At 60.7% G+C, this 56059-nt stretch carries 59 protein-coding genes and 1 pseudogene (2 of these 60 cut by a window edge); 36 read left to right on the top strand and 24 right to left on the bottom strand.

All coding sequences use genetic code 11. The annotated features are described in order from the left end of the window. Positions 1 to 189: the 5' portion of a hypothetical protein gene (locus AB4099_RS28445; protein WP_441480570.1), read on the bottom strand. Its footprint begins 84 nt before the window's first position; 189 of the gene's 273 nt are visible here — the first part of the coding sequence; its start codon is at positions 187 to 189; its stop codon lies off the left edge, out of view. Between the two features lie 75 nt (positions 190 to 264). Beyond that, entirely contained in the window at positions 265 to 537 is a 273-nt protein-coding gene (locus tag AB4099_RS28440; RefSeq protein WP_441480569.1) for a DUF1236 domain-containing protein, read from the bottom strand. 101 nt (positions 538 to 638) lie between these two features. Between AB4099_RS28440 and AB4099_RS28435 the strand changes: the two are divergent. Together AB4099_RS28435 and AB4099_RS28430 are read left to right on the top strand one after the other, a co-directional pair. After that, positions 639 to 1373, top strand: a pseudogene (locus tag AB4099_RS28435) (DinB/UmuC family translesion DNA polymerase); the annotation flags it as partial. Positions 1374 to 1407: 34 nt separating this feature from the next. Continuing rightward, a complete protein-coding gene (locus tag AB4099_RS28430; protein WP_441480568.1) occupies positions 1408 to 1623 on the top strand; it encodes a hypothetical protein in 216 nt (71 codons plus the stop codon). A 237-nt stretch (positions 1624 to 1860) separates the two neighbouring features. On the opposite strand, the gene AB4099_RS28425 is transcribed toward AB4099_RS28430, so the two are convergent. From AB4099_RS28425 to AB4099_RS28415, 3 genes are all read right to left on the bottom strand, one after another. Then, a complete protein-coding gene (locus AB4099_RS28425) occupies positions 1861 to 2250 on the bottom strand; it encodes a hypothetical protein (protein ID WP_441480567.1) in 390 nt (129 codons plus the stop codon). Then, complete coding sequence (locus tag AB4099_RS28420; RefSeq protein ID WP_441480584.1) at positions 2247 to 2570, bottom strand: calcium-binding protein; 324 nt, start codon at positions 2568 to 2570, stop codon at positions 2247 to 2249. The genes AB4099_RS28425 and AB4099_RS28420 overlap by 4 nt, the downstream gene beginning before the upstream one ends. 804 nt (positions 2571 to 3374) lie before the next feature. Further along, positions 3375 to 4289, bottom strand: a complete 915-nt coding sequence (locus AB4099_RS28415; protein ID WP_441480566.1) for a LysR family transcriptional regulator — start codon at positions 4287 to 4289, stop codon at positions 3375 to 3377. 157 nt (positions 4290 to 4446) lie between these two features. Between AB4099_RS28415 and AB4099_RS28410 the strand changes: the two genes are divergently transcribed. After that, positions 4447 to 5658, top strand: coding sequence for a carboxymuconolactone decarboxylase family protein (locus tag AB4099_RS28410; protein ID WP_441480565.1), 1212 nt, complete (start codon positions 4447 to 4449; stop codon positions 5656 to 5658). A gap of 376 nt (positions 5659 to 6034) precedes the next feature. Here the strand turns inward: AB4099_RS28410 and AB4099_RS28405 are convergent, their stop codons facing one another. From AB4099_RS28405 to AB4099_RS28375, 7 genes are all read right to left on the bottom strand, one after another. Then, the gene (locus tag AB4099_RS28405; protein ID WP_441480564.1) at positions 6035 to 7027 is read right to left on the bottom strand and encodes an ABC transporter ATP-binding protein; all 993 of its coding nucleotides are present in this window, start codon (positions 7025 to 7027) and stop codon (positions 6035 to 6037) included. After that, positions 7024 to 8010, bottom strand: coding sequence for an ABC transporter ATP-binding protein (locus tag AB4099_RS28400; protein ID WP_441480563.1), 987 nt, complete (start codon positions 8008 to 8010; stop codon positions 7024 to 7026). Before AB4099_RS28400 ends, AB4099_RS28405 begins: the two co-directional genes overlap by 4 nt. Then, positions 8007 to 8888: an ABC transporter permease gene (locus tag AB4099_RS28395; RefSeq protein ID WP_441480562.1), complete on the bottom strand. Its 882-nt coding sequence runs from the start codon at positions 8886 to 8888 to the stop codon at positions 8007 to 8009. The genes AB4099_RS28400 and AB4099_RS28395 overlap by 4 nt, the downstream gene beginning before the upstream one ends. Next, positions 8888 to 9823, bottom strand: a complete 936-nt coding sequence (locus tag AB4099_RS28390) for an ABC transporter permease (protein ID WP_441480561.1) — start codon at positions 9821 to 9823, stop codon at positions 8888 to 8890. The genes AB4099_RS28395 and AB4099_RS28390 overlap by 1 nt, the downstream gene beginning before the upstream one ends. A gap of 11 nt (positions 9824 to 9834) precedes the next feature. Further along, complete coding sequence (locus tag AB4099_RS28385) at positions 9835 to 11433, bottom strand: ABC transporter substrate-binding protein (protein WP_441480560.1); 1599 nt, start codon at positions 11431 to 11433, stop codon at positions 9835 to 9837. A gap of 33 nt (positions 11434 to 11466) precedes the next feature. After that, positions 11467 to 12582 (bottom strand): mandelate racemase/muconate lactonizing enzyme family protein, encoded by a 1116-nt coding sequence (locus AB4099_RS28380; RefSeq protein WP_441480559.1) that lies wholly within the window; start codon positions 12580 to 12582, stop codon positions 11467 to 11469. Positions 12583 to 12993: 411 nt separating this feature from the next. Next, positions 12994 to 13698, bottom strand: a complete 705-nt coding sequence (locus AB4099_RS28375) for a GntR family transcriptional regulator (RefSeq protein WP_441480558.1) — start codon at positions 13696 to 13698, stop codon at positions 12994 to 12996. Between the two features lie 343 nt (positions 13699 to 14041). Here AB4099_RS28375 and AB4099_RS28370 point away from each other — a divergent pair, with 343 nt between their 5' ends. The 7 genes from AB4099_RS28370 (at position 14042) to AB4099_RS28340 (ending at position 21917) form a co-directional block, all read left to right on the top strand. Continuing rightward, on the top strand, positions 14042 to 15139 hold the full coding sequence (locus AB4099_RS28370) for an enolase C-terminal domain-like protein (protein ID WP_441480557.1): 1098 nt from the start codon (positions 14042 to 14044) through the stop codon (positions 15137 to 15139). A 7-nt stretch (positions 15140 to 15146) separates the two neighbouring features. Beyond that, a complete protein-coding gene (locus tag AB4099_RS28365; protein ID WP_441480556.1) occupies positions 15147 to 16358 on the top strand; it encodes an enolase C-terminal domain-like protein in 1212 nt (403 codons plus the stop codon). 40 nt (positions 16359 to 16398) lie between these two features. After that, a complete protein-coding gene (locus AB4099_RS28360; RefSeq protein WP_441480555.1) occupies positions 16399 to 18012 on the top strand; it encodes an ABC transporter substrate-binding protein in 1614 nt (537 codons plus the stop codon). Between the two features lie 156 nt (positions 18013 to 18168). Continuing rightward, positions 18169 to 19101, top strand: a complete 933-nt coding sequence (locus AB4099_RS28355) for an ABC transporter permease (protein WP_441480554.1) — start codon at positions 18169 to 18171, stop codon at positions 19099 to 19101. Position 19102: 1 nt separating this feature from the next. After that, on the top strand, positions 19103 to 19918 hold the full coding sequence (locus tag AB4099_RS28350; RefSeq protein ID WP_441480553.1) for an ABC transporter permease: 816 nt from the start codon (positions 19103 to 19105) through the stop codon (positions 19916 to 19918). Next, positions 19915 to 20934: an ABC transporter ATP-binding protein gene (locus AB4099_RS28345; protein ID WP_441480552.1), complete on the top strand. Its 1020-nt coding sequence runs from the start codon at positions 19915 to 19917 to the stop codon at positions 20932 to 20934. Before AB4099_RS28350 ends, AB4099_RS28345 begins: the two co-directional genes overlap by 4 nt. Beyond that, positions 20931 to 21917: an ABC transporter ATP-binding protein gene (locus AB4099_RS28340; protein WP_441480551.1), complete on the top strand. Its 987-nt coding sequence runs from the start codon at positions 20931 to 20933 to the stop codon at positions 21915 to 21917. Before AB4099_RS28345 ends, AB4099_RS28340 begins: the two co-directional genes overlap by 4 nt. An 812-nt stretch (positions 21918 to 22729) precedes the next feature. Here the strand turns inward: AB4099_RS28340 and AB4099_RS28335 are convergent. Further along, positions 22730 to 22936, bottom strand: a complete 207-nt coding sequence (locus AB4099_RS28335; RefSeq protein ID WP_441480550.1) for a cold-shock protein — start codon at positions 22934 to 22936, stop codon at positions 22730 to 22732. A 376-nt stretch (positions 22937 to 23312) separates the two neighbouring features. Between AB4099_RS28335 and AB4099_RS28330 the strand changes: the two genes are divergently transcribed. Both AB4099_RS28330 and AB4099_RS28325 read left to right on the top strand, forming a co-directional pair. Beyond that, positions 23313 to 23720, top strand: a complete 408-nt coding sequence (locus tag AB4099_RS28330) for a hypothetical protein (protein WP_441480549.1) — start codon at positions 23313 to 23315, stop codon at positions 23718 to 23720. Between the two features lie 136 nt (positions 23721 to 23856). After that, on the top strand, positions 23857 to 24555 hold the full coding sequence (locus tag AB4099_RS28325) for a response regulator transcription factor (RefSeq protein WP_441480548.1): 699 nt from the start codon (positions 23857 to 23859) through the stop codon (positions 24553 to 24555). 797 nt (positions 24556 to 25352) lie between these two features. Here AB4099_RS28325 and AB4099_RS28320 read toward each other — a convergent pair. Next, the gene (locus AB4099_RS28320) at positions 25353 to 25814 is read right to left on the bottom strand and encodes a CBS domain-containing protein (protein ID WP_441480547.1); all 462 of its coding nucleotides are present in this window, start codon (positions 25812 to 25814) and stop codon (positions 25353 to 25355) included. A gap of 297 nt (positions 25815 to 26111) precedes the next feature. After that, positions 26112 to 27335, bottom strand: a complete 1224-nt coding sequence (locus AB4099_RS28315; RefSeq protein ID WP_441480546.1) for an MFS transporter — start codon at positions 27333 to 27335, stop codon at positions 26112 to 26114. Positions 27336 to 27434: 99 nt separating this feature from the next. On the opposite strand from AB4099_RS28315, the gene AB4099_RS28310 reads away from it, so the two are divergent. Next, the gene (locus AB4099_RS28310) at positions 27435 to 28343 is read left to right on the top strand and encodes a LysR family transcriptional regulator (protein ID WP_441480545.1); all 909 of its coding nucleotides are present in this window, start codon (positions 27435 to 27437) and stop codon (positions 28341 to 28343) included. Positions 28344 to 28751: 408 nt separating this feature from the next. On the opposite strand, the gene AB4099_RS28305 is transcribed toward AB4099_RS28310, so the two are convergent. Then, the gene (locus AB4099_RS28305) at positions 28752 to 29831 is read right to left on the bottom strand and encodes a DUF2336 domain-containing protein (RefSeq protein ID WP_441480544.1); all 1080 of its coding nucleotides are present in this window, start codon (positions 29829 to 29831) and stop codon (positions 28752 to 28754) included. Positions 29832 to 30569: 738 nt separating this feature from the next. On the opposite strand from AB4099_RS28305, the gene AB4099_RS28300 reads away from it, so the two are divergent. The 18 genes from AB4099_RS28300 (at position 30570) to AB4099_RS28215 (ending at position 44677) form a co-directional block, all read left to right on the top strand. After that, the gene (locus tag AB4099_RS28300; protein WP_441480543.1) at positions 30570 to 31253 is read left to right on the top strand and encodes a response regulator transcription factor; all 684 of its coding nucleotides are present in this window, start codon (positions 30570 to 30572) and stop codon (positions 31251 to 31253) included. Between the two features lie 121 nt (positions 31254 to 31374). Then, a complete protein-coding gene (flgB, locus tag AB4099_RS28295) occupies positions 31375 to 31764 on the top strand; it encodes a flagellar basal body rod protein FlgB (RefSeq protein ID WP_441480542.1) in 390 nt (129 codons plus the stop codon). Then, a complete protein-coding gene (gene flgC, locus AB4099_RS28290) occupies positions 31764 to 32177 on the top strand; it encodes a flagellar basal body rod protein FlgC (RefSeq protein ID WP_441480583.1) in 414 nt (137 codons plus the stop codon). Before flgB ends, flgC begins: the two co-directional genes overlap by 1 nt. A 2-nt stretch (positions 32178 to 32179) precedes the next feature. Beyond that, positions 32180 to 32515 carry a flagellar hook-basal body complex protein FliE gene (locus AB4099_RS28285; RefSeq protein WP_441480541.1) on the top strand — a complete coding sequence of 112 codons (336 nt, stop codon included), beginning with the start codon at positions 32180 to 32182 and terminating at the stop codon, positions 32513 to 32515. Positions 32516 to 32531: 16 nt separating this feature from the next. Beyond that, positions 32532 to 33320: a flagellar basal-body rod protein FlgG gene (flgG, locus tag AB4099_RS28280; protein WP_441480540.1), complete on the top strand. Its 789-nt coding sequence runs from the start codon at positions 32532 to 32534 to the stop codon at positions 33318 to 33320. A 21-nt stretch (positions 33321 to 33341) separates the two neighbouring features. Next, the gene (flgA, locus tag AB4099_RS28275) at positions 33342 to 33803 is read left to right on the top strand and encodes a flagellar basal body P-ring formation chaperone FlgA (RefSeq protein WP_113516725.1); all 462 of its coding nucleotides are present in this window, start codon (positions 33342 to 33344) and stop codon (positions 33801 to 33803) included. Then, the gene (gene flgI, locus AB4099_RS28270) at positions 33804 to 34907 is read left to right on the top strand and encodes a flagellar basal body P-ring protein FlgI (RefSeq protein WP_441480539.1); all 1104 of its coding nucleotides are present in this window, start codon (positions 33804 to 33806) and stop codon (positions 34905 to 34907) included. A gap of 53 nt (positions 34908 to 34960) precedes the next feature. Beyond that, complete coding sequence (locus tag AB4099_RS28265) at positions 34961 to 35440, top strand: MotE family protein (RefSeq protein WP_441480538.1); 480 nt, start codon at positions 34961 to 34963, stop codon at positions 35438 to 35440. Beyond that, a complete protein-coding gene (gene flgH / locus AB4099_RS28260; RefSeq protein ID WP_441480537.1) occupies positions 35440 to 36138 on the top strand; it encodes a flagellar basal body L-ring protein FlgH in 699 nt (232 codons plus the stop codon). Before AB4099_RS28265 ends, flgH begins: the two co-directional genes overlap by 1 nt. Positions 36139 to 36155: 17 nt before the next feature. Further along, complete coding sequence (locus AB4099_RS28255) at positions 36156 to 36659, top strand: flagellar basal body-associated FliL family protein (protein ID WP_441480536.1); 504 nt, start codon at positions 36156 to 36158, stop codon at positions 36657 to 36659. Between the two features lie 84 nt (positions 36660 to 36743). Continuing rightward, positions 36744 to 37514: a flagellar type III secretion system pore protein FliP gene (gene fliP, locus AB4099_RS28250; protein ID WP_441480535.1), complete on the top strand. Its 771-nt coding sequence runs from the start codon at positions 36744 to 36746 to the stop codon at positions 37512 to 37514. A gap of 116 nt (positions 37515 to 37630) precedes the next feature. Beyond that, positions 37631 to 39268 (top strand): flagellar basal-body MS-ring/collar protein FliF, encoded by a 1638-nt coding sequence (gene fliF / locus AB4099_RS28245; protein ID WP_441480534.1) that lies wholly within the window; start codon positions 37631 to 37633, stop codon positions 39266 to 39268. Next, positions 39268 to 39954: a hypothetical protein gene (locus AB4099_RS28240; protein ID WP_441480533.1), complete on the top strand. Its 687-nt coding sequence runs from the start codon at positions 39268 to 39270 to the stop codon at positions 39952 to 39954. Before fliF ends, AB4099_RS28240 begins: the two co-directional genes overlap by 1 nt. Before the next feature lie 3 nt (positions 39955 to 39957). Further along, positions 39958 to 41136 carry a MotB family protein gene (locus tag AB4099_RS28235; RefSeq protein ID WP_441480532.1) on the top strand — a complete coding sequence of 393 codons (1179 nt, stop codon included), beginning with the start codon at positions 39958 to 39960 and terminating at the stop codon, positions 41134 to 41136. A gap of 4 nt (positions 41137 to 41140) precedes the next feature. Continuing rightward, positions 41141 to 42349: a chemotaxis protein gene (locus tag AB4099_RS28230; RefSeq protein WP_441480531.1), complete on the top strand. Its 1209-nt coding sequence runs from the start codon at positions 41141 to 41143 to the stop codon at positions 42347 to 42349. Between the two features lie 9 nt (positions 42350 to 42358). Continuing rightward, positions 42359 to 43669 (top strand): flagellar hook-length control protein FliK, encoded by a 1311-nt coding sequence (gene fliK / locus AB4099_RS28225; protein ID WP_441480530.1) that lies wholly within the window; start codon positions 42359 to 42361, stop codon positions 43667 to 43669. Continuing rightward, entirely contained in the window at positions 43584 to 44195 is a 612-nt protein-coding gene (locus AB4099_RS28220) for a transglycosylase SLT domain-containing protein (RefSeq protein WP_113516736.1), read from the top strand. The genes fliK and AB4099_RS28220 overlap by 86 nt, the downstream gene beginning before the upstream one ends. A 155-nt stretch (positions 44196 to 44350) precedes the next feature. Next, positions 44351 to 44677, top strand: coding sequence for a hypothetical protein (locus AB4099_RS28215; RefSeq protein WP_441480529.1), 327 nt, complete (start codon positions 44351 to 44353; stop codon positions 44675 to 44677). Positions 44678 to 44727: 50 nt separating this feature from the next. On the opposite strand, the gene AB4099_RS28210 is transcribed toward AB4099_RS28215, so the two are convergent. The 8 genes from AB4099_RS28210 to motA form a co-directional block, all read right to left on the bottom strand. Next, on the bottom strand, positions 44728 to 45411 hold the full coding sequence (locus AB4099_RS28210; protein ID WP_113516738.1) for an AprI/Inh family metalloprotease inhibitor: 684 nt from the start codon (positions 45409 to 45411) through the stop codon (positions 44728 to 44730). Positions 45412 to 45420: 9 nt separating this feature from the next. Further along, complete coding sequence (locus AB4099_RS28205; protein ID WP_113516739.1) at positions 45421 to 45897, bottom strand: hypothetical protein; 477 nt, start codon at positions 45895 to 45897, stop codon at positions 45421 to 45423. After that, positions 45894 to 46961: a flagellar biosynthesis protein FlhB gene (gene flhB, locus AB4099_RS28200; protein WP_441480528.1), complete on the bottom strand. Its 1068-nt coding sequence runs from the start codon at positions 46959 to 46961 to the stop codon at positions 45894 to 45896. Before flhB ends, AB4099_RS28205 begins: the two co-directional genes overlap by 4 nt. A gap of 16 nt (positions 46962 to 46977) precedes the next feature. Continuing rightward, entirely contained in the window at positions 46978 to 48009 is a 1032-nt protein-coding gene (locus AB4099_RS28195; RefSeq protein ID WP_441480527.1) for a flagellar motor switch protein FliG, read from the bottom strand. Between the two features lie 14 nt (positions 48010 to 48023). Beyond that, on the bottom strand, positions 48024 to 48308 hold the full coding sequence (gene fliN / locus AB4099_RS28190) for a flagellar motor switch protein FliN (RefSeq protein WP_441480582.1): 285 nt from the start codon (positions 48306 to 48308) through the stop codon (positions 48024 to 48026). Positions 48309 to 48408: 100 nt separating this feature from the next. Next, on the bottom strand, positions 48409 to 48693 hold the full coding sequence (locus AB4099_RS28185; protein WP_441480526.1) for a hypothetical protein: 285 nt from the start codon (positions 48691 to 48693) through the stop codon (positions 48409 to 48411). Continuing rightward, positions 48662 to 49597 carry a flagellar motor switch protein FliM gene (locus AB4099_RS28180; RefSeq protein ID WP_441480525.1) on the bottom strand — a complete coding sequence of 312 codons (936 nt, stop codon included), beginning with the start codon at positions 49595 to 49597 and terminating at the stop codon, positions 48662 to 48664. The genes AB4099_RS28185 and AB4099_RS28180 overlap by 32 nt, the downstream gene beginning before the upstream one ends. Continuing rightward, a complete protein-coding gene (gene motA, locus AB4099_RS28175; protein ID WP_113516745.1) occupies positions 49597 to 50469 on the bottom strand; it encodes a flagellar motor stator protein MotA in 873 nt (290 codons plus the stop codon). Before motA ends, AB4099_RS28180 begins: the two co-directional genes overlap by 1 nt. Before the next feature lie 215 nt (positions 50470 to 50684). On the opposite strand from motA, the gene flgF reads away from it, so the two are divergent. The 5 genes from flgF to AB4099_RS28150 all read left to right on the top strand — a co-directional run. Further along, positions 50685 to 51410 carry a flagellar basal-body rod protein FlgF gene (flgF, locus tag AB4099_RS28170; RefSeq protein WP_441480524.1) on the top strand — a complete coding sequence of 242 codons (726 nt, stop codon included), beginning with the start codon at positions 50685 to 50687 and terminating at the stop codon, positions 51408 to 51410. After that, entirely contained in the window at positions 51410 to 52765 is a 1356-nt protein-coding gene (fliI, locus tag AB4099_RS28165) for a flagellar protein export ATPase FliI (protein WP_441480523.1), read from the top strand. The genes flgF and fliI overlap by 1 nt, the downstream gene beginning before the upstream one ends. A gap of 74 nt (positions 52766 to 52839) precedes the next feature. Beyond that, positions 52840 to 54057 (top strand): flagellar hook protein FlgE, encoded by a 1218-nt coding sequence (locus AB4099_RS28160; RefSeq protein WP_441480522.1) that lies wholly within the window; start codon positions 52840 to 52842, stop codon positions 54055 to 54057. A 26-nt stretch (positions 54058 to 54083) separates the two neighbouring features. Beyond that, positions 54084 to 55547: a flagellar hook-associated protein FlgK gene (flgK, locus tag AB4099_RS28155; protein ID WP_441480521.1), complete on the top strand. Its 1464-nt coding sequence runs from the start codon at positions 54084 to 54086 to the stop codon at positions 55545 to 55547. Between the two features lie 2 nt (positions 55548 to 55549). Continuing rightward, a protein-coding gene (locus AB4099_RS28150; RefSeq protein ID WP_441480520.1) for a flagellar hook-associated family protein crosses the window boundary here: on the top strand, positions 55550 to 56059 show its 5' end (the start). 540 nt of this gene lie beyond the right edge of the window; only the first 510 of its 1050 coding nucleotides appear in the window; the start codon lies at positions 55550 to 55552; its stop codon lies off the right edge, out of view.

Below are 56059 nucleotides of genomic sequence, written 5' to 3'. Positions count from 1 at the left end.
GTCGAGAACAGCGGGGCCTCGGAAGCCACGCCGTTCCCCGGCAAAGCGGTAGCCACGGGGCTCGTGATAGCGCGGACCATCATAGCCCGGCCGGTCGATTCCGAACTCTAACTGGACCTGCGCTTGCGCCGGAGCACTGAAGGCGGCGGTAGCCGCGACAGCAGCGGCGAACAGGATTGGCCGTAACATGGCGCTGTCTCCTTTGTTGATCAGTGTGAACCCGATCGAATGGAGCCCACCCTGTCGGGGGTGGGCTCCATTCGATCATTCGATGATCTGCACGATCTTGCGGGTCTTCGGCTCGACCAGGACGGTCTGGTCATTGACCACGGTGTAGCGATACTCGGTCTTGCCGTAGCGAGCCGGAACCTCGCGATAGGTGACCGTGTCTGGCAGCGTTGCGCCGACCACCACCTTCTCGCGATAAGCCACCGATGGCACCTTCTGTTCCCTCACATAAGTGCGGAATTCGGTGCGCTGGTCGGCCGCTATTCCGCCGACAATCGCGCCCGCAGCAGCGCCGCCGACTGCACCCACCGCTGCCCCCGCAGGTCCACCGACGATCGCGCCGCCGACCGCACCTGTGGCCGCGCCGCTAGCGGCTCCGGACGGGGCAGGCCGCCTGATGATCCGCCGACAACAAGCAGGCCATCCCGACCGCGACCGAGATCGCCACGCGGATCCGCGCGCGCATTAAGGAGGTGACGGGCCTCAATGCTTCGGCCGGCATCTCCTACTGCAAATTTCTGGCCAAAATGGCGAGCGATCTGAACAAGCCCAACGGCCAGGCCATCATCACGCCACGCATGGGACCGCCATTCGTCGAGGCGCTCGCGGTCAAGAAATTCCACGGGGTCGGACCGGCCACCGCAACCAAGATGGAGCGGCTCGACATTTTGACCGGCGCCGACCTCAGGGCGAAGCCACTCGCCTCCCTGCAGGAGCATTTCGGGAAGTCCGGCGCCTGGTATTACAGGATCTCGCGCGGGATCGATGAGCGCCCGGTCCAGCCCGACCGGCAGCGGAAATCGGTCGGCGCCGAGGATACCTTCGCGGTCGATATCTTCGACCTCGACGCGGCGCACTCCGAGGTCACACCGTTGGTCGCAAAGGTCTGGCGCCATTGCGAAGCGAAGGGGCTGCACGGGCGAACCGTGACCTTGAAGGTGAAGTACGCCGATTTTCAGCAGATCACGCGCAGCCGCACAGTCGGCCTGCCGCCGGGATCAGCATCGGAGGTGGAGAGCATCGCGTGCGGCCTCCTCGATCCACTATTCCCGACCCAAAAAGGCATCCGGTTGATAGGCGTCACGTTGTCGTCCTTTGAAGGCGAACAGCACGAGGACCCGGACCAGCTCAGTCTCATGATCTAGACGGCATGTCGTCCCTCTGAACCGGATCAGTCACATGGCCTTCAAGACGGTCGAGAGTATTTTGCAGCCTGACCCGCGCTTTGCCGATCTCTGTGTGGTCCAGAACGGTGTAACCCGCCGCTTCGGCCTCAAAGGGACCGCACCGGCTGATGTGGTGGCGGGTTTCGATCGCGCGCGAAACACCATCATCTACGCCTTTTTCGACTATGACGCGAAGCGCAGGCGTTTGGTGCGTTCGAGCTGGCGCTAAAGCATCGGCTCGATGGCCGCGGCGACGCTTCTCATGGTACGCTGCGCAATCTCGTCGACAGGGCGAGGAAGGCTGCCATCCTACCAGCGCCCATTTCTGGCTCGCTAGTGATGTCCGACCCAATCGAGGCTCTCATCCGGTGTCTGGGGCAAAGTTCGGCGGAGGGTGGCCCAAGTCCGGAACAGGATGGACCGCTTGGGCTCCTGTTCCGGGTGAAGTCGTTAGCCTCCGAGCCCGTTAGATAAACAGCGGATCGGTCGAGAACGGCGCGGGCGCCGGGTCGAACAGGAAATCATCCTGGTCGAGGAAAACCTCCTGCCCGGCATTCACGAAGACCGAGATATTCCCGCGCACCGAGGTGATCGTCGTTTCGAATTCCTCGTTGACGATCGACAGGTCGGAGAATTGCAGGCCGCTACCGCGCAGGTCGAACAGGTCCGAACCATCCTGGAAGCCGGAGACCGTGTCGCCGAAGAAGCTGCCTTCCTCGCTCCAGCGCCCGGTTCCGCTGTAGACGAACAGATCCTGCGGATTGTCCAGCTCGAAACCGAACTCGTCGCGTCCGGCCTCCATCTGGTCGTCGGCCGCACCGCTGATCAGCCAATCCGAGCCGCCTTCCCCGTTCATGGATGTGCCGACCGCGCCGGCATGCAGCTCGTCGTTGCCGGCCTCGCCCGCAGCGTGTTGTCGAAGTTGTTGAAGGAGGTGTCGCTGCCGAACATGACATCGTCGCCCTCGCCGCCAAACGCCGTGCCGCCGCCGTCGCTCGTCGCCAGCGTCAGTCGGTCATTGCCCGCGTCGCCAAACAGATTGTCGAAGCCGCCCGGACCGCCATCGAGGATATCGTCGCCGGCGCCGCCATGGACCTCGTCATCGCCAGCAAGCGCAGTGACCTGGTCATTGCCGCCGGCCGCGAAGATCTGGTCGTCGCCCGGCGTGCCGGTGATGACATCATCGCCATTCGTGCCCGCGATGACGAAATCGGTGCTGTATGCTCCTACCCTACCGTGGCAGGCTCAGATCACACCATTCCCGTGACAATGCCGAGCGCACGCCTTTCGTCAGAGCGTCGAGCCCTTGCGCGACTTTTCCTGCTGGACAAGTTCCTGAAGGAGTTGGTGAGCAAGGGTCTCATGTGCCACCCGCGGGTTCGTTTCGGCGGATTTGCTGCCGTAGGTTGTTGTGACGATCAGCATCTTTCGGTCAACTTTGAAGGTCCCCGAGTAGGTTCTTCCGTCGATCTTGATGTGGATCGCATGGCCTGACATGGAAACCTGATATGCCTCGTGAATGAGAGCTCGCCCACGCCTCCCCAAGAGCATACTTCCACAAGGGACAGGAGACCACACTCAACGAAGTGTGCCAAGATGTCGGGCAGGTAGCCGTTGCGGCCGAGCCATTCGATAAGGCGATCGAGCGGAGCGCTCTCGTCGCTCTTGCCGACCGCTATGCCAGGCACGTTTTCAATGAAGATCAACTCGGGTCGGAACCGCTCGAGTGGGAATCGGCGGGGCTGGCGGGCTACGGCTCCACGATGATGGGCACCATGTCTACGCTAGCCCTCCAAATTGCCGCAGAGTGATTGGCCCGGTTCAGCTCGGCTTCGCGCTCAGGAATCGAATTTAACGTGCGACGCCTTTGGCCGTCTGCCGCGGAAATGTCCGACGCCATCGAACTACCTAGTAGTATGGGCCGACGATGAAGCGCCGAGTGAGCGGGACCGTTCAGGGGGTCGCCCGTAGATTAGTGACTTATGCCTGTTGACCGACTTCCCGGAGAATGCGCCGCAGCCACTGATGGCCCGGATCAGCATCGTGCCTTGAGTGCCATGTCTGCACCACCCGGAACTGGGGAATGTCGATCGGCGGCGGGAAGAGCCTGAGGGGTAGGCGGCCGGCAAGCGGCGTAAAGAGGCGGCGTGGTTCCGTCGCCACGAGATCGGAGGCGTCCACCAGCATTGGGGCCATCAGGAAGTGTCCGACGGTTACGGCCACATTTCGCTTGAGCCCTCTTTCCGCCAGCACGGCGTCGACATAGCCGCTCGGATTGCCCCTCATCGAGACCTGAATGTGGCGAAGGGCCAAATATCGGTCGAGATCGAGCGGTTCGCCGAGATTGGGGTGGTCGCCGCGGCCGGCGCAGATGAAGTCTTCTTCGTAGAGCAGTTCCTCCCGCATGTGTGTCGGCGGCTCCGGAAAGTTGCCCGCGATCAGTTCGACCGTTCCATCCTCCAGCATCGGCAGGCCGACGCTCCGGCTCGTATTGCGGGCGACGAGAGACAGGCCCGGCGCCTCTTGGTCGAGGCGTGCGGTCAGGCGAGGCAGAAGCACGAAGGCGGCATAGTCCGAGAGACCGAGGACGAACTGCCGTGTGCTCGCGGTCGGGTCGAAAGCACGCCCGCCACGCAGTACGCCTTGCACCTGCTCGAGGATAGATCGCACGTTCGGCGCGATGTCTTGGGCCAGCGAAGTCGGCACCATGCCACGCGGCGAGCGGACGAAGAGTGGATCGCCGAACAAAGCACGCAGCCGGTTGAGCGCGTGGCTCACGGCCGGCTGGGTCAGCCCGATCCGTTCGGCTGCGCGCGTGGCATGACCTTCTGCAAACACGGCATCGAACACCACCAGCAGATTCAGATCGATATTGGCAAGATGAACCGCATTCATGACGATGATATTATTAATGAATTGGATTTATCGCAATCGTTCAGCGATGAATCTCTGATAGGGGCACACGGGGCGGCGGCTCTATGGCGCCGCATGGCCGAAGTCATGCCCCCCGAAACCCTCTTCATGAAGCGGCTTGATGGGAGCCCAGCAGACCATGGCTCAAGACGCAAACGGCGAGCGTTTCGAACGCGGCATGAAGGTTCTCCAGCGGATCGGCGGCGAGGGTTTTGACTTGCCGATCAAACGCCTTGCAGAGGCGTCGCCGGAGTTGGCGCGTTTTACGGTCGAATATTCTTATGGCGATATTCTCTCCCGCCCGGGACTGAGTTTGCCGCTACGGCAGATTTGCACCGTCTCTTGTTTGATGGCGCTGGGCAGCGTCAAACCGCAGCTCAAGTTTCATATGACAGGCTTCCTCAACGCCGGCGGGAGACCGCAGGATTTGGTCGAGTTGCTGTTCGTATCCGTGGCGGTTCTCGGCTTCCCCTCCGCCGTCGTTTCGATCGCCCTGGCGCGCGAGATCTTCCAGGAGCGAGGCATCACCTTCGAGGCCCCGCCACCGGCAAGCGACGACGGAACGCAGCGATACCGGCGCGGACTGGAAGCCCTCCTAGCGGTCAACGGCGAAGGCCATCTGCGGCCTCTTGAAGCGATCTCGCCGGACCTTGCACGCTGGTCGATTGAATTCGCCTTCGGCGAGTCGCTGGCGCGCGAGGGGTTGGAACCGAAGGCCAAGCACCTCGCCATCATTTCGATGCTGGCGGCGACCGGCAACCGCGACGACGCTCTCGATTTCCATCTCAAAGTCGCCCTCAAGCAGGGCCTGTCGCCTGCAGAGATTGCCGAGGCGCTAATGCAGCTTAGCGTCTATGCCGGATTTCCCGCCGCACTCAACGCCTTCGGTCTCGCCCAACGGGCCTTCTCGGCAGACCGCGGCGCTACAGCGATCACGGCGCCATCCGCGGCGGCACAACTGTCCGAGAGCCGGGAGTTGCGTCGGAAGCGCGGGCTCGCGACACTTGCACAGACCTCCGGAGCATCCGGTGAAACGGTCATCCGCAGCTTCGACGACATTGCACCGGATATCGGTCGGATGATCGTCGAGCACTCGTACGGCGACGTTTTCTCACGACCAGGCATCGATCCTATAATCCGCGAGCTGACGGCCTGCGCGGCCTTGGCGGCGGTCGCGACCACGACTACGGAAGCCCCGCTGCGTGTCCACATCAACGCGGCACTCAATGCCGGCGCGAGCCGCAAGGAGGTGCTCGAAACCCTCCTCAACCTCGTGCCCTACAGCGGCTATCCCGTCGTGCAACAGGCGGTGCGGATTGCCGGCGAGGAATTCGCCAAGCGCCCCGAATGAAGTGCTTGGTTGCCGCCGCATACGGCAACTTGCTCAGGGATCGTGCTGACTATCGGCCAGGCCGCCCGGCCATCGCCCGGATCGCACCTCGCCACAATTGTCGGCGCCATCTCGTCGCACGCCGCTCAGCCGGAAGCAGATCACCTTCCGCCGTCGATTAGCCGGCCAGCGCCGGCCGCAAATGCGACGAGAACCTTCCGCAGCTGACTGACTCGGAGCGATGGCGCCCGCCCACGAGCTCGAGCCGGAAATCGTCCGGCTGACGGAGAAATGCCCTCCGTAATAAGGGACGGCGAGGCTTCAGGATTGTCTTGGGAGAGCGGCATGGATTGTCGCTCCGAAGTCACCGTGGAAACGCAATCGAGCAGGTGCGCTGTCAAGCCGGTATGGGATTCGGACTCGCAAAGTGGCAAGCTGTACTTTGCCCAGGCATCACTTCGCGCAATGCTGGGCGTTCTGCCTTGCAAATGTCCTGCACCAGCGGGCAGCGGGTGTGAAAACTGCACCCCGTAGGAACGCGTGTCGGGCTGGGGACGTCCCCTTCGAGAATGATGCGCCTGGCCTTGAAATCCGGGTCCGGCTCAGGGGCCGCCGACAGGAGGGCCTGGGTGTAGGGGTGTTGCGGGGCCGAATAGATCTGCTCCTTGTGCCCGATCTCAACGACGCGTCCTAGATACATCACCATGACCCGGTCAGCGATGTGCCGGACCACGGCAAGGTCATGGGCAATGAAGAGATATGTGAAGCGCTTCTGCTCCTGCAGGTCCTGCAGAAGATTGACGATCTGTGCCTGCACGGAGACGTCCAAGGCGGAGACCGGCTCATCCGCCACGACGAAACTCGGATCAACCGAAATGGCCCGGGCAATGCCGATCCGCTGACGTTGGCCGCCCGAGAACTGGCGCGGCTTCCGGTCCATGAAGCTGGGCGATAGTCCGACCTGGTTCAGAAGTTCCGCGACCCGCTCCCGTTTCTCCCGTCGGTTGCGAACAAGGCCGAAAGCCTCGAGCGGTTCGGCGACGATGTCGGCAATGCTCCTGCGCGGGCTCAGGGACCCGTAGGGATCCTGGAACACCATTTGTGCTCTTTGGCGCATCTGCCGCATCTCGCTTCGCGAGAGCGTGTTGATGTCCGTTCCCTCGAAGAAGACGCTGCCTTCCGTCGCATCGATCAAGCGCAGCAGCAGCCGTCCCATGGTGGACTTGCCGCAGCCGGACTCCCCGACGACCGCGACGGTCTCGCCGCGATTGATCGAAAAGGACACGCCGTCCACGGCACGGACGCTGCTGCCCTTCGATCTGCGGAAAAGGCCGCCGGCCTCGCCAAAGGTCTTGCTGAGATTCTCGGTCCGGATAAGCGGCTCGATCATTGGACGGCCTCCGCCTTTGCTGTGACCCAGCAGGCCGCTGTATGGTTCTCGCCGAAGCGGAACATCGGCGGCATTTCCCTGGCGCATTCGTCAACCCGCAGCGAACATCGGGAATAGAACGGGCAGCCGTGCTTGACGGTGCCCGGCAAGGGCACCGAGCCGGGTATCTGGAACAGGCGCCGGCGCTGGTCCCTGAGATGGGGGATCGATTCCAGCAGACCGCGCGTATACGGGTGACTTGGCCTGCGGAAAATCGATCGCACGTCGCCGTCTTCCACGACACGACCGGCATACATGACGATGACCCGTTCGCAGACATCGGCAATGACGCCCAGATCGTGCGAGATCAGGAGGATTGCCGTGTTCGTCGCGGACCGAACCCTCTTCATCAATTCGAGCACCTGGGCCTGGATCGTGACGTCGAGCGCGGTGGTCGGCTCGTCGGCGATCAACAGCTTGGGGCTGCAGGCGAGCGCCATCGCGATCATCACACGTTGGCGCATCCCGCCCGAGAACTGGTGGGGATAGGCGCCGACCCGGCCCGCGGCATCGGGAATCCCGACAAGGTTCAGCACGTCGATCACCCGGCGCCGCCGCGCTTCGCGATCGAGCGGGGAATGGAGCATGATGGCTTCGCCGATCTGATCGCCAATGGTCATCAGGGGGTTGAGCGAACTCATCGGCTCCTGGAAGATCATCGCGATGTCGCGACCGCGGATATCCGGCATTCTCGCCCGGGGCAGATCGAGAAGATTGACCCCGTTGAGCTCGACCCGGCCCTGCACGATCCGGCCCGGCGGCTCGGGGACCAGCCGCAGGATCGACAGCGACGTGATCGACTTCCCCGACCCGGACTCGCCGACGATGCCAACGGCGCCGCCGGCCTCGATCTCGAAACTCACGCCGTTGACGGCACGGATGGGGTTGGTCTTCGGCCCGAATTCGACCGCCAGATTCTCCACTTTCAGAAGAGGTGGCGTCATTGAGCGGTCTCCGGATCGAGCACGTCGCGGGCGGCATCGCCGATCAGGTTGAAGGCCAGGACGACCATCGTGATGGCAAAGCCCGCTCCGATGATCGGCCAGGGGGAGCCAAAGATGTTGCCCAGGCCGTCGCGGATGATGTTGCCCCAGCTCGGATTGGGTGGCTGGGTGCCGATCCCGAGGAAGCTGAGGGAGGCCTCGAGCCGAATGGCCGATGCGACCCACAGCGTCATCAGCACCACGATGGGCGCCGAGATATTGGGGAGCACATGCCGGACGATGATCATGGGCGTGGTGACACCCGCGGCGATGGCCGCTTCCACATAGGGTTCCTGCTTGACCGCGAGCGTCGAGGCCCGCGCCACGCGGGCAAAGCCCGGAACGAACGCGATGGTTATCACCGCCACGACGTTCCAGAAGCCGCCGCCGAGCACGGCTGCGATCATGATGGCGAGCAGCAGCTCCGGGAATGCCAGCAGGAGGTCGATGATCCGGGTCACCAGACGATCGATCATCCCGCCGAAATACCCGGCGGCGACGCCAAGTGCGGTACCAGCGAGCGCCGCCAGCGTCGGAGAGATCAGACCGAAGATCAGCGAATTGCGTGATCCGAAGATCAGGCGCGACAGCACGTCTCGTCCGAACTGATCCGTGCCGAGCCAGTGTTCCGCCGACGGGTATGTGTTGATCGCGAGATAGCTCTGCGCCAGCGGGTCATAAGGTGCAATCGCGGGCGCCAGAACGGCGATGGCGAGGAAGACCGCGATGATGATCGTCGCCAGGATCGTGGAGGGCTGGCCCAGGATGATGCTGCGCAGTAATCCGAAGCGTGGCTCTTCCGGCGCGAGAACATGGGTCTGTTCCGTGGCCAGTGTCATCACTTCACCCGAATTCTGGGATCGACCACGATGTAGGCGAGGTCGACCAGCAGGTTGATCAGAACAACGAAGAAGGCGAACACTACGACGCCCGCCTGGATGACGGGATAGTCCCGCTTGGCAATTGCGCTGATCAGGACTTCCCCGATGCCTGGCCGGTTGAAGACCAGCTCTATCGCGACCGACCCAGACAGCGTCGCCAGAAGACTGAGCCCCAGCCCGGTCGTGATCGGCAGCAAGGCGTTGCGCAGCCCGTGCCGATAGATGACGCGGTTCTCTCGTGCGCCTTTCGCCCGTGCCGTGCGGATATAGTCCTTGCCAAGGACCTCGAGCAGGGAGGTCCGTGTCAACCGGCCGAGGAAGGCCGTCTTGACCATGGCGAGTGTCACCGCCGGCAGGAACACGTGGTACATGCGGTCGAAAAATCCGGTGCCCCCGCCATTGATCGGGAACCAGCCGAGGGTCAGGGCAAACACGATCAGCAGGAGCGCCCCGAGATAGAAGTCGGGGATCGCGTAGCCGATGAGGGAGAACACGCGAACGCCGGCGTCGGGGAGCTTGTTGCGGTTGACGGCCGCGACCACCCCGAGCGGAATCCCGACGAGCAGCCCCATCCCCGTCGCGACAAGCGTCAGCTCGATCGTGTAGGGCAGATTATCGGCCAGCAGCCGGAGGACCGGCGTTCGATCGATCAGGGACTGCCCGAAATCGAGCGTCAGCATGTCCCAGATGAAGGTGAGGTACTGCTGCCAGAGGGGCGCATTCAGCCCCATTTGCTCGCGAAACAGCGCAAGCTGTTCCGCGGTCGCATAGTCGCCGAGGGCGACGAGTGCCGGGTCCCCAGGGAGCAGGCGCAGCGCGATGAACACGAGCGTCAGCACCAGCAGGACCGTCGGCACGGCATCGAGCAGTCTCGCTCCGATGACACGCAGCATGGTCTGCCCCTTTAGACGCGCGTGGCCTTGTTCAAACGCCAATAGGCGTAGCCAGACTTGACCGGGAATCCGATGTTCACACGCGGATTGCGCGCTATGACATAGGAGAGCGTGACAATCCCAAGGAGCGGCAGATCACGCAGAACCTGCTTCTCGATGTCCTGGATGAGCGCGATACGCTTGTTGAAATCGGGCTCGTCCTGAGCCTTTTCGATGAGTGCGTCGATGCCGGGAATGGCGACGCCGTAGTGGCTGTAGTTTTCCGCTCCGGTGCCATCGGCCTTGACGTCCGCTTCGGCCGACAGCAGCTGCAGGAAGGGCTGCGTCGGCACCGGCGGGTAGCTGGACGAGTACAGGGCGATCGAATTCCGGTCCTTGCGGTTCTCGGAATGCATGGTCGCATGGTCGATGATCTTGAGATCGAGGTTGATGCCGACGGCGCGCAGCTGCTCCTGGAGCATCAGCATGATCGCCGCATAATCCTCACGCTGGCTGGTGAAGCAGGGAATGGTCACGCCGTTCGGGTGCCCCGCCTCTGCCAGCAGCGCCTTGGCTTTCTTGGGATCGTAGTTGTATTGCAGCTCGGGCGGCAAATCCGCTTTCTTGACCGCTCCGGCGAATTGCGGAGCGATGACCCCGACCATCGGGACCGCAAGACCGGCAAATGCCGTTGCGATCTGGTCGCTGTTGATGGCGTAGCGGATCGCCTGCCGCACGCGGATATCGTTCAGCGGCGGCCGCGTCAGGTTCAGGTGGAGCAGGTTGAAGCTGCCGGGCGCCGTGGCGTCGAAGATCGTGCTGGCCGAGCGCTGGCGCATCGATGGGAGCCAGCCGGGAGAGCGGACGCCTTCGATCATGTCGACCTGGCCTGAGGCGAAGGCGAGGGTTCGCGCCGTCGTGTCGGCAATGAAGCGGACATGGATCGTCTTGGTAACCGCCGGTCCAGCGAAGTGATCTGGGAAGGCAGCCAGTTGGATCCCGTCGCTGGGGCTGACGCTTTCCACCTGGTATGGGCCCGTCCCGACCGGACTCATGGCGAAGTCCTTGCCCTTCTCCTCGAAGGCCTTCCGGCAGAGGATCGAGGCCGCGAGGGTGGTCACGACGCTGCCGTTGAACAGCGGATCGGGCCGTTTGAGGGTAAACTGGACGGTGTGGGGATCGAGCGCCTTGACCGCCTCGACATTGGAGTAGAGCGGCTTCTGGTTGGTCACGATCTTCGGATCAAGATGCCGGGCGAAGGTGAAGACGACATCGTCAGCCGTCATTTCACCGTAGCCCTTGTGGAACTTCACCCCTCGGCGCAGCTTGTATGTCCACGTCTTGGCATCCTCCGAGCTTTCCCAGCTCTCGGCGAGACTGGGGCGGAAGTCCTCGGGCCGGATTGCAAACGTCCCTTCGTCTGATTTCACGAGGGTATCGAACACCTGGTGAATCGCCCAGTTGTCGCCCCCGGTCATCCCGGGCTGCTGCGGATTGATGCTCGTGGGCGAACGCGCCGCCAGGGCGATCGAGATCGCCTCGTCCTTTGCATGAGCGATGGGAGCCCCCAGCGCCGCAGCCGCTGCAATCGTCGAGGCGTGACCGAGAAACGTTCTTCTGGTTAGTTTCATTATTTTTTCCTCCCTTTTTGTCTTGTTCTGACGTCAGGCGCTGATGGGAATGCTCCGCTTTTTCATCTCGGCCTCGTCGAATTCCATTCCGAGCCCCGGGGCCGTCGGCAATTCGAAGCGGCCATCGATGGGCTCGGACGGGTTCTTCTTGAAGAGCGATCCGGCCCGCTCCCAGTTATCCGCCAATTCGACCGGTTTGCTGAGATGCATGATGGCCGACAGCACATGAATATTGGCGAGGTGGCCGACGGAAGGCTGGGTCTGGTGCGGGACGAGCTCGACGCCGTGAGCATAGGCGACGGCGGCGCATTGCATCAGCCCGGTGATGCCTCCCATCTTGACGATGTCAGGCTGCACCATGCGCACGCCGGCATTGATCAGGTCCTTGAGCCCCTGAAGCGTATAGGTCTGCTCGCCGGCGGAAACGGTGATGTCGAGGCGCTGGGCGACCTCGCCCATGGCAGCGACATGGTAGTGCTGCACGGGCTCTTCGAACCACGTGTAGCCAAGGTCTTCGAGCGCCCGGCCGACCCGCATCGCGCCGCCGACCGAATAGCCGTTATTAGCGTCGAACCCGAGCACGAACTGATCGCCCAGCGCCTTGCGGACAGCCTTGGCCTTGGCAATGTCGCCGGGAATATCGACGTCCTGCCTGGTCCGGTCGCCGTCCCAGCGGATCTTCACCGCCGCGGGCCGCTCCTTCTCCACCCGCCGCATGACGACTTCGACAACCTGATCAACCGTGCGCCAGGCATTGCCCCCAACGGAGGCATAGCAGGGTAGAGCCGTGCGCCAGGCCCCGCCGAGTAGCTTGTAGACAGGCTGGCCGAGCAGCTTTCCTTTTAGATCCCAGAGCGCGATGTCGAGCGCTGCGAGCGCGGCCGTTGTGGCCCCTTCCGGCCCAAGTTTGATGCACTTGTGGAACAAAGTGTCCAGCAGGACGGCATGATCGAGAGCATCCTTCCCGATCAGGGCCGGCGCCATGTCGTTGGCGATGATGACTAGCGAAGCCAGGCCGCCTTGCATGGGCGAGGCTTCACCCAGGCCGTATTGACCATCCTCAGTCTCGATCCGGACGAACGCGCTTCGCGCCCCCTTTGCAGACGCACCCCAATCAACCTGGAACGTCTCTACCTTGGCAATCTTCATTATGCCCCCCTTGGTACGTTAGACCCACCTGATTATCGCAGGGCGCTCATCAGCTCACTGCGACCTATTTAGTCTCACTGAATACGAGGATGGCGTCGCGCGAACCCACTCTGCTTGGTAGCGTCGAACGGAGCCGATAGATCCACCCTAAGCCGTCGATCGGTGCCGCCCATGACGCTTTCCAGTTTGCCCGCGCCCCGCAACCCGTCGGAGAGGTCGCGTGTGCAGACATTAAAATCGGCCCGTTCTCGGTGTCGTTGGCCAGGCGAATCGCCTTCTACTTGGCTGAGAACGTAGAGATCGGCGCAGTGCGACCGAAGATTCGTCATTTCAAATGGCTGCATCCACCGGAACCCCACTCAGCACGGTCGGTTGATAGTAAAAGCCACCGCTCTCACCTGTCAGAACTGTTCAACTCTCGAGATGATCCGGGTCGTTGCCCGGCAGCCGCGGGATCAACTCGTCGATCGAGCGTTGAATATGCGCACGCATCAGCCGACGCACGGCAGTCGCATCGTTGCGCGCGCAGGCCTCGATGATCGCCTCGTGCTCGGGCACCATTGCGGCAAGGCGGTGGTCGGGGAAGCCGAAGCGGCGTCGCGTCGCTCCAACGAATGCATTGTGCTGATCGAGCAGAACCAGCGCGGATCGGTTCGGGCGGATCGACAGGATGCTGGTGTGGAAAGCGCCATTGGTCGAGGAGATCGCCGCCGAATTGCCCTGGCCGATCGCGGCGGCATAATCCTTATGGATAGCCCAGAGTGTGTTGATGTCGCTAACGGTTGCAACCGCCGCGCTGTAGCCGGCCAGAGGCGGTTCAAGAGCAAGGCGGATCTCGAATAATTCGCGGATGAATGCCCGTTCGATCGAACGAACCCGCGCGCCCCGGTTCGGTAGAATTTCGATCCAGCCCTCGCCTTCGAGCTGCCCAAGCGCCTCGCGGATCGGCGCGGGGCTCGTCCCGTAGCGCTGCACCAGCGCCGCCATTTTCAAATGTTCAGACGGCGCGAAGGTCCCGGCAACGATGTCGGCGCGGATGGCCTCGCGCAGCCGCTGATACGTCGTCGCCTGCATGAAGGGCACGATTCGGCTGGCGGGGGCCGGTGCGTCCGTCATCTCGGCGCTCTCATCGTCGATTCCACCGCCCGCCTGATCGCCGCCCGTTCGTGAAACGCAATGCGGGTTGATGCAACCCGTGCGACGCAATCAGCCTCATTCGGACGTCTTGACATTCGCCGCCTTCTGCGAAGTTATAGATATTATATAATCCGACGAAGCCGAAGATGTCCAGCCAGTCTGGGCCTCGCGACCCGGACCCTGGGTCACAACCGGCCGTGCCAAGGGATTGGAAGCGAGCACCATGGACGTGCGGCTACTGGACAAGACGCAAGACGGAGCCGAACCAGGTCCTCGCGCGAGCGAAATCGTCCGTGTCGAAATTTGGATATTCAGTTATCCGATGGTCGGAGTCGGACCCGGCGGCATCGACGTGACCGGCGCGAAGTCCGCGCGCACTCGCCTCGCAGTGCGAATGGAAACGCGGGACGGCGCGCGGGGCGCCTATGTCGGCGGCCAGGCGAACTCGCTGGCCCAGGCCGCGGCCTGCGCCCGCGCTGTGCTCGGCCTCGACGTCTTCGCCCGCGAACGGGCCTATGAGCGTGTCCGCCGCCAGCTCCGCAAGGAAGACCGCATGGGCGCTGGCGTGATCGACATCGCGATGTGGGATCTGGCGGGCCATCGACTGGGCCTGTCGGTCAGCCAAATGCTCGGCGGCGGCAAGACCCGCCTCCCCGCCTACGCCTCGACCTGGTTCGGCGGCGAGGGTGGCGGCCTCACGACGCCCGAAGCCTTCGCCGACTTCGCCGAGGAATGTTACGAGCTCGGCTACCGCGGATTCAAAATGCATGGCTGGACCGACGGCAGCCCGACGCGCGATGCCGCGGCCGTGCGTCTGCTTGGCCAGCGCATCGGCGACAGGATGGCGCTGATGCATGACGCTGCCTGCCATCTGCGCAGCTTTGCCGACGCGCTCGAAGTCGGCCGGGCCTGCGATGACGCCAATTTCTTCTGGTACGAGGATCCCTATAGCGACGGTGGTCTTGCCGCCCACGCCCACCGGCGGCTGCGCGAGATGCTGAAGACGCCTCTCCTGCTCGGAGAGCATGTGCGGGGGTTGGAATCCATGGCGACGCTGACAATCGCCGACGGCACCGATTTCGTGCGCGCCGACCCCGATTTCGACATCGGTATCACCGGAACGATGAAGATCGCGCATTTTGCCGAGGCGCTCGGCCTCGATGTCGAGTTGCATGCGCCAGGACCCGCCCACCGGCACTGCATGGCGGCGATCCGCAACACCAATTTCTACGAACTGTCGATGGTCGGGCCGTCCCGAGGCAATTTCAATGCGCCGGTCTACACCTGCGGCTATTCCGACGATCTCGACAGCGTCGGTGCTGATGGATGCTTTCCGGTGCCCGGAGGGCCCGGTCTGGGGGTGAGCTACGACTGGGACTACATCACCCGCAATGCCAAATCGCATGTCGTGATCGAGTGAGGGCGCCATGCTGAGCGTAGAAGACACGGCAAGCGCCGCCCGCGACGTCCTCGGTTCGGCGGCCACGCGGATCCGCCGGATCGACGTCATTCTGTTCGCGCAGGACATGGAGAACGTCGCCTTTGACGTCAGTCCGAGCGGCATCGACATGCCCGGCGTACGGACGACACGCAAACGCATCGCGGTCCGCATCGAAACCCAGGACGGAGCGCGCGGCGAATATGTCGGCGGACGCACGGACACGGCTCCACAGACCCAATTCATCGCGAAATGGATCATCGGGCGGGACTGCTATGCCCGCGAGACGATCTACGAGGACATCCGTCGCTGGTTGCGCAAGGAAGACCGGATCGGCGGCTGCCAGATCGACAACGCGCTCTGGGACCTGGCCGGCAAGCGCACAGGCCACTCAGTCAGCGATCTGCTCGGCGGCCATCGTGGCAAGCGCCTGCCGGCCTACGCCTCGACCTGGTTCGGCGGCGATGGCGGCGGCCTCGCCACGCCCGAGGCCTTCGCTGATTTCGCCGAGGAATGCTACGGCCTGGGGTATCGCGCCTTCAAGATGCACGGCTGGACCGATGGCGGTTGGCGGCGTGATGCCGCCGCGATCCGGCTTCTCGGTCGGCGTGTCGGCGGGCGCATGAAGCTGATGCACGATTCAGCCTGTCACCTGAAGACCTTCGCCGACGCCCTCGCCTGTGGCCGTGCCTGCGATGAGGCCGGCTTCTTCTGGTACGAGGATCCCTATAGTGACGGCGGGCTTGCTGCCCACGCCCATCGTCGCCTGCGCGAACTGATCAAGACGCCGATCCTGCTTGGCGAGCACGTGCGTGGGCTGGAAGCCATGGCGACACTCACTCTCGCCGACGGCACCGACTTCGTGCGGGCCGATCCCGATCTCGATATCGGCATCACCGGCACGATGAAGATCGCCCATTTCGCCGAGGCGCTGGGCCTCGATGTCGAGCTCCACGGCAATGGTCCGGCACATCGCCACGCCATGGCCGCCATCCGAAACACGAACTTCTATGAATTGGCCATGGTCGGGCCGTCGCGCGGCCAGGCTGTCGGCACGTTCTATACCGACGGATATTCCGACAAGCTCGACGCGGTCGCCTCAGACGGCTGCTTCGTCGTGCCCGACGGTCCAGGCCTCGGCGTCACCTATGACTGGGATTTCATCGAGAAGCACAAGGTCAGCCACAGCGTCTTCGAATGAGCGCGGCCGAAAGAGCCCGCCATTCCCACAGGAGGAAATCATGACACGCATCACACGACGCTCAGTCGTCGCGAGCGCCCTGAGCATGGCCGGCCTCAGTGCCGTGTCGCACAACGGCGCAGCCTTCGCGCAGGGCGCGACCGACACGCTGACGCTGCGGCTCCAGGCCCGCGACCTCGGTTCGATCGATCCAGCCCTGACCAAGACGGGCGACGACGAGACGATCGTGCTCCAGGTCTTCAACTCGCTGGTCAATACCAAGCGCGGCACCATGGACATCGAGCTGGCGGCGCTTCAGCCGGAGCTCGCGGAACGATGGGAGGTGTCGCCCGACAAGAAGGTCTGGACCTTCTATCTCAAGCCCGGCGTGAAATGGCACCAGGGCTATGGCGAGGTCTCTGCCGATGACGTGAAGTTCTCCTATGAACGACAACTCGACCCCAAGCTCGGCGGCGTGCACGGCGCCAGCTTCAAGGACATTGACACAATCGAGGTCGTCGATCCGCTGACGGTCCGTTTCGTCCTCAAGGCACCGAACGCGTTCTTTCACGCCTCGGCCCTGACGCCCGGTTTCGGCCGCTACATCGTGCCGCGCAAAGCCGTCGAAAAGCTTGGGGCCGAGTTCGGTCGCGCGCCGATCGGCAGCGGACCGTTCGCATTCGCCGAGTACCGTCCGCAGGAATCGATCGTCCTCAAGGCGAACAAGGATTATTTCCGCGGCGCGCCGCCGACCGAGACCCTACGTTTCCGCTACATTCCGGCCGACAACGCCGCAACGATCGCCTTTATCGGCAAGGAGATCGATCAGACCAGCGGCCCGCGCGAGCCGCGTTGGGTCGACCAGATCCAGAAGGCGCGGAGCGATGCCCAGATCAGCATCATGCAGCCCGGGAGCCTGCAATTCCTCCACTTCAACATGAAGATCAAGCCGCTCGACGACGTGCGCGTGCGCCAGGCCATCGCCTATGCAGTCGATCGCAAGGTCTGGAAATCTGTGTTCGGCGTGGTCCACGGCCCGCTGCCCACGATCGTCCCGGAAGAGTTCTACGGCGCCCTGAAGACAGCCGATATCCCCGCCGAGCTTCGCTACGATTACGATCCGATCAAGGCCAAGGCCCTGCTGGCGGAGGCCGGCCACCCCAACGGCTTCAGCATCGAGGCCTTGTCGAGCGAGCGCTCCGACTACAAGCAGAACATGCTGATGGTGCAGGACATGCTGCGCAAGGTCGGCATCGACGTGAAGCTCAAGATCATGGACCATGCGAGCTATCACGCCGCCATCCGAAAGGACGAAGGCACGATCGACATGCTGTCCACGGCGATCGCGCCGACGGCGCCCGCCGTGATCAACGAGTTCCTGCATTCGGCCGCGGCGGTCGGCAAGCCGGCATCGTTGCGCAATTTCTCGCATTACGGCGAGATCGGCGGCAGCGTCGACAAGCTCGTCGACGAGGCCGTCGGGTCGACCGATGTCGACCGGCAGCTGGCGCTGCTCAAGGAGGCCCAACTCCAGATCCTGCGCGACATGCCGGTGCTGCCGCTGCAGACCCAACCCCTGGTCAGCGCGATTCAGGGCCATGTCGACCTCGGCTACAAGCCGCTCAGCGGCTTTGGCCAATACGAATACGCCACGGCGCGGCGCGTAGCCCGCTAGGGCATCGGTCTGAAACCTGGAGAGCGGTTTTCGGGACAGCCGATGCAAACACAAGAGGTTGGATCACTGGGCGGATACGACATTCGGTCAGATGATCGAGCGCCAGGCGCCGGTGGCTTCATGCCGCCGGCCATGCCCTGAAAGGTTTGCGAGACGATGGGGCGGTTCGTTCTCAAGCGACTGGCCGATGCAATTCTGACCGCCTTCCTGGTCTTCTCCTTCGTCTTCTTCGCCATGCGGCTCCTGCCGGGCGATCCCGTCATCGCCATGCTCGGCGACCGCGCCAATGCCCAGACGATCGAGAATGTCCGCAGGACACTCGGGCTCGACCAGCCGCTCCTCGTCCAATATGGCCGCTTCCTCTGGGGGCTCCTGCATCTCGATCTCGGCCGCTCGCTCGTCAACGGGGTCGACGTCACCGCGACGATGCTGCGGCACCTGCCCTATACGGTCATGCTGACGCTCGCCTCGACCGTGGTCGGCATCCTGATCGGCGTGCCCGTGGGCGTCGCCTCGGCGATGCGCCCGAGTGGCGGCGTCGATCATTCGAGCCGGCTCGTCTCGCTGTTCGGCTCGGCCCTTCCGGATTTCTATCTCGGCCTCATCCTGCTCATCGTGTTCGGGCTGAAGCTCGGCTGGTTTCCGCTGCTCGGCGGTGGCGACACGCCCTTCGACCTGCGCTACCTCGTCCTTCCCGCGATGACGCTCGGACTGCTGAAGGGCTGCGGCCTGATGCGCCTCACCCGCACGGCCGTCCTCGACGTCTCGGGCCGCGACTATGTCCGCACGGCTCGCGCGCTCGGCACGCCGGAGCGGGTCGTGGTCTGGAAGCACATCGTGCGCAACGCGCTGATCCCGATCACGACGCAGCTCTCACTCATGATCGTCGCCACGCTCGGCGGCACCATTGCGATCGAACTCGTCTTCAACCGGCCGGGCGTCGGGCAACTGCTCGTCGGCGCGGTGACCGCCCGCGACTACAGCCTGATCCAGGGAGGCCTCGTGCTTCTCTCGGTCCTCGTCGTGCTGGTGAACCTTGCAACCGACCTGCTCTACGTGGTCATCGACCCCCGCGTGAAGGGAGCCTGACATGCTCGATCGCGTCTTCCTGGCCATCGCCGCCGCCATCCTGCTCCTGCTCCTGGTCGTCGTCGTGTTCGCCCCCTGGCTCCAGACGCATGACCCGCTGCTGCAGGACTTCGCCGCGGCCGATCAGGGTCTCTCCGCCGTGCATTGGCTGGGTGCCGACGAATATGGCCGCGATATCTTCTCTCGCCTGATCGAGGGAGCGCGCCTGTCGATTACGATCGGGGTGGCCGCGCCGATGCTGGCCGCCCTTGTCGGCATCAGCCTGGGCACGGCGTCGGCCTTCTTCGGCGGCTGGGCCGAGGCGATCGTCACCCGCCTCACCGACATGATGATGTCGTTCGATCCGCTTCTGCTCGGCGTGCTGATCGTCGCCTTGCTCGGCCCCGGCGTGCAGAACCTGTCGATCGCCATCGCGGCAGCACTCGTACCGTCATTCATCCGCCTCTCGCGGGCCTCGGCTCTGTCGGTCAAGCGGGAGGCCTATGTCGACGCATCGATCGCCATGGGGCGCGGCAAGTTCGGCACCATTGGAATGCATGTCCTGCCCAACATCGCTGGCCCCCTCATCGTCATGCTGACGATCTGGATCGGCTCGGCGATCCGCCTCGAGGCATCGCTCAGCTTTATCGGGCTCGGTGCCCAGGCTCCGGCCCCGTCATGGGGGAACATGGTGCGCGAGGGTGTTGCCGACATCTTCGGCTCGCCACTACCGGCCATATTTGCGGGGCTCGCGATCACGCTGACGGTCCTGGCCTTCAACATCCTCGGAGACCGCTTGCGCGACCGCCTCGATCCCGACCGGGTGACCGGGCGATGACGCCGCTGCTCTCCATCCGCGACCTCCAGGTCTCCTTCGGCGCGAAAAACGGCCCGGTTCAGGCGCTCCGCGGCGTCGATCTCGATCTGCACGCTGGCGAGTGCCTCGGCCTCGTCGGTGAATCCGGCTCCGGCAAAAGCCTGACCGCGCTGGCAGCGCTTGGCCTGCTGCCGGAAGCCGCCACCGTCACGGCCGGCCGCGTCATGTTCGATGGGCAGGATCTCCTGACCCTGCCGCGCCAGTCACTCGATGCGATCCGCGGTCGCCGCATCGGCATGATCTTCCAGGAGCCGATGACGGCGCTCAACCCGATCATGACCGTGGGCGAGCAGATCGGCGGGCCGCTGCGGCGGCATCTCGGTCTCTCCCGCGCAGTTGCACGCGCCCGCAGCATCGAGCTTCTGAGCCTCGTCGGCATTCCTGCGCCCGACAAGCGCGCCGCCGCCTATCCGCACGAATTGTCCGGTGGCATGCGCCAGCGCGTCATGATCGCGATGGCACTCTCCTGCGATCCGCAGGTCCTGATCGCCGACGAGCCGACGACCGCGCTGGACGTCACCATCCAGGCGCAAGTGCTCGACCTGCTGCGACGGCTGCGCCAGGAACTGAATCTTGCCGTGGTCATCATCACCCATGATTTCGGCGTGGTGGCCGAACTGACCGACCGGGTCGCCGTCATGTATGGCGGCCGGGTCGTCGAGGAGGCGACGGCCCTTCGCCTGTTCGATGCCCCCAGCCACCCCTACTCCATCGGTCTGCTGGCCGCGACGCCTTCGCTGGAGACGCAGTCCATGCGGCGGCTGCCTACGGTTGGCGGAGCTGTGCCACATCTGACCGAGATGCCGTTGGGTTGCGCCTTTCACCCGCGCTGTCCCGAATGTTTCGCCCCCTGTGCCAGATTGGTGCCGCCGCTGGAGCAAATCGAGGATGGTCACCTCGCCGCGTGCTGGGCGCGGCAGAACCAGCCGCAGGAGACGCCACAAGCGGCAGCGATGAGCGCGGGCGCGGCACCATGAGCGAACCTCTCCTGCGGCTCGAGGACTTGCAGAAGACCTTCGGCCGGGCTCCTGGCGGCATTCGGGCCGTCGACGGGGTGTCCCTTGATCTCCATCCCGGCGAGACGCTGGCCCTTGTGGGCGAATCCGGCTGCGGAAAATCCACGCTGGCGCGGCTTGTCCTACGCCTGACCGATCCTACCGGCGGGCGCATCCTGTTCGAGGGGCAGGACATCGCCGGCTTGTCGCAGCCCCGCATGAAGGCCATCCGCCGCGATTTGCAATTCATCTTCCAGGATCCGTTCTCGTCACTGGACCCGCGCATGCGGGCGGGATCGATCGTGACGGAGCCGCTGGCAGTGCATGGCCTCGTTTCGCAGCGGGGCGAGCGAACCAGCGCTGCGGTGCGATTGCTTGAAGCCGTCGGCCTCAGTGCCCGCCATATCGGCCAATGGCCCCGCCAGTTTTCCGGCGGGCAACGCCAGCGCCTGGGCATCATCCGCGCCTTCGCGATGCGGCCGAAGCTCATCGTCGCCGATGAACCGGTCTCCGCTCTCGACGTCTCCGTGCGTTCGCAGGTCATCAACCTGCTGCAGGATCTCCAGGACGAGCAAGGCACCGCCTATCTCTTCATCTCGCATGACATGGCGAGCGTAAAGCACATGGCGAGCCGCGTAGCCGTGATGTATCTAGGGCAGATCGTCGAGATCGCGCCGAAGAGCACCTTCTTCTCGGCCCCCCAGCACCCTTATAGCCACGCCCTCCTCTCGGCCGTGCCGATTTCGCACCCGGCAAAAGTCCGGGACCGGATCCTGCTGCCGGGCGATCCACCGAGTCCCGCCGCGATCCCCAAGGGATGTCGCTTCCATCCGCGCTGCCCGATTGCCGAACCCCGCTGCAGGACGGAGGTGCCAGAGGCGCGACCGGTCGGCGAAGGGCATCTGGTGGCCTGCCACTTCGCGTCTCCTTGGCCGCTCGGCGGCGGTGGCGGACGCCCACGATAAGATCGTTGAGTTGGAATTTGCCTGTAAGAAAACGGCGACGTTGGCTGTGAACTGCCTGGGATGCCCCGGAGTTGCTCGTGACGCTGACCAAGATCCATTCAAGTGACAGACTTAGTCTGTCGCAAGATAGGCGGTAGCCGCCGCTTCCAACGCTCCCCCGCAGGCAGAGCCCCGCTATTCCCGTAGCGCCGGCGCACCTTTGGAACTTCGGACGATACTCCCCCCGGGTCCGCGGTGAGCGCGTTCGATGCCGCAGGTGCCTGAACGAAATCTTCTGGATCGTCACGCTTCGGTGTCGATCTCTCGATCGACGGCATTTCCATCAGTTCCGGGGCGGGAGCTTTTGCGAGCGCGGGCAGGATCCGCTGAGCCTTCGCAGGTTCAAGCGAGTCCGGGGTGGCCGGCTTGGGTAATCGCTGCGGATCGATCTGCTGCGATCCGGGCTCTTGTTCGTTCGCGGAGACCTTCAGATCTAGGGTACCCCAAATAGATGGGTGCGGCTTTCTTTGGACGCGGCGTGTTTGTTTAAATTCAACGATGAAAGGCTTCTTGGGCGGCTTCATTGCTTTAGATGTCGCTCGATACTTTCATTGCCCGAATTGGGCTTGCAGGGATTACCGTTGTCTACGGTTATCCCTGTCGCCGGTCCAGATGCTTCGCAGGTACGCCGAGGCTCGATCGCAACTTGCCAAGAAGATGGGGCTTGGTCAGCAAAGGCGGAAGCGCTCACGGGCTGCCTGACAGCAGTCGAAATCGGAATGTGCCATCAATCAAAAGCCGCTCGGCGGAAAACATCGGGCGGCTTTTAATTTTCAAACTTTAAGGTTAGCCGCAGACTCTTTGCCACTGCGACGGTCGGCCTCCAAATCATAGGTGACCTTCTGACCTTCAGCTAAACCCCGAAGACCAGCGCGCTCCAAGGCAGTCGCATGGACGAAGACGTCTTTACCACCTGTGTCTGGAGCGATGAATCCATAACCTTTGGTTTCGTTGTACCACTTGACCGTTCCATTCGCCATTTTTGTTCCTATCGCTTTATTGTGACAACCCAACAAAGCGTAAAGCACCCCTCACCTTTTGCAAAGCGTCAGCATCAATCACTTTTTCTGACGGTTATCTAAGCGTTGGGAGCGGATTTAGCCGACACCTCTCAGGTTGCTTTAACCTTGAGTTTGACCTCTGAATTACTGCTTTCCTCAGCGGGTTTTGGTGTGCCATTATCGCCTTTTTGTAGCAATTGGCTCGCGATAACAAATCAATGACTACAAAGAACAAGCGGCAATTCGCGGCAGTGTGTTAGCGAAGCTGCAGAATCTATGCGTTTCGTAGCCGTCTGCGACAGAAGTACCTGTGTTCAACATGTTCTCCCGAAAGCTGCGAACTTCGAAGGCAGGCATGGTCGCTACTCGCCTGGAAGACTTCCTCGACATGATCACCACGGCGGCTTCGATTAGCGCCAAACTTGGTGGCGGCGCTGACCGCATGGTCGAGAACAAATTGGCATTCCACGCTGCTATTTGGGCAGCTGCGGATGCCTATGGGCAACTGCTCGGCGCCTCAATAGAAGAGACCACTGAGGGTGTTCAGCTGTATCTCAGTCGCCACGGCGACGCAGAAGAGACGCTCAAGACGATGCTAATAAGTTTTATGCTGCCCGAATTCGCTCCGTTTGTTCGGGCTACTGGCGAAGCGATCTTTGCAATCCGCGCCGAGGCTTCAGATAACGGCCTGGAACTGCGTCGCTTGACGGAGCTGGCGGAGCTAATCGCCGATTTCAAAGCGCGCCCTCAGCGCGGCAACTGATCCAAGCCCTCCGCGAATACCTGCAGATTTTCGCGAATACGCCCCGGATTTTGAAACTACCCTCGAAAAAATCTTGAATTATTAACCATACTTCGGCCATCCTCGCCAGATTATCCGCTGCGAATCGGAGTTTACCATGCGCGTTTTATTAATTGAGGACGACGCATCGATCGCGCAGAGCATCGAGATGTTTCTCAAGCTGGAGAACATCGAAGTCACCAAGACAGCCTATGGAGCCGATGGCTTCGCCCTCGCTCAGGCGGCGCCGTTTGACCTGATAATTCTGGATCTCGGTTTACCAGACATGCCAGGAATTCAGGTGCTCACGAAACTCCGAGCATCCTCCATCAACACTCCGTTGATGATCCTCTCGGGTATCAATGAGGTGCAACAGAAGGTCCGTTCGCTGATTGCAGGGGCGGATGACTACCTGACAAAGCCATTCCACCGAGACGAATTTCTTGCACGCCTGCGGACATTGGAGCGTCGCTGCAACGGGACCGAAAACCGCACGGTCCGGGTCGGAGACCTCTGCATCGATCTGGATTCAAAAACGGTTGACGTCGCCGGGAAGCCCGTTCGTTTGACTGGCAAGGAATATGAGATCGTTGCGTTCTTGGCGAGCCGCCGTGGGTTCACCCTGTCAAAGGAAATGATCCTCAATCACCTTTACGGTGGGATGGACGAACCCGAGCTCAAGATCGTGGACGTCTTCATCTGCAAGGTGAGACGGAAAATCGCAGATGCATCGGGCGGAGCGAACTACATCGAGACGGTTTGGGGACGCGGCTACATGTTGAACAATGCCGAGCCATCCCTCCAAATGGTTTCCTAAGGCCGATTCTCTGCTGTCTTCGCGGATAGCTTGTCTCGGTCGCGCGGGCAGCTTGGCCCGGCAGAGCTGACACCGGGCGCGCTTCAGCGCTCGCATTGGTGTCGCGGCTCATCTCCATGCCAACCACCTTGCCGAGTTCTCTGCCAGTGATCGGTTGCAGATTGGCGAAACTGCATCTGAGTCAGTGGCAGGCCAGCTCCCCTCGGAAAACCGGCTCGGCCTGATTACAAACCAAGCCTTGTCCGGCTGGTCATTCGGGTCGGTGTGCCAAAGGCTGACGCCATCGACGCTGGTCTCGTACCAGGCCACCTTCTTCGGAGTCTCCGGCATATTCCCGTTCCAATGGGCCATGGTCGGATGTCCTAAAGTCGAGAGGTAGATGACAATGCCGGATTCCTTCGGAATTGCCCCACTGGTCATGCCATCCCCCAGCGACCCATGGCGATTGGCGGTTCAAGGCGCGACGCTAGTCAACGACAATACTCGTCGTCGTCTTCCTCGTCGTCATCCAACTTGTGGTCGCCGTCCCGTGCAGTGAAGTCAGCCTCAAGTGCCGCTTCCGCGCATGCTGTTTATCGGCACAGCGCAGTAAACAACTCCTCGCACATATCGGGCGTCACGAGCATTAACAGAAGCAGCATCGTGAGCGCGCCGACAGGCCGTTCCGGGCTGTGTCGACGATCAGCAGAGTCGGATACCGCTCCACATCATCAGGATGAGCGCAGGCGCCAATTCGCCTTCGTGCGAGAAAGCCCGCTTGCGCGATCTCGCGCTGCTCATCCTGACTGTCGTCGCGATCAGGCCCCATGGAAGCTAGTGGGCCAAGGTGCCGAGGCGTGACGCGATGCGTCGCGTGCAACAAGCTGCGATACCTCAGCGAACAGGTCCATCGGCGCTCTCAGCGCCAAATCCGACAGGGAGAGGATACCGATCATCCGTTTCTCTCTGTTCATCACCGGAACATGATGGATCTGCTCCTCCGCCATGCGGCGCGTCGCATCCCTGACGTCATCGTCCTCGAAGCACCAGGTGATGCCCGCCGTCATGACCTTTCTCGCCTTTGTAGTGTTGGGATCGGCCCCTTCGGCGCAGCCACGGCCGGCAAGGTCTCTGTCCGTGATCATTCCGATAAGGCGATCATTTTCTCCCACCGGAAGGCACCCGATTTTCGCGTCGCGTATCTTGCGCGCGACCTCGGTCAGCGAGATGTCCGGAGAGATCCATTCTGCATGTGCGGTCATAGCGTCACGAACGAGCATGATAACCTCCTGCTCTGCGCGGCTTCGAGTCTGAGGCATGTCGTTCTCTGAAGGGATTGCCTGGTGGTCTCCACGCTGCGCCGGAATGCGCTGCGCCAGCCGAGCGCGCTATTCAGAAAACTGCCTTGGGCGCCGAAAGCGTGGTCCGGGAAAGGACTCTGGCGAAGGCCTGCCCCAGGGAGCGGCATGCTCGTGGATGACAACGGATCATCACGGGGCGACCACCATAGTGTGCGGCGACCAGGCAATTCGGCCCAGGCAGGTCCGGCTGCCGGGCCGGGAAGGCGTGCCCAGGCGTTACTCCGGGCCGCCGATCCAGTCGACCAGCAGAGCAGCGAGGCCGAAGGCAGCGCCGACGGAGCAGACAGCTGGCCAACCATTCCAGGCCCAGGCGATGCCGGCCAGCATCGAGCCGGTGGCGCCACCGATGAAGAAAATGCCCACGAACAACCCATTCAAGCGTCCGCGTGCCTTGGGCTGTAGCAGGTTGATGGCGCGGCGGCCGAGCGTTTGGTCGCCGGTTACACCGATGTCGAGCAGCACGGCGCTGACGCCCATCAGCGCAATCGGCACCCATCCGGTTGCGGCTACGGCGGAGCCTGCCCACGCCGATAGCGCCATCGCGCCGATCAGCACGAGGTGGCAGGCGATAGTGGCGGAGCGCGTCCAGCCACGATCTCCAGCGCGGCCGAACAGCGGCGTGACTGCGGCACCTCCGGCGCCCGCCAACGCAAACAGCGCAATGCCGCGTTGGCCGAGGTCGAAGGGCGACTGTGCAAGGCGCAATGCCACCGCCGTCCAGAACAAGCTGAACGCCGCCATTACCAGCGCCGCTGTCAACGCGCGCCGTCGCAGCATCGGTTCGTCGCGCAAAAGGCCGAGCAGCGAGGCGATCAGCGCGCCATAGGATGTTCTCGCTGCCGGAAGCCGTCGCGGCAAGCTGACAGCGAGGACGCAGGCGAGCAGAATCAGAGAAGCAGCGCTGAGGCCATAGAAGGCTCGCCAGCCCCAAGCATCGGCGACCAGGCTGGCCAGCGGACGCGCCAGGAGGATGCCGACCATCAACCCGCTCATAACGTCGCCGATAACGCGACCATCCTGTCCAGGTGGGGCCATGGATGCGGCGATCGGCACAAGGATCTGAATCGCGGAACAGGCGGCGCCCAGGACGAACAGCACTATCAGCAGCGCGTTTGCCGTAGGCGCCAATGTGGCAATACCAGCGGCCATTGCTGCCGCGATCAACATACGCAGGATTAGGGCGCGATTCTCGGCGAGATCGGCGAGCGGCACGAGGAAGAATAGGCCGGCGGCATAGCCAAGCAGGGTGGCCATGGCGACGAGGCCGAAGCCTGCGGCATCGACGCCGAACGATGGCCCGATTAGGCCAACTAATGTCTGCGGCGCGAACAGATTGGTGACGATGATGCCGACAGCGGTGGCAAATAGCACAGTCTGCGGGCCGGTAATTGTGGCGGCCGGCAAATGCGTGGACATTTGTCCGTCTTTCGTTCCTTGCATGGTCGATCCTCAACATTCCGCATATCGCTTTTTGCTTTTATGCGGAACCATCACCATGCTACAATTCAATAAATTCGATAATGATTATGCAGGTTGATTATGAACATCCATGACCTCGAAGCCTTTATCGCCGTGGTGGAAACCGGTTCGATCGTCGGTGCGTCAGCGAGACTTAACCTTACCCAGCCGGGTGTAACCCGCCGCATCCAGAACCTTGAGGACGCGCTGGCAACGGCGTTGCTCGACCGCCAGTCGAAGCCGCTGAAGCCGACAGCCTCCGGCCGTGAAGCCTATGAACATGGTCGGCGCGTGCTACGTTCGCTTGAGGATTTGAAGGCCGGCGTGTCGCCAAAGGGCGAGGTCAGGGGCGAGTTCCGGCTGGGCATTATGCCCTATCTCTCCGATGCCGCGCTGGCGATGCCGCTCGATGGCCTGCGCGCCGCGTTCCCGCAACTGACTTTACGCATCACCTCCGGCTGGTCGCCAAGGCTGGTCGAGCAGGTGGCGCGCAGCGAGCTCGACGCAGTGGCGGTGTGTCTCGCAGAGGGTTTGGCGCCGCCGCAGGAACTGATCTGCGACGATCTCGGCGCGCAAACAGTGCTGCTGGTTGCGTCATCCGACCTTGGTGTGCCGCGGGAAGCCGACCTTGCCACGCTGTCGCAATTTCCCTGGGTGATGAACGAAAATGGCTGTGGCTTTCGTACCTATATCCGCCAGAGCTTCGAGGCGGCGCGGCTGCCTTTCCAAGTTGGGGTGGAGGCTCTCAGTGTCGATCTCAGAATGTCGCTGGTGGCGCGCGGCCACGGCATCGGCATCGTCACCCCGGCCGCCTTCGCCGACGGCCGCTGGCGCGAGGGAGTTGAGGTCATCGACTGCCCAAACTTCAAGCCGCAAGTGCGCGCTTGGCTGCTGCACCGCCCCCCGGCAGGCAGGCTCGCGCGGCCGATTGAAGTGTTCCGCAATGCCTTGATCGATGGGCTTCAGCTTCCGATGCCGCAGTTATCGTAACACGGTGCTCAGAGCAGTGCTTCACGAGGCCTTACCAGTCCCCGAATGGAGCCTTGTGATCGAAGCCGTAAAAGTATACTTGCCGGCTTCAAAATCCAGTTTATTTTCCATCGCGGCTCTATCGATGCGGTCATTTCCGCTTGGCAGCGGGTTTGACTCGCGAGATCATTGCTCCGCGGCATATGTTGCTTTGGGTCTGGGGAAATGAGCGTCATCGCCATGCTTTATGCCCTTATCGGGCTTACGGCCCTGTTTGTCGTGGCTGTCTTCGCACACGCGGGGGACAAGAGCCCGCGTCAACGCCGGCTATACGATCAGCGGCACCGCCTCCTCTGCGGAGACCGTGAATCACATCTCAATCCAAATTAATAGGTCGTGAGCCTAGCGGCTTTGCCTAGCTCGGCAGCCTTATCTAGTCCCGCGGAAGAAGCTAAGCACCTGAGTTGCAGTCTTGCTGCTGGTGCGTTCGAAGCTCTTGCGAGCTATTTCGAACTCCCGGTCGAACCTCGGTTGGCCGGGGCGAAGTTCGATGAGAGCGCGGGTGGTTTCCCAAGACCATCCCATCGCCCGGGCTACCAGGAAGATGCTATCTCGGTTCTCGCCGCGGATGATCTGATCGGCAGTCGAGACCTCCAAATTGGCAAGCGTTGCGAACGCCCTCAGGACCTTCCCCGGGGCCTTTGCATGAGCGAAGTCGGTGATGCTCGACTCTGTGAGTTCGCCCTTCGCGGCGAGTTCCTGAATCTCGATGAGTTCACCATCGACGCTGGTGATACCGAGCGCAAACTGGGTAGTGGCGGCGACACTCTTGGCGCCGACATTGACCGCGGATTCGATCGCGCCGGCAAGCGATGGTTCAAGATCCTCCCTGAGACGATTGCGAGCGGACATCTTGGCGAGGTGGATGATCTGGCTGGCGAGTGCCTGCGGCAAGTCATGCCTCTCGGAAAGGGCGGACCGCAAGCGATGATCGGTTGCGGCTCGCATGACGAGGACGCCCATCGCTTGCTGTGAAAACTTGGCCGTCGTGTTCGCCGCAAGCGCGCGGGTTGCGACTTTTCCGCCTCGGAGAACGAAGAAGTCGCAAACGGGCTCACCGAGATCATCTCGCTGAGTCATGGCGAGGATGTGCTGTTCACCCTTCAGAGTGCCGATATCGATGAGATCCCTGTTCGAAAGCCGTTTCGAAACCTCAAGGACAGGCTTTGCCACCTCGATCTCGTCCATCGCCAGCCGACGGATTACGCCGGTGGGCGCGTTGGGAATGGGCGCGAGCTTCTTGGAGAGCTCGATACGGGCTTCGCGCTCGATATCTTCCGACACCCGGTCGATGATGGCGTCGAAGACGTCGATTTGAACTTCTTGCAGGCTCGGCGCCGCGTTGATGAAGAGGTCCGTGACCCGCTGTAGAATTTGTGCGCGGTCCGCCTCGGACCCCCTGATCAGGGTCTCCTCCAGTTCGCGCATCAGCGCGTCAACCGACTTCATTTCCATTCACCCCAGCCCCGTCGTCCGAACTCATCTCACCCCCGGACTAGGAAATGATTAGCGGGGCTGGCAAGTCGGCAGACATGGTTAGCTTTGGGTGGCAACGTTAGGCCGCCCCCTTTGGCCCCGCTACCTGGCCTCGATAGGGCCTTCGCAAAGGCCGCAGGCACCCGACGGCTCTGGAATTCGCCGTCGCCGTCTACGCCGCGGTGAAGATAGACCATATCGTCGTCCCGATAATACTCGGGCATGGATTTTGCCCATTCGACCTCGCGCTTCTCGCGCCTGGAAAGCTGAGAGCCATGGAGGCTCTCGTATCCGAGGTAGGTCAGGCGGCAATGCCGATTGCCTTCGCGCTTCCGGTGGCCCTTTTCGATCGCAGCACTGATCGTGCCAAATCGGCCTTGTCCCAATTTCGGTTTGGAAATTACAGGAGCAGCCGGAATTCTTTTTAATCCCGATTTTTCCGCCCGCGGAAATGAAAATATCAATCGGAGCGGTCATTTCGCCCAAAAAAATACCAGGACGTTTAGAACGCCTATTTTAACGGGTGCGCCCCACATCCGATAGAGGCAACAACTCCGCAAAATTACTCGCAAATTCAAACTATTGGCCGCCATCGTTATCCACGATTATCTGGGAATCTTGTTGCTAGACATGTTTAAGGCCGATATACCCCAATCGAATACCGGGGGCTGTGAGGCGGCGCCCTGTCCCAAAAATACGGCGGTGCAACACATGTATATTGTCGTTGATGAGCGCCATTCGGTGCGCGTGAATTATATCGCGAATTTCGAGAAGGAGGGCGTGTCGTCCCTCGGCCTATTTTCCCAGGATTTTCATGAATGGCTGCGTTCGGCGTCGGGGGATGACATCGAGGCCATTCAAGGCTTCGTTCTCGGCGAATTCCAGGATCGCAACTTCATTGCTCGAGCCATTCGCCGATACTCGGTCGCCCCGATCTTTGCCGTTACGGAGGGGCAATCTCTCGAGGAGAAGTTGGAGCTATTGACGTCAAATTTCGACGACGTCCTCGGCAAAACCGCTCACGTGAAGGAGATCTTGGCGCGATCGCAGGCGGTTTGGCGTCGCGTGAATTCACCTCGCGATCAGACGGACGTTACCAGCGACGAACGGTTGAAAGTTTTCTTCGACGGTCGGGATATCGAAGTGGATGGGGAGGCTGTCACGCTGCCGCGTCGGGAACGTCAGATTCTCGAGCATCTCATTAGGAATAGGGGGCGGCGCCTTACGAAACAGCAGATTTTCAATGCTGTTTATGGCGTTTTCGCCCAGAGTGTCGACGATAGCGTAATCGAGGGGCACGTCAGCAAATTGCGCAAGAAGCTTCGCGGTCTCCTGGGCACCGACCCAATCGAGGCCAAGCGCTTCATGGGTTACCAATATGTCGGACTGGCCTGACATCTTCCTCGAATATCCCGCTATTTAAGCAATTTCATTTTTTGGAGGACGGGCCTCAGCAGCACAGCCCCACGCAAGGTTGAGCGACTAGTAAAGGGGCGAGACACCCTTGGAGGCCATTTTGACGTCCCCCGTCCATTTATTTGATCTCGCATCGCGACAGAGCCAATGGCTCTCTACGCGGCAGGCTACGGTTGCTGCCAACATTGCGAATGCAAATACCCCGGGCTTCAAGGCTCGGGATGTCGAACCCTTCTCTGCTTCATTGGACAAGACCAAGCTGCAGATGACAGCGACGAGCGCCCAGCACATCGGCTTTGATGGGCGAACCGTCAGCGCTTCGAAGGTCAAGAAATCCGACTCGTGGGAGACGTACGTTTCGGGCAATTCGGTGACCATCGAGCAAGAGCTCATGAAGTCAGGAGAGGTGTCGAGGCAGCACCAGCTCAACACCAGCATCGTGAGATCATTCCACCGAATGATCATGTCAGCGGTAGGAGGCGGCTCGTGATTGATCCCCTGATCGCTTCCTCGAAGCTTTCGGCCTCGGGGTTGCAGGCTCAGTCAGTGCGCATGCGCGTGGTGTCTGAGAACATTGCCAACGCCAATTCCACCGGCCGCACTGAGGGTTCCGACCCCTATACCCGAAAGACAGTGACTTTCCGGGCTGAGTTGGACCGCGCCTTGGGCGCCGCCCCGGTCGCTGTGAAATCGATTGGCGCCGACCAGTCGGAATTCCCTGTGCAACATGATCCGGGAAACCCGGCGGCTGACGCGAACGGCATGGTCAAAATGCCGAACGTAAATGTCCTCACTGAAATGACGGACATGCGCGAGGCCAACCGGTCGTACGAAGCGAACCTGCAGATGATCAAGCAGGTTCGGTCGATGATCACTTCGACACTCGATCTTCTGAGGACTTGATCATGGTATCGGCACTATCGTCCATCTCCTCCATGATCGATCGCGCGGGTGGGATTTCGTCCTCGCAGGCGGTTTCAAACACTGTCGCCGCGACCGCCGGCGGCGTCGCTGGCGCCGGGCAGACGAGCTTCAGCGATCTCATGGCGCAGGTTGCGACCACCAGCATCGATACGCTGAAGGCCGGCGAAGCCGCATCGATTTCCGGCATTCAGGGCAAGGCCTCGGTTCAGCAGGTCGTTGAGGCCGTGATGTCGGCGGAACAGACGCTGAAAACGGCGATTGCCATCCGCGACAAGGTCGTGGGCGCGTACCAAGAAATCACACGCATGACCATTTGATCGGGCTTGAACGAACATGAAAGCACTAGCCATTGCCGCCACCGGCATGAATGCGCAGCAGATCAACCTCGAGGTGATCGCGAACAATATCGCCAATGTGAACACGACGGGCTTCAAGGGCTCCCGCGCGGAATTCACAGACCTCATTTATCAGGCGGAGCGCGCACAAGGCGTACCCGCACAGGCTGGGCAGGGGCCAGTTCCTGAGGGAGCGATGATCGGACTTGGCGTGCGCACAGCCGCTATCCGCAACTTGCACCGCCAGGGGCCGCTGATGAACACCTCGAACCAGTTCGATGTCGCTTTGAACGGGCGCGGCTGGTTCCAGGTGAACGCGCCGAACGGCGATACGATCTACACTCGGGCTGGCTCGTTCAATAAGAACGGCGACGGCCAGCTGGTGACGATGGATGGCTATCAGGTTCAGCCCGCGATCCTTGTGCCGGCCAATACCGTCAGCGTCACGATCAACGAAAGCGGCCAGGTCTTCGCCAAGATTGATGGCCAGCAGGCGCCTCAGGAGATTGGCCAGCTGTCACTCGCGAACTTCGCCAACGATGCTGGCCTCGAGCCGATCGGGAACAATTTCTATCGAGAGACGGTCGCATCTGGCGCCCCTGTTGTCGGTGTGGCCGGCGATGTCGGGTTCGGGAAGATTCAGCAGGGATATCTGGAGTCCTCCAACGTCGATGCGATCAAGGAGATCACCACCCTCATTTCAGCTCAGCGCGCCTTCGAGATGAACTCGAAGGTGATCCAGGCTGCTGACGAGATGGCGGGCACCGTGTCCAAGGGCATCCGGTAGGCACCGCCCGGGGAGATCGTCATGAGAGCTCTTACCCGCCTCGGATTCATCGCCGCAGCGCTGCTCGCCGGGGCTTATCAAGCCACGGCCCAGGATCAAATGCTGCCCGTTCCGACAGCGACCATCTACCCCGGCGACGTAATCGATGCGTCGATGCTGAAGGATCGGGCTTATCCCCCAAACTTCCGCTTTCGTGTCTCGATGATCGAAAATCCCCGGTCGCTCATTGGCAAGACCGTGCGTCGGACCCTCGTGCCGGGAGAAGCCATTCCTGTCAACGCCGTCGAAGATCACCGCTTGGTCTCTCGGGGAGTGCCGACCACAATCATTTTCGAGGAGGGCGGCCTGTCGATCATTGGCGTCGGAACACCTCTCCAGAATGGCGTCGCTGGACAGATCGTTCAGGTAAAAAACATGGATAGCGGCCGCACGATAATCGGCCGCGTCGACGCCGAGGGGCGGATCCGGATCGGTGTCAATTAAATGCGTAAATCAATTTCTTTTATTATTGCTGTTGCGCTCGCATTTTCCGGACAAGCATTTGCGTCCACCCGAATTAAGGACGTCGCTTCGGTCCAGGGTGTTCGAGACAACCAACTGATCGGATACGGCCTGGTTACGGGCCTTCAGGGCACTGGCGATACGCTCCGAAACTCGCAGTTCACCGAGCAATCGATCCAGTCGATGCTCGACCGGATGGGTGTGAACGTCCGCGAGATGAACCTTCGGACACGAAACGTTGCAGCGGTAATCGTGACCGCAGACCTTCCGCCCTTCGTTGGCACCGGCTCGCGGATCGACGTCTCCGTGACGTCCATGGGCGATGCGACTTCGCTGAAAGGCGGCACGCTCATGCTCACCGCACTGCGCGGTGGTGATGGCCAGGTCTATGCTGTTGCACAAGGCGGCATCGCCGTGTCGGGCTTTTCTGCACAAGGACAGGCTGAAACCCTTACTTCGGGTGTGGCAACCGCAGGGCGGATCCCAAACGGCGCCCTGATCGAGAAAGAGGTTCAGTCTGGAAGCCGAGAAGCGACGGCAATGTCGTTCGAACTCAAGAACCCAGACTACAAAACCGCGACGCTGATTGCCGATGCGATCAATGCGTATTCGCAGCGGCGTTTCGGGGTGCGTGTGGCCTCCCCGCGTGATTATAGGACCGTCGCTCTGAGGAAGCCCCGAAATGTTGGCTCCACGCGCTTTATCGCAGAGCTCGGCGATCTGCTCGTTAAGCCCGACAACCCAGCGAAGATCGTCGTCGATCAGCGTACGGGAACGGTAGTGATCGGCAAGAATGTGCAGATCTCCACGGTGGCCGTAACCCACGGCAACTTCACGATCCGGGTCACTGAAACACCGCAGGTATCGCAGCCGGATCCATTCTCCGACGGCAGAACCGTGGTGGTTCCCAGAACCGAAATCAATGCGGTCGAGGAGCGTGTGCCCCTCGCGATCGTTGGTGGCTCGGACCTCCAGACATTGGTCAAGGGTTTGAACCAGATGGGACTCAAGCCATCTGACGTGATCTCCATCCTGCAGGCCGTCAAAACCTCCGGCTCGCTCCAGGCAGAATTGGTGATTCAATGAACGCTCGTGGTTCATTCTTGGGTCGGGTGATCTGTGCGGTCGGACTAGTCGGAATGCTCTCCTTTCCGGCGGCGGCCCAACCCAAGACACAAACTCCAAGCTCTGGAAAACCCGCTCCACAGCCGGTTTCCGAGAACGCGCGCTACTGCGGAAACATCGCAGATGCTGCTGCTGACGCTCGCTTCGTCCTGCAGAAGGAGGCACTCGCCAAAATGGAGGGTGAGATCGAGGGCCGCATCAAGGTTCTCGAGGCTAAGCGGGCCGAGTACGAAGTCTGGCTCAAGCGCCGCCAGGATGTGCTTGAAAAGGCGGACGATACCGTCGTGAAGATCTATTCTGGAATGCGTCCCGACGCAGCCGCAGTTCAGATTGCCGCGATGGAGAACGAAGTTGCCGCCGGCATCTTGGCGAAGCTGAAGGCTCGTACGTCAAGCGCGATCCTGAATGAGATGGAGCCAGCACGCGCCGCTCAGCTCGCAAATGCAATTACGGATGCGCCTAACCGTCGGGCCAAGCCGCAGGAGAAACTCTGATGAAGCCCGCAGTCGTTCTCGCAGCGTGTTTGACACTCGGAGCATGCTCAACCCGGCCAGCTGACATTGGCCGCGAACCTGGGATGACGCCGGTCGGTACCGGCCTCTCAGTCCAGCGAACCTCAGTTCCGCACGTCTTCAAGGAGAACGGGCAAAGCTCTGCAGGCTCGACCTGGAGCAACGTAAGCGCCGATCTCTTTACGAGCGCTCGCGCGAAGCGTGTCGGTGACATCGTGACAGTGAATATTCAGATCGATGACAAGGCCCAGTTTGAGAACGCCACGGATCGGTCCCGCAAGTCGAAAATGAATGCTGGCATGGATTATGCCTTCGCCTTCAAGGGGTGGGATGCCGATGGTCAGGCCGACGCGAACATTCGATCATCGTCGTCGTCGGATGGACGCGGGACGATCGATCGATCGGAAAAGCTGAGGCTGTCGGTCGCAGCCGTTGTGACCGAGGTCCTGCCGAACGGAAATGCAGTGATCAGCGGCTCCCAGGAAGTGAGGGTCAATTTCGAAGTCCGCGTCCTGAACATTGCAGGCATTGTCCGGCCGGGCGAGATCTCGAAGAAGAACACGATCAGCTATGATCGCATCGCTGAAGCCCGTGTCTCTTACGGCGGCCGTGGCCGGCTCTCGGAAATGCAGCAGCCCGGCTGGGGGCAACAGATCTACGACGCCGTAGCTCCGTTCTGAACCGATAGGAGCGGCACATGGCCCGAGATACGACCCTGAACGAAAGTGAGCCGGGGCTACTGGATCAGCTGCGTCTGGCAGCAACCATCCTGGCCCTGAGCCTCCTTGCCATTGGACTGGGCGGCGGCGCTGGGCTCGTCATGATGAAGAGCCTCGAAGACACGATCATCGAGCGCTACAAGGCCCAGAGAGAAGAGGCAAAGCCAATCCCCAGCAAATACGTGGGAGACATCGAACTTAGGAAGATACCAGCCGTCATTGCAAATCTGGCAAATTCCACGACCGACTGGGTCAGGATTGAATCGTCGATCGTATTCACGCGAGATCCCTCTAAACCTTCGGAGATCGTGGTTGCCGAAATCCGCCAGGATCTTGTCGCCTATCTCCGATCGGTCTCGCTTGCCCAAATTCAAGGTCCCAGTGGGCTGATGCATTTGCGGGAGGATATGAACGAGCGAGCGAAGCTTCGGTCGAATGGTAAAATTCAAGAGATAATCGTCGAGACGCTCGTGATTCAATGAGTTTAATTCGGAACTATTCAAGTGTATTCTTATGGCGGGTGCCATTTTTGCTCCTGTTTTCCCACCAATTTGACTGATCGATAAATGCTCATCCGTCTCATTCTAGCGGGCGCTTTTGCGTTCGCCACGACCGCTGCCTATGCGCAGGTTCCGAGCCTGGAGAACCTGATCCCGCAAGGCGATGGAACAGCAAGCGGGCGGATGATCCAGATCATCGCCCTGATGACCGTGCTATCGCTCGCGCCGAGCTTGCTGATCATGGTCACGAGCTTCACGAGATTTGTCGTGGCATTCTCGTTCCTGCGTTCAAGTTTGGGGCTTCAAAGCACCCCCGCGAACCTCTTTCTGATCAGCCTCGCGCTGTTCATGACGTTCTTCGTCATGGCGCCAACCTTTGATAAGGCCTGGCAAGACGGGGGGCGGCCGCTCACTGAGAACCGCATCTCAGAGGCTGAAGCCTACGATAAGGTGTCGCAGCCGTTTCGTGAATTTATGATGCAGCACGTTCGCCCGAAGGATCTTCAGACGATGATCGACCTCGCGTCGGCCAGGACGCCCTCTCTGGTCGATGGCCTGAAGTCCGAGGACGGAGCATCTGCGAGCAATCAGAGGATCGATCTGCGTGTCTTGATCCCGGCCTTCATGATTTCGGAATTGCGGCGCGGTTTCGAAATTGGATTTCTCATCGCCCTACCCTTCCTGGTGATCGACATGATCGTCGCTGCACTCGTGATGAGTATGGGCATGATGATGATGCCGCCCACAGTCATTGCGCTGCCCTTCAAGATCCTATTTTTCGTGCTCATCGACGGCTGGAGTATTCTCGTGAGCAGCCTGATTAAATCGTATTTTTAGCGACCGATTTTTATCGCAATACCCATGCCCTGACGGCTGAAGAAAGCCTGGGGCAAGATTGGTAGGGCAATAGTGATTGTCCGGACCCATTTTGATTTTCAACATTGAGATTGCGCATGCTAGGCCGTCAGCAAGTTGAGCGAATTTGGTTGAGTCTTATGCAGCTAGGCGCTCGCCGGCTCGCTGCACTCGGCATTATCGGGCTCGTTGTTTTCCTGACCGTCGGCGGAGGAACCTACTACCTCAGCCGCCCCTCATTGGAGACGCTCTATACGGGCCTCAACCGCGAAGACATTGGGCGGATGGGCTCCGTTCTGAAGGATGCCAATATCCCGTTCGACGTGAGCTCCGACGGAACGTCTCTACTCGTGAGCTACGGGAACACGTCTCATGCTCGCATGCTTCTGGCTGAAAAGGGTCTGCCTCAGAGCTCGAAATCGGGCTACGAGCTATTCAACGATCTGGGTTCGCTTGGCCTGACCTCCTTCATGCAGGAAGTCACCAAAGTCCGCGCTCTTGAAGGAGAGCTTGCGCGGACAATCCAATCGATGAAGGGCATCAAGGCGGCGCGCGTTCACATCGTGCTGCCCGACCGTGGTTCATTTCGTCGAGATCAGCAGTCGCCATCGGCCTCAGTGGTCATACGGTCTGAGCCAGCTGATGACGTGTCGTCCGCGCAAGCCATCCGCCATTTGGTGTCCGCAGCGATCCCGGGGCTGAAGGTCGACCGCGTAACGGTGATGAACACGGAAGGCACTCTGCTGGCATCCGGAGAGGACGGGGCCCTCGCCTCAACCGGGAATCTCGCGAAGCTGGAAAAGACCGTCGGAGCTGACATCCAGGCGTCCGTTCGCCGGACGCTCGCGCCGTATCTCGGAATTGGGAATTTCGAGATCAGTGTTGCGACTCGATTGAACACAGACAAGGTCAGCACCAGCCAAACCATCTTCGATCCGGAATCCAAGGTCGAACGTTCCGTCCGGTCTGTGAAGGAGACCGAGGTATCTCAGAACCGTCAGGGGCAGAAGCCGGCGACGGTGCAGCAGAATTTGCCGGAACAGAATGTCCGCTCTGAAGGCGGGGATAACTCGAGCACCGACAATCAACGCAGGGAAGACCTGACGAATTTCGAGATCTCGTCAAAAACGGTCCAAACGGTAAGCGACGGATATTCGATCAAGAACCTGTCGGTGGCCGTTCTGGTCAATAAAGCGCGTTTGATGACGTTGTTGGGCGAGAAGGCCACCCAGGCTGACGTCGACACGCGTATTGTCGAGATCGAGCAGTTGGTTTCGTCCGCTGCAGGGTTCGACAAGGCTCGCGGGGATCAAATTAAAGTGGCGGCGGTGTCGTTCACCGACGCGGCGGAAAACCTGCCTGCCGTCCCGGGCCCGGGGGTTGCAGAGCTGATCGGCCGGCAGTCCGGAACCATCATCAACGCGATCGCGATCCTCCTGGTCGGTGCACTCGTGATCTGGTTTGGACTGCGCCCGGCCGTGAGGATGCTCGTCGCTCGGGGGCAGGCCGAAATCGAGTTCTCACGCGCGACGGCAGCTGTTGACGCAGAGGATGCGCAGGCCCGCGAGATCCAAAGGCAGGAGGCTTCCCGGATTACAGCGCAGCCGACGGCACCGGCTTTGCCGAACATCGTTGAGGGGCAAACCGCTCAACGGAAGCTCGAGCACATCGTCAATCACAACGAGGAACAGGCGGCGTCAATTCTGCGCAAATGGCTTGTTCAGGAGATCGCCTGATGTCGGCGTTGTTGAAAGTCCTCGAAACCTATCCGCGAACGGAGGCCTCTACACCCAATCTGGCTTCACCCTTCGGCAGCTTGCGCCGGGTGCGACTGTCAAGCGAAGGAGAGGCCGTATCAATCGAGACCGGCTCGGTCGTCGAGCTTCCTGTCCAGGCGAGAACGGTCGAGGAACCGCAGATTGATATCGAGTCGCTAATCAAGGCGGCACGAGAGGACGAGGCTGCAGCTGCAGCAGCAAGGCTTCAGGAGGCGCTTGACGCTCAACGCCGTGAGTTTGCTGAGATCGCTCAGGCCCTGCGCGCCCAATGGGTTTCTGAGCACGCTGAAGCGATTGCGAAGAAGATAGAGCAAGGCTTGGAGATCGTTGAGCTCGAGCTCGGAGAGCGGATCGGGAATGTGCTCCATCAGTTCTTGGCAGAAGCGTTCCGCGGGCAAGCGATCGCGGAAACGGCCGATCTCCTGAATTCAATCGTCACGGATTCGGAAGTCTCAATCATCCGGGTTTCTGGGCCGGAGGATCTTTTGGACGCCCTGAAAGAGCGGCTTCATGTGGGTGTGACGGCTGTCGAATTCGTGCCTGAGCCGAGCATTGACGTTTCAATCACGGTCAATGACGCACTGATCGAAACCCAATTGCATGCGTGGAGTCAGCGGCTCTCCACATTGCAGAAGGCGGGCTGAGCCATGTCGTCAGCAACTCCTGAAATCATCATCATTCGCCGGGTCGATCCCGAGGACGAGATGCCCAAAGGTGGCGTTTGGAAAATCGCTCACGCCGATTTCATGACGGCGTTGATGGCGTTCTTCCTTGTGATGTGGCTCATCAGCCAGGCTGACGAAGCGACGAAACTGAGCGTCGCCAATTATTTCAACCCAGTGAACCTGGCCGAGGCTGTTGCCGAGCGCAAAGGTCTGGAAGACGCTCGCTCGCAGCCAGCTGAAGGAAAGAAGGATCAAGCCGCCGGCGCCACCACTGGCGGCCAATCCTACCAGATGCGGAAGCCGCGGTTTAAGGAAGGCGTCCTCTTTCAGGATCCCTATGCCATCCTGGCAAGGATCGCGGCTGAGGCAGAGCCATTGGCTCACCATGCGCTAGGTGCTGACCTCACGACGGGCGAGAATGATAAGCCAGGGTTGCCGGGTGGCGAGGCGTATCGCGATCCGTTTGATCCGCTCTACTGGCAGATATCGCCAGTGAAGCCGGCAACGAGTGATGGGAAGATCCAACCGGGGACCGTGCCAACGCCAGTTCAAGGAAAACTCGATGCGCTAGCGTCCGTGTCGCCGCGCAATGCTGCTGACATCCGCAAGCCGGAACAACCTGCCAAGCCTGTAGCCAAGGACGTTGCTGCCGAGGCTAAGGCAGAACCAATTCAGGCTGCACGGCCTCCCGCCGGAACAAGCGACGAGGACTTGGCGAAGCTGAAGAGCGAGATTTCGCAGGCAGTGAACCAGTCACGCACGCCCTCTGCATCTCCCAAGGTTGAGGTGCGGAGAACGGGCACCGGCACTCTGATCAGCCTGACGGACGATCACCGCTACAGCATGTTCGCGATCGGATCGGCCGAGCCCGACGGCAAGGCCGTGAAAGCGATGGCGGCGATTGGGACAATCCTGAAAGCCCGGCCCGGCAAGGTCGTGATTAGGGGGCACACTGATGGTCGTCCCTTCAAGTCGGAGAGCTACGACAATTGGCGATTGTCCCAGGCCCGGGCGCAGATGGCCCTGTACATGTTGGTGCGAGGTGGGCTGCCAGAGCAGCGCGTGGCCCGCGTTGAAGGACATGCTGACCGCGATCCGCTCAACGCCAAGGACCTCAATGCGAATGAGAACCGGCGCATTGAGATTTTGATCCAGGAGTAGCGGCGTGTCGTCACCTCGGATCTCACTCCTCGCGGGGGCGGTGCTGGGCCTTTTCGGGACTGCATCCGCCCAGGAGCTCGACGCAAATTTCAAGCCGCTGCCCATAACGGCGCGGCCCGCTGTCGAGATCGTGAGGACGCTTCAGCTCCTTCAGGACCAGGTGGCCACGGGCTCAGTCGAAGCCCATGCGAGCCAGCGGGGGCTCCTCGGAATTCTTGAAAGCCGCCTTGTCGATCTCGATGCATCTGCGTGGAACGACGAACGCAACACCGACGCGGCGGTGATCTTCGCGCTGAGCGGCGGCTCGCCAAAAATCCTCCGACACCTCCTATCAAATCAGCTGGTAACAGGCGTCGCGGCCGATCTCGTGCAAGGCGCCCTTGCCTACGTCGAAGGCCGCGGTGAGGAGGCCAAGCGCCTCCTGATGCCGATCGAAGCTCGCCTCCTGCGACCGGGCTTAGGAGCGCAGTTGGCGCTCGTTCAATCTGCCCTGATCGTTGGGCAGGAACCCGCGCGGGCAATGAGCTTGCTCGACTTTGTTCGCCTGCAGGCCACCGGTACGTTGCTGGAGGAAGCTGCGCTTCGACGTCAGGTTTTTGTCGCCCGGCAGATCGATGATTTCCCCCGCTTTGAGACGCTCTCGTCCGACTATCTGCGCCGATACCGTCATTCCATCTATGCCGGGAATTTCCGCCAACGGCTGGCGGCGGCATTGGCAGAGATGGACTATGCGAAAGACCCTGCGCGGTTTTCGCGAATGGTTGGATTGCTGACCAATCTTGAGCCGAAGGCGCAGCGCGATCTCTATCTCATGGCCGCGCGAAATGCGGTTGAGAATGGCAGGATCCAATCCGCGCTGTTGTCGGCGGAGATGGCTATGCGCCTGGCCGAGAATTCAGCACCGGATATTGCGCGGGCAAAGCTCTACCAGGCGTCAGCGATGGTGGTTTCTCCGCGCTCCCTGGACATGGGTCTCAGGGATCTTCGCTCGATAGACCGGTCGCTTCTCGGCGCCAACGACCTGCGCCTGCTCGACACGGCCCTAGGCGTTGGAAAGTCGATTAAGCGCCTGCCTGGCGAGCCTGAGAAGCCGCCAGAGGCCTCAGTGAATGAGCGCAAACAAGTCGATGAGGCGCAAGCCTCGGCACAGCTACCAGCCTTAAGGAAAGCCCAGGAGGCTCTGTCTGGAGTCGACCGACTATTTCTTAATTAGGTCCTGTGCATGCGCATGTTCGATTTCATGACCCCAGTGGTAGCGCGGTCGTCGGAACCGAGCGCGACGAGTTCGGAAGAAGGCCAAGCCAAGAAATCCGACCTCGGAGCGTTCGATGCGCTGTTTGGCAAGCTGGCTGATAGGCCAGTTCCGGCGGATGAGGGCTCCAGCGGAGCTACATTGAACCTGCCTATCGCGGCCGAGACCAAACCGCCACTGAGTGAGCTCGAGGCTCTCATTGCGAGTCTTGGACCGAACCCGGAAGGCGATGAGGCTGCTGAAGGGTCAGCGAAGGCCCCGGTCGATGCCGAGCTGCCGAAGGACGATCCGACCGGAGCCGGCGAGGTCGGCCAACAGGTGGGATCGGCGGTGGCGATCGCTGTCAGCGCCAATTTCATCAGGGCTGCGCCTGGTGATCCCAAATCCGAAAACGACCAACTGGTTTCAGCTGGTCCGCAAGCCCCGACTGGTGACGAGCAAGCCTCGCTCCTCGACCAGCCAAAGGCTCCGCTGGCAGTGCATGTCCGCTCACAGGAAACCCACTTTAAGCCTGTGGTGGAAGGCTTTGTCTCGAAACCTGTGTTTGGGCCCCAAGCGGCGGCAACCGACACTTTCGGAGGCACCGAGACCGAGCCAGGGTCTTCTGCAATTCAATTCTCCGCTCCCAGCCAGAAGCAAATGCCAAAACCGGCAGATCGCGGGGTGCCCGAAGCCCAGATCAGCTCCCCGGTAGCGGCTGAAGGGCAAGTTGGAATTCCGCCCGATTCAGGAGCGGGTTTGTCGGCTGGCATGCTGCAGAAAATCACTGGTGCGGTGCTGGATGAAGCGAAGCAGCTCAGCCAGCAGGTGCGCCACCCGCTCCAGGAGTCTCTGCCGGCCTCATTCATCGCAACGGCACGAGCTTCGGAGAGTGCTGTTCGCAAACTGACCATTCAACTTCATCCCGCCGATCTTGGCCTGATGACGATCAATATGAAGCTGTCAGGCGACAACCTGGAAATGGACGTGAGCGTCGCCAGTGAAGAAGTCGCTCAGATGCTTCGCCGCGATAGCGACGGCCTCAATGCCGTTCTCCGCACCTCCGGCTATCGCCCCGACATCATCTCCATCCACGTCGCGCCATCTTCGCAAACTCAGGATGGTTCATTCCAAAATTCCCGCCAACAGCCACAGCAGCAGACCTTCGATCAAAGCGAAAATCAGGGTGGTGGCTCTCAGAACCGTGGCAAATTCCATGAACCGACCGACGATACCCGCGAGGCTGGCGAGCAGCACGAAGGCAATCTTCATCGCCGCAGCATTGGCGGGACTTATCTCTAGCACCTCCCCCTCTCGCGCTGATCTTGGTGGAGCGGCACGGGTTTGCGAGATCGAGATGAAGAGGGCGGCAGCAAAGTATGGCGTCCCGCTTGGGGTGCTCTATTCGGTCGGCCTGACCGAGACAGGTCGGAAAGGCAGCCTGCATCCCTGGTCGCTCAACATTGAAGGCAAGGGCGTTTTTGCCGGATCCGCCGGCGACGCGAAGCGCCGATTTGAGGAAGCCAGGCGAGGCGGGGCCAAGCTCATTGACCTCGGTTGCATGCAGATCAATCACCACTTTCACCGCGAGCATTTCACGTCGATCGAGCAAATGCTGAACCCGCGGGATAATGTGGACTACGCGGCTCGGTTCTTGAAGGAATTGAAGGACCGCCATCGGACCTGGACTATGGCTGTCGCGCGTTATCACGCAGGACCGAACAATGATCCTGCCCAAAAGCGATATGTCTGCAAGGTCATTGCAAACATGGTCGCGACTGGGTTCGGTCAATGGACCCCGACCGCCAAGACATTTTGCTTAGCTTGAGGGAATGGTGCCAGCCTGCCAGCACGTAAAATGCGGGATGTTGGTGTAAGGGCTGGCAAATGGCAGATGGAGCTTGGGGCCCCTACCTGCGCCGCCCTGATATCAGGAAGCCGATCGCGAGGGCGCCGAGCACGGCCGGACGCATGACGGCATTGATGGCAGCGGTGATCGCCAAGACAAACATGCCGACAATCGACCAGAACGTCAGAAATGGCCGCGACGCCGCCCGGCATGCCCGTGAACTTGATCGTCTCAGCCGCGTTCTGGGCGGCGATAGGCTCGGGTTCCGCGACCGGCTTCACGCACCAGGCGTCGAGCTGGGCGGCGCATGCCTCTCTCACTTTTGGGTCACGCGATCTCGATCCCTTTATGAGAAGCGTGCGGGAAAGTTCGTAGCCAGGGCCTGCGTAGTCTTCGCCGGTTTGTCCACGAGCGAAGAACAACGCGAGGTGCAGGTGATCCATTCCCCCCACTTGGCTTGAAGCCGATCAGCAACCAGGCGCGTCGACCCGTCGTTTTCCGTGTTCGTAGATCACCTCGCCAGGCGAAGGGTTCCACCTGCTTCAATTGGACCCGACAGGCTGGCTTCTTGCCCTGAAAGGCGGGCAACGACCTTCTCCCGGGAGTAGAGCGTGACGTTGCCCCCTGAGAAGCTCCAGAGGTTCACGGACTGTAGTGGCGATCCAGCGCAACCACTCACCGTCGCCTTGTAAAGGTCGATCGAGGACGTCGTGGAGAGCTGCACCCTGCACGTCTTTCCGCCGGCATCTACGGCTCGCCAAGAGCCGGCGTAGGCCGATGGGCTCGTCGGAGGCGGGATCACTTGCGAGGCGGAGGGCTGGCTGGTCGCAAGTCTTCGAACGGGCTGCGGCCGCTCCGCGCGCACCTCCCCCTGCTGCGGCAGATCGGTGTCCTCGTATTGCTCCGGCGCTGACCTCGGGCCAGTCGGAATAGGATCAGGCGGCAAACCGACGATGACACGGCCTGCGGGAGGCGTGACATCTCTTACTACGGGATCGAACCCGCCGGCATCGATATAGGGCTCTGTCTCGACAAGATCGTATGGCGGATCGGCCCACGGCGCAGCGTAGCCAGGGGGTGTCCGATAGACGTTCCGCGGCCCCCATGGGCCGGTGGAGTGATAATAGTAGCCAGCCGAGTTACAGGCGCCCAGGAGGACTGATGACGCGGCAATCGTGATGTGTCGCAGCTTCATGGTGCCCTGCTAGTGCCAAATGTGGGAAGCAGAGGCGACGTCAGGCTTAAGCCGCGCGGCTTCGAGGAACTGCGCGAAGGTAGCTTCATCAAGCTCTGCGGATTTGAGCTTGTGGTCCAGCAAGACTGAATTGATGGATATCGATGCCCGGTCCGCTTCCAAGGTGAGCCAAAATCGAACCAGGACAGGCCCGTGGGTGAATTTCATCTTGAGGACGATCGATCGATCGACAGACGAGTTCCCCTGAATATCGGCGCCATAGTCGTAGGTGAGCGTTTGGTCCTTGTAGAAGAGCTCGGTTGATGACAGCACGAAATCGTTCATGTTGCCGTGAGCGTTATTCGCGGCATAGCGATGGAGAATTTCAACATCCGCGAGCCGGATCTCGTCGACAACATCCTTGATGCTGTGAGCCAAAATCGCCTCGAATTTTGGGAGGTCCGGCACGAAGAAGTTGATCGGTTCAATTTGCGTATGCGAACTCATGCGCGCGATCTCGTCATGACATAGAAGAGGATTTGGGCGACGGCTTTGTAGAACTCGGTGGGGATCATTCGATCCACCTGAACATTGGCGTACATGGACCTTGCCAGAGGCTTGTCTTCAATCACGGGAATCCCGTGTTTCTCGGCAATTTCACGAATTTTTAGAGCGATCAGATCCTGCCCCTTCGCAACAACAACGGGGGCGCTGGCCTCATTCTGGTTGTAGCGGAGGGCAATTGCGAAATGTGTCGGGTTGGCGATGACGATCGTCGCCTTGGGGACTGACGCCAGCATGCGCTTGCGCGAACGATCCTGGGCAATCGAGCGCAGGCGCGCTTTGACCATAGGGTCGCCCTCGGCCTGCTTGAACTCGTCTTTGACCTCTTGTCGCGTCATCATGAGGTCGCGATTCCATTTAAAGCGCGACCAAATCAAGTCAGCTGCCACGACGACGATTGTGGCGATGCAGACGGCCGAGACCAGTCGCACGGAAATGCTCAGGATTAATTCCGGGATCAGGCTCGGATCGCTGAACATGGAATTCACAACCTTGTGCTGCTCGGACTTGAGAAGGAGGACTACGACGATGCTGACAGCTGTGAATTTGAAGAGCGATTTTAGAAATTCGACCTGTCCCTGCCTTCCGAAAATCCGGAAAAAACCAGCGACGGGTGATATTTTTTGCCACTTGGGGCGAATTCTCTCGCCCACAATACTCGGCACATTTTGAGAGAGCGATCCAACCAGGCTGCATCCCGCAAGGAGCGCGACAATGGGGAGCATGAACAGCCCGACCTCTGCCGCGACAGCATAAATCAGCGCACTGGCGTCCACGCCGGAGTCCAAGCGAAAATCATGCGCGCGATCGATGAAGAGCGACAGCTTGCTGGTGAGGGCTTTGACGTTCTCTCGCGCATTGAATGTGAGGACGAGGAGGAAGCCGATAAAGGATGCAAACATCGGGGCTTCGCGGGAGAATGGGACGTTGCCCTTCTCGATCGCATCTCGGACTTTTTTGTCCGATGCCTGTTCGGTTTTGCTTTCCTTGTCAGCCTCCTCCGACATTCGATGCGTTCGCTATTCAGTACCGCGAGACTTCGAGATCGCTCTCGGACTGGACCACGATCTCGCCGCGGTTAGCCATCTCGAGTGCGAGGTCGGTAATCACGCGACGAGCGTCGGTGACGTCGCGTGCCGATACCGCGTCCTGCGTCGTGATGTCGTGCTCGACCATCCGGCGAACACGAGAGGCGAGAGAGCCCAGAATGACCTGGCGCAGCTCGTCAGGGGCACCCTTGAGCGCTACGGAGACACGATCTGGCTGGATCTGGTCAAAGAGCGTGGTCCGATCCTTCGGCGACAGCTTGATGACGTCGTCGAACGTGAAGAGCATACCCTTGAGGATCTCGGCAGAGCGCGGGCGGACGCTTGCAAGGTCAGCAAGAACGTCCTCCATGTGGCCACGTTCCATCTTGTTGATGATGGTGGCCATTTTGGCATGCGTGTCAGAGCCGGCATCCTTCGAGAAGCTCGTCACGAAGTTTTCCTGAAGGGCCGCTTCGATGTTCTTCATCGTCTCTTCGATGATGGGCTTCAGCGTAAGCATGCGTCGCGTCACGCTGCTGCGCACATCGGCCGGAAGCTGAGAGATGACCTTGGCAGCACAGGTCGGCTTCACCTTCGAGAGGATCAACGCCGCGGTCTGAGGATGCTCTTTGACGAGGTAAGTCGCGATCGCGGTCTCAGAGACACTCGAGATGCGCTCCCAGATCGAGCGGTTCGCGTTCCCCCGGAGCTCTTCCATCAGATCGGTGACCTGCTCATCGGGCAGGATCCCGGTCAGCAGCTTTTGGATCTCGGACGAGTTTCCGACAAGATCGGTCCCGTGGGCAAGGCCGTCAGCAAATTCCTCTACGAGGTCCTCGATCTGCATAGTCGTGATCTGGCCGAGGCTGGCGGCCGCCTTGGTGACCGCCTTGACCTCTTCGGGGTCGAAGTACTGAAGGACTTTCTTCGCCGCCCCCTGCCCCATTGTGAGCAGGAGCGCGGCCACCCGTTGCTGGCCGCTCAAGACACGATGGTTGGGAGCCGGAGTGGTCACCGCCAGTGACATTGCGCGTCTCTCGCTTAACCGACGATCTCGTTCGAAGGCGGCCCGACGATCTCGGTCAGGGCCACCCCAAAGCGATTGTCCTCCTCGACATGAACGACTTCGCCGCGCGCGATGACGCGGTTGTTGACGACAATGTCGACGGGCTCACCAACTCGCTTATCCAGGGCGACAATTGCGCCGCGACCGAGGTTCATGAGGCTCGCGACCGGCATCTGGGCACCGCCCAAAACCACCTGGATGTTGACCGGGATGCGCATAATGGCCTCGAGGTTGCGACCGCTTCCAAGCGTGTCCAGCATCCCCTTTTCCTGAATGTTCTCGAATGCTTCGGCGGCAACTGGCTGGGTCATGGAAATAATCCTGAAAAGAATGATTGAAGGGAAATTTCGGCGGTGGGCTTTACGACGCTTTCCGTCGGTCGAGCTCGGCGATCAGTTCCTTGGCCTCCTCAATTCGATCGCCAAGGCTTGCGAGCGTGCCATTGGCTTCCGCATTCAGACCTGTGAGCGCTGCATGGGCCTGCGACAGAGCTGCTGAGGATGCTTCGAGGGCAGTACCATAGCTCTTGTACATGGCCTCAAACCCTTTGAGCTTGCGGTACATGCCGGTGACGAGGACGCTCGTAAGGACGAGAGCCGCGAACAACACGAAGTTAGCTAGGGAGGATAGCATCGAGGAATTCATCTTTCTGGTCGACGACGTCGTCGATCCTGAGGACATATTTTCCGTCCGACTGGCCCATCGAGCACCAAAACAAGTTCTGGTTGCTGCTCTGAAGGCGAACTCTCGATTTTGGAGTCGCCTGGAGCTGAATGACCTGGCCAACCCTTAGGGAGGCGATCTCTCCGAGTGTTAGGGGCTTTTCTTCGAGGATTGCGCTCACTGAAATATTGGTTCGCTTTACCTCCTTCTGAATCTGATTTGACCAGCGCGGATCACGGCCGCCCGCTTCACCCGTAATCGAACTCGCCAGCGCGTTGCGCATCGGAGTGAGAACGGATTGCGGGATCACGACGAACATCTCGCCGTTGCGATTCAAGGCTTGCAGGTCAAATTTGGCCGAAACTGCCTGATTGGTCCGACGCCCGATGGTCGCAAAATCCATGCGGGTTTCGATCCGATCGAGATTGAAGCGGACCTGGGAGACAGCGGAGAAGGCGACTTCAAGGGCACGTGCGATCTGCCCGAAAATGCCCTGAGCCATCTTCATCTCAATGGTCGAGAAGGGGCGCTGCGTGTCTACTGGCGGTTCCGAGCCATCGCCACCATAGAGGACCTCCACCATGGTGTAGACGAAGGCTCGATCCAAGCCGATGACAATGTGGTTGTCCCACTCGGGCGCGTGAAAGACGGCGGCGATGGCATTCGCCTCATATCCATCGAGAACGTCCGTGATACGCCGGCTCTCGATGCCCTTCACAGTGAAGTACATCGGCGAGGCAGCCTGGTGCCTGAGATGATCGGCGCATGATGTCGACAACCGCTCGAAAATGACGTGCAGCATGGGCAGTCGTTCGAGCGAGAGGCCGCTAGCGTCGAGCAGCTTGTCGCGGATCCAGTTGGTTTCGGTTTTCGCCTTGGCGGTCATCAGGCGGCCTCGAGCTTGCTGTCGCCGCTTATCGCAGCATCCTCGACCTGATTGATGGTCGGGCGCGTCTCAGCGGAGATGCCCTTTCGGCCGTGCTCAATGGCAATCATCGGGGCAGCGCCGTTCAGGTAGGCAATCAGGGACTGCTTCACCATTCCGTAAACCCGGACCTGTTTCTCCCGGGTGTTCTTGATCTTGTTGGCCAGGGGGCTGACGATCACATAGGAAATGAAGATGCCGGCGAAGGTGCCCACGAGCGCAGCCCCAATGAGGCTCCCGAGAATTTCCGGGGACTGACTAATCGCCCCCATCGCCTTCACGATGCCCAGCACCGCCGCGACGATACCCAGAGCAGGCAGCGCTTCGGCGACGCTATTGAGGGCGAGATAGGGCTTCAGCGCATCTTTGCGACGGGTGCTGATGTCATTTTCCATGAGTGACTCGATCTCATGGGGCTTTGCATTGCCGATGACGATCAGGCGCGCGTAATCGCAGATGAAATGCGTAAGCTCCTGATCTTTCAGGATCGTTGGGTACTGTTTGAAGATCTCCGATTCTTCAGGCTTGTCGACATGAGGCTCGACCACATTGCGTGGCTTGCTCCTCATCTCCGAGAGAAGGGTGTAAATCAGCCTGAGGGTGGTGATGTTGTCTTCCCGGTTGGGGACCCGGCCCAGGATTGCCTCCACGCAGGCCCGGCCGGTGTCTTTGACGACGTACATCGGATTGGCGACGATGAAGATGCCGGCCGAAATCCCCAGGATGATGACGTACTCCCAAGGCTGCCAGATGACGGCAAGCTTGCCGCCCATGGCCATAAAGCCGCCGATCATCGAAGCGAATGCAATAATTAATCCGATAATAGCGCCCAAAGGAGCACCCTTTTTGTTAAAGCAATAAACTCAGATCCCCCGATACAAGGCGTGGCTTGCGCGTAGCTGGAGCGGATGGATTTTTTTGCCGACAGTTGGGATCGGGAACGCAAGCCCCACGCAAGATAGCGCGATTAGTAGGTGGAATGGCGTCGCCGATTTCATTCCGCGGCGGAATCAATTGGGCCATTCCGGGCCTCTTGCGGAGAATATGGATGCAGTCGGCGCTGTATGTTTCTCTATCAGCACAGCTGGCCACAGAGAAAAGGCTGGTTAGTATCGCGAATAATATCGCCAATATGAATACGGGCGGATTTCGCGCCGACGAAATCAAATTTGAGGAGGTTTTGTCGCGGGCAGGAGCATCGCCGGTTGCATTTTCCTCGACCGGCGCGAACTTCATTTCCCGTCGCGCCGGCGCGATCACGAAAACCGATAATCCCCTCGATGTCGCGATCCAGGGGGAGGCCTTCATTGCCTACTCGACGCCTAATGGCACCGCGTACACGCGCGATGGCCGATTGAAGATGGCCGAGAACGGCAACCTTCAGACCATCGATGGCTTCCAGGTTCTGGATGCGGGTGGGGCGCCGATTGCTCTTACCCCGGACGGTGGTGATGCGACCATCGGTCGAGACGGGTCAATTACCCAGAACAATGTGGCCGTCGGTGCTTTGGGGCTTTTCACCATTCCCCATGACGCGAAGCTTTCACGCGCTGGGAATTCGGGTGTGATGCCCAGCAAGCCGACCGAAGTTGTGCAGGATTTTACCTCGACGGCTGTTCTGCAGGGACACAGCGAAGGATCGAACGTTAATCCAATGATGGAGCTGACAAAGCTGATCACCCTTCAGCGGACGTTTGAAAGCGCCAATTCGACCATCAAAGAGACCGAGGATTCCGTGATGAGCGCCATTCGTACGCTGGGCCCGTCAACCTGATGTCGTCGCTGAAGGCACTGGAGCACTTCGTTCGTTCCGAGGGCACGGCATTTCAGCGGGTGCGCGTTAGCGGGGTCATTCGCGAGGTGACACCGAGCTTCTATCGGGTGAAGGGGCTGGCGAACTTTGTGAAACTCGGAGACAGCATAGGCTTCAAAGCCAATGGCAGAACCCGGGTTGGAGAGGCGGTCCGCGTCGACGACGGTGGCGTGACGGTAAAGCCCTATGACGGGGCGATTGAAGCCAAGGTCGGCACGCGAGCCTACATCCTTGGCGACCTGAAGCTGTGTCCCGATCCTTCATGGCGAGGCCGAGTGATCAATGCCTTGGCCGAACCGCTTGATGAAGGTCCAGCACTGATCCAGGGGGCGAAGCCTTACTCGACAGATGCGCAGCCACCGTCGGCTATGACGCGAGCCCGGGTTTCGGAGCCCATCAAGACGGGCATTCGGGCGATCGATCTCTTCACGCCAATCTGCATCGGGCAGCGTATCGGGATCTTTGCTGGATCCGGCGTCGGGAAATCGACGCTGCTGACTATGCTCGCCAAATGCGAGGGCTTCGACACGATCGTGGTTGCCCTGGTTGGAGAGCGCGGTCGCGAGGTGCGAGAATTCCTCGAAGGCCCGATCAGTGAAACTATCGGCAAATGCGTGATGGTCGTTTCGACCGGCGATGAAAGCGCGATGATGCGCCGCCAGGCGCCGAAGACCGCAATGGCGATAGCGGAGTTTTTTCGTGATCAGGGTGATTCCGTTCTTCTGATCGCAGATTCGGTGACACGTTACGCACACGCCGCGCGCGACGTCGCTCTTGCCGCCGGTGAGCCCGCTGTTGCCCGTGGCTATACGCCTAGCGTCTTTAGCGAGCTTCCCCGCCTGCTGGAGCGAGCCGGTCCAGGTCGAATGTGCTCTGGCTCGATCACCGGACTATTCTCAGTCCTGATTGATGGCGACGATCACAATGACCCGGTCGCGGACAACATCCGCGGGACATTGGATGGCCATATCGTTCTGGACAGGGCGATCGCGGATCAAGGTCGGTTTCCGGCGATCAACGTGCTGGGATCGATCTCTCGTCTGGCTGATCTCGGATGGACATCGAAGCAGAAAGACCTCATCCGCAGGATCAAGGGCCTGATCGCCCGCTACGAGGACAGTCGCGACCTACGCATGATGGGCGGGTATCAGGCCGGAACTGATCCGGAACTCGACCAGGCGATTGTGATCGTTCCGAAGGTCTATGAGGCGCTTCGTCAATCGCCGTCGATGCCCTCCAGTCGGGACTCATTTGCGGATCTGGCGGAATTTCTGCAGCAACCGTCGGGGTCAAACGCGCTGCCCGCGTCCCCGTAAAATCATTTCCAAAAACCAGCTTCGCGCAAGCGTGAGCATTTATTGCGAATAATCAGAATTAGGAGAAGCGGATAATGAGCCTATTTAGCGTCCTGCGAACCGGCGTTTCGGGCATGAACGCCCAATCCACGAAGCTCGGTACCGTGGCCGAGAATATCGCCAACTCGAACACCACCGGTTTCAAGCGCTCGGGTATCGAGTTTTCGTCACTGATCCTGTCGCAGGACGACAGCTCCTACACCTCCGGGTCGGTTGAGACGAGGGTTCGCCGTGCGATCTCCGATCCTGGCTCCATCGCCTATACGACGTCGGGATCGGATCTTGCGGTATCGGGAAATGGGTTCTTCGTCGTGAGCGACGCGAAGGGAACTCCATTGCTCACGCGCGCCGGGAATTTTGTGGTCGACGGACCATCCGGCAATCTCGTGAATGCGGCTGGTTTCAAGCTGATGGGCTACAGCCTGGAGAATGGCGCGGCGGACATTCTGCTGAACAGCTCGAGCAACCTGGTCCCAGTCAGTATCAAGTCGCTGAGCATGAAGGCGACGCCGTCGACAGAGGGCACGTTCAAGGGCAACTTGCCGGTTGACGCGCCGGTGATTGCCGCCCCTCCCCCCGCTTCGGCGAATTTCAGCAAGAAGTCGTCCATCGAGGTCTACGACAACGTCGGCAATCCGATGAAGCTCGACATCTACATGACGAAGTCGAGCGCCGGTTGGGAGGTGGCTGTCTATAACGGAGACAACCCAGCCAGCTTCCCGGCGACACCGATCGCGACAGAAACGCTGACGTTCAACGGAACGGGCCAGATGTCGGGCCCGACCAGCATGTCATTCGGCATCCCGAATGGCGCGCCATTCACGCTCGATATGACGGGGATGAGCGAGTTGGGCGGCGACTACGCGGTCACCGGAGGTGCGAATGGCAACAAGCCGTCCGCGGTGAAGGGAGCCGAGTTCGGAGAGGACGGCACCGTCTATGCCGTCTACGAGAACGGCTCGCGAGTGGCGGCCTTCAAGGTCCCGTTGGCGACCGTCAGGAGCCCGGACAACCTGACGCCGCTTGCGGGCAACGTGTACGAAGCCAGCATCGCCTCTGGCGGTTACGAGCTCGGGACACCGGGCCAGTCCGGCTTCGGTTCGATCAGGTCGGGCGCCCTGGAGCAGTCCAACGTCGACATTGGCGCCGAGCTCACGAGCATGATTGAGGCGCAGACGGCGTTCTCCGCAAATTCGAAGTCGTTTCAGACCGGCAACGAGATGCTCGACGTTCTGATCAATCTCAAGCGCTAGCCGCTAGGACTTCGAGGTTCTAACTCATGACACTAAGCGCAGCGCTCAACACTGCTCGATCGTCACTGCAGGCTACGCAGACGCAAATTTCCGTTGTCTCGCGGAACACGGCAGGATCTTCCGACCCCTATTATTCCAGGAAGATCGCGTCGGTTATCTCGCAGGGCGGAGCCGTGCAGGTCACGATCTCCCGGGCGAGCAATCTGGCGCTTTATTCCAAGATGCTGGTTGCCACGTCCGGAATGGCGGGCAATCAAGCCATCACAGCTGGCCTGGATCAGCTGAACGCGACCATCGGTGACACGGCCCTCAACGCGTCACCGGCCGCTAAGATCGGGATGCTAAAGTCGGCACTGTCCCAACTTGCGAAGGCACCGGATAGCTCGACCTTCGCGAAGGCTTTTCTGAACTCGGCCAGTGACTTGGTGAAGTCGCTGAATGATGCGACTGCCGAGGTTCAGAAAGCGCGCCATGACGCCGACACTGCGATCGCAAACTCCGTTGGTCGGATCAATGGTCTGCTGACGAAGTTTGAGGCGGCGAACCAGGAGGTCATGCGGGGCTATGCTCTGGGCAGCGACATCTCTGACAGCCTCGATGCCCGGGATGCATTGATCAGCCAGTTGTCGGAGGAAATGGGCGTCCAGATCGTTGAGCGCGAGGGCGGTGACCTCGCGCTTTACACTGATAGCGGCGTTCCCCTTTTCGATCGGTCGCCTAGGAAAGTGAGCTTCCAACCGACATCGGCATTTGGGCCATCTACCGTGGGCAACGCGGTGTTCATTGATGGCATTCAGGTGACCGGCGCCGGCGCTCCGATGCCTCTGAATACTGGCAATCTGGTAGGCCAAGCGAAGATCCGCGATGACATTTCGGTTGGGTACCAGTCGCAATTGGACGAGCTCGCCAGGAACGTGATCGAGGCCTTTAAGGAGACCGATCAGTCTGGCTCTGGGCTCCCTGATTTGGCGGGCATCTTCAGCTTCGCGGGCAGCACAGGCGTGCCGCCCAATCCTGCATCGTCGGGATTGGCTGGGCTCCTGAAGCTGAATCCAGCGCTCGCTGGTCAGCCGGACGGTGGCTTGGCGGCTCTCCGTGACGGTGGGATCAACGGCGCGGCCTACCGTCATAATCCGGCAGCCCCAGGCTCCGACGTCGCCTTTTCTGGCCGTCTGAATGGCCTCGTGTCTGAGATGGAGAAGAGCCGACCGGTTGATCCGGCTTTCGGCTTTGGCACCACTCAGTCGCTGCAGGATTTTGCGTCGTCCTCTGCAGGTTGGCTGCAGGGCCTTAGGGCATCGGCCAAATCTGAGGCCACCTACTCCGAGATGCTGCTCTCGCAGGCTTCCGAAGCGATGTCGAACGCAACGGATGTGAACGGTGACGATGAAACGGCTCGGATGCTCCAGCTCGAACATGCTTACTCCGCATCCGCAAAACTCATCTCGACGATCAACGAGATGATGAAAACCCTCTTGGCGATGGTCTGAAAATGAAGACGTCATTCATTTCGACAACGACGCTCTGGAACGCGCCGCGCGCCGGCCTGAACAAGATGCAGGCGGATCTTGCGAAGGCCACGAAGGAAATGACCAGCGGCCGAGACACTGATGTGGGGCTGCGCCTTGGATTTCGTGCCGGTGAAGCATTCTCCCTTCGCCAGGAGATGGAGCATCTTGGTTCAATCATCGACAGCAATGCGACCGTAAAGGTTCGGCTCGAAGCCTCGACTGCGGCCCTGGCTCGAGCCCGAACGTCGTCGGAGAAATTTGCGGCGACCCTCATTGCTTCGCCAGTTGGTGATCGGAATTTGCCGGTGGTCTTGCTTGAAGCGAAGAGCACGCTGGCGGGACTGGTTGGCGACCTCAATCGGGCTGTGAATGGCCAGTACATCTTCGGTGGGATCAACAGTGGGCAGCGGCCAATCGTCGAAGATGGCAGCATGCCGCCGGCGGCCGCCAAGAGCGCTATCGATGCCGCGTTCTCGGCCTTCTTCGGATTT

Source organism: Allobosea sp. 2KB_26, from assembly GCF_052115715.1.
Taxonomy (GTDB): Bacteria; Pseudomonadota; Alphaproteobacteria; order Rhizobiales; family Beijerinckiaceae; genus Allobosea.
Note: the sequence above shows the minus strand (reverse complement) of the source record. Positions and strands in the feature narration are given on the sequence as shown.

Bases quoted from the DNA above. Each gene is read 5' to 3' on its own strand.
- AB4099_RS28430 (WP_441480568.1), top strand. From the start codon at position 1,408: ATGGCCTTCAAGACGGTCGAGAGTATTTTGCAGCCTGACCCGCGCTTT.
- AB4099_RS28425 (WP_441480567.1), bottom strand. From the start codon at position 2,250: ATGAACGGGGAAGGCGGCTCGGATTGGCTGATCAGCGGTGCGGCCGAC.
- AB4099_RS28415 (WP_441480566.1), bottom strand. From the start codon at position 4,289: ATGAATGCGGTTCATCTTGCCAATATCGATCTGAATCTGCTGGTGGTG.
- AB4099_RS28410 (WP_441480565.1), top strand. From the start codon at position 4,447: ATGGCTCAAGACGCAAACGGCGAGCGTTTCGAACGCGGCATGAAGGTT.
- AB4099_RS28405 (WP_441480564.1), bottom strand. From the start codon at position 7,027: ATGATCGAGCCGCTTATCCGGACCGAGAATCTCAGCAAGACCTTTGGC.
- AB4099_RS28400 (WP_441480563.1), bottom strand. From the start codon at position 8,010: ATGACGCCACCTCTTCTGAAAGTGGAGAATCTGGCGGTCGAATTCGGG.
- AB4099_RS28395 (WP_441480562.1), bottom strand. From the start codon at position 8,888: ATGACACTGGCCACGGAACAGACCCATGTTCTCGCGCCGGAAGAGCCA.
- AB4099_RS28390 (WP_441480561.1), bottom strand. From the start codon at position 9,823: ATGCTGCGTGTCATCGGAGCGAGACTGCTCGATGCCGTGCCGACGGTC.
- AB4099_RS28385 (WP_441480560.1), bottom strand. From the start codon at position 11,433: ATGAAACTAACCAGAAGAACGTTTCTCGGTCACGCCTCGACGATTGCA.
- AB4099_RS28380 (WP_441480559.1), bottom strand. From the start codon at position 12,582: ATGAAGATTGCCAAGGTAGAGACGTTCCAGGTTGATTGGGGTGCGTCT.
- AB4099_RS28375 (WP_441480558.1), bottom strand. From the start codon at position 13,698: ATGACGGACGCACCGGCCCCCGCCAGCCGAATCGTGCCCTTCATGCAG.
- AB4099_RS28370 (WP_441480557.1), top strand. From the start codon at position 14,042: ATGGTCGGAGTCGGACCCGGCGGCATCGACGTGACCGGCGCGAAGTCC.
- AB4099_RS28365 (WP_441480556.1), top strand. From the start codon at position 15,147: ATGCTGAGCGTAGAAGACACGGCAAGCGCCGCCCGCGACGTCCTCGGT.
- AB4099_RS28360 (WP_441480555.1), top strand. From the start codon at position 16,399: ATGACACGCATCACACGACGCTCAGTCGTCGCGAGCGCCCTGAGCATG.
- AB4099_RS28355 (WP_441480554.1), top strand. From the start codon at position 18,169: ATGGGGCGGTTCGTTCTCAAGCGACTGGCCGATGCAATTCTGACCGCC.
- AB4099_RS28350 (WP_441480553.1), top strand. From the start codon at position 19,103: ATGCTCGATCGCGTCTTCCTGGCCATCGCCGCCGCCATCCTGCTCCTG.
- AB4099_RS28345 (WP_441480552.1), top strand. From the start codon at position 19,915: ATGACGCCGCTGCTCTCCATCCGCGACCTCCAGGTCTCCTTCGGCGCG.
- AB4099_RS28340 (WP_441480551.1), top strand. From the start codon at position 20,931: ATGAGCGAACCTCTCCTGCGGCTCGAGGACTTGCAGAAGACCTTCGGC.
- AB4099_RS28335 (WP_441480550.1), bottom strand. From the start codon at position 22,936: ATGGCGAATGGAACGGTCAAGTGGTACAACGAAACCAAAGGTTATGGA.
- AB4099_RS28330 (WP_441480549.1), top strand. From the start codon at position 23,313: ATGGTCGCTACTCGCCTGGAAGACTTCCTCGACATGATCACCACGGCG.
- AB4099_RS28325 (WP_441480548.1), top strand. From the start codon at position 23,857: ATGCGCGTTTTATTAATTGAGGACGACGCATCGATCGCGCAGAGCATC.
- AB4099_RS28320 (WP_441480547.1), bottom strand. From the start codon at position 25,814: ATGCTCGTTCGTGACGCTATGACCGCACATGCAGAATGGATCTCTCCG.
- AB4099_RS28315 (WP_441480546.1), bottom strand. From the start codon at position 27,335: ATGCAAGGAACGAAAGACGGACAAATGTCCACGCATTTGCCGGCCGCC.
- AB4099_RS28310 (WP_441480545.1), top strand. From the start codon at position 27,435: ATGAACATCCATGACCTCGAAGCCTTTATCGCCGTGGTGGAAACCGGT.
- AB4099_RS28305 (WP_441480544.1), bottom strand. From the start codon at position 29,831: ATGAAGTCGGTTGACGCGCTGATGCGCGAACTGGAGGAGACCCTGATC.
- AB4099_RS28300 (WP_441480543.1), top strand. From the start codon at position 30,570: ATGTATATTGTCGTTGATGAGCGCCATTCGGTGCGCGTGAATTATATC.
- AB4099_RS28285 (WP_441480541.1), top strand. From the start codon at position 32,180: ATGGTATCGGCACTATCGTCCATCTCCTCCATGATCGATCGCGCGGGT.
- flgG (WP_441480540.1), top strand. From the start codon at position 32,532: ATGAAAGCACTAGCCATTGCCGCCACCGGCATGAATGCGCAGCAGATC.
- flgA (WP_113516725.1), top strand. From the start codon at position 33,342: ATGAGAGCTCTTACCCGCCTCGGATTCATCGCCGCAGCGCTGCTCGCC.
- flgI (WP_441480539.1), top strand. From the start codon at position 33,804: ATGCGTAAATCAATTTCTTTTATTATTGCTGTTGCGCTCGCATTTTCC.
- AB4099_RS28265 (WP_441480538.1), top strand. From the start codon at position 34,961: ATGCTCTCCTTTCCGGCGGCGGCCCAACCCAAGACACAAACTCCAAGC.
- flgH (WP_441480537.1), top strand. From the start codon at position 35,440: ATGAAGCCCGCAGTCGTTCTCGCAGCGTGTTTGACACTCGGAGCATGC.
- AB4099_RS28255 (WP_441480536.1), top strand. From the start codon at position 36,156: ATGGCCCGAGATACGACCCTGAACGAAAGTGAGCCGGGGCTACTGGAT.
- fliP (WP_441480535.1), top strand. From the start codon at position 36,744: ATGCTCATCCGTCTCATTCTAGCGGGCGCTTTTGCGTTCGCCACGACC.
- fliF (WP_441480534.1), top strand. From the start codon at position 37,631: ATGCTAGGCCGTCAGCAAGTTGAGCGAATTTGGTTGAGTCTTATGCAG.
- AB4099_RS28240 (WP_441480533.1), top strand. From the start codon at position 39,268: ATGTCGGCGTTGTTGAAAGTCCTCGAAACCTATCCGCGAACGGAGGCC.
- AB4099_RS28235 (WP_441480532.1), top strand. From the start codon at position 39,958: ATGTCGTCAGCAACTCCTGAAATCATCATCATTCGCCGGGTCGATCCC.
- fliK (WP_441480530.1), top strand. From the start codon at position 42,359: ATGCGCATGTTCGATTTCATGACCCCAGTGGTAGCGCGGTCGTCGGAA.
- AB4099_RS28220 (WP_113516736.1), top strand. From the start codon at position 43,584: ATGAACCGACCGACGATACCCGCGAGGCTGGCGAGCAGCACGAAGGCA.
- AB4099_RS28215 (WP_441480529.1), top strand. From the start codon at position 44,351: ATGGCAGCGGTGATCGCCAAGACAAACATGCCGACAATCGACCAGAAC.
- AB4099_RS28210 (WP_113516738.1), bottom strand. From the start codon at position 45,411: ATGAAGCTGCGACACATCACGATTGCCGCGTCATCAGTCCTCCTGGGC.
- AB4099_RS28205 (WP_113516739.1), bottom strand. From the start codon at position 45,897: ATGAGTTCGCATACGCAAATTGAACCGATCAACTTCTTCGTGCCGGAC.
- flhB (WP_441480528.1), bottom strand. From the start codon at position 46,961: ATGTCGGAGGAGGCTGACAAGGAAAGCAAAACCGAACAGGCATCGGAC.
- AB4099_RS28195 (WP_441480527.1), bottom strand. From the start codon at position 48,009: ATGTCACTGGCGGTGACCACTCCGGCTCCCAACCATCGTGTCTTGAGC.
- fliN (WP_441480582.1), bottom strand. From the start codon at position 48,308: ATGCTGGACACGCTTGGAAGCGGTCGCAACCTCGAGGCCATTATGCGC.
- AB4099_RS28185 (WP_441480526.1), bottom strand. From the start codon at position 48,693: ATGAATTCCTCGATGCTATCCTCCCTAGCTAACTTCGTGTTGTTCGCG.
- AB4099_RS28180 (WP_441480525.1), bottom strand. From the start codon at position 49,597: ATGACCGCCAAGGCGAAAACCGAAACCAACTGGATCCGCGACAAGCTG.
- flgF (WP_441480524.1), top strand. From the start codon at position 50,685: ATGCAGTCGGCGCTGTATGTTTCTCTATCAGCACAGCTGGCCACAGAG.
- fliI (WP_441480523.1), top strand. From the start codon at position 51,410: ATGTCGTCGCTGAAGGCACTGGAGCACTTCGTTCGTTCCGAGGGCACG.
- AB4099_RS28160 (WP_441480522.1), top strand. From the start codon at position 52,840: ATGAGCCTATTTAGCGTCCTGCGAACCGGCGTTTCGGGCATGAACGCC.
- flgK (WP_441480521.1), top strand. From the start codon at position 54,084: ATGACACTAAGCGCAGCGCTCAACACTGCTCGATCGTCACTGCAGGCT.